Source organism: Prauserella muralis, assembly GCF_003202285.1.
GTDB lineage: Bacteria > Actinomycetota > Actinomycetes > Mycobacteriales > Pseudonocardiaceae > Prauserella_B > Prauserella_B muralis.
Map to the genome: position 1 here is coordinate 670125 of NZ_MASW01000005.1, position 55685 is coordinate 725809.

The following is a 55685-nucleotide window of genomic DNA, read 5'->3' on the forward strand; positions in this document are numbered from 1 at the left end:
ATCGGCATGGCCGCGATGCGCCTGTCCGGCGAGGTCAGCTACTCTCCCGTGATCGTCACCCTGTCGGTCGCGATCGCCGTCGCCGCTGCGACCGCCGCCCTCTGGGCGACGCTGACCATCCGCGGGCCGGCCTCGGCCGTCGGCGCGTCGCTGGTCATGGGCCTCGCGGTGAGCGCCATGCACTACACCGGCATGGCGGCGGTCTCGGTCGAGGTGCACCCCGGCCACGTGGTCGTGCCCGGCGCGACGCCGATGCAGTTCGTGTTCCCGCTCGCGGTGGTACTGGGCTCCTACCTGTTCCTCACGTCGGCGTTCGTGGCACTGTCGCCGGGGCCTGGCCTGACGAAGACGGTCCCGCCCGAAGGACAGCAGGCCGAACCCCCCAGGACCGCGCCGGTCCACAGCTGACCGTCACCGCCCCGCTCCGCGCCGCGCCGTCGCGAGCGCAGGCGTCCACCGTTTCGAACTCACGTCCGATGTGGAGACCTCATGTCCGTGCGTCACGGCATGCACGCCGCCTACTCGCAACCCCGGGCCCTGGTCCGCAGGCTGCGACCCCGCTCCGTCCGCGCGAAGATCGTCGCGCTGCTGATGGTGCCGGTCGTGTCGCTGATGGTGCTGTGGGCGCTCGCGACCGTGTCGGCCGTGCAGAACGCGTGGACAACGCGTCAGGCCGCCGAGCTCGGTGACGGGCTCGCCACGCCCGTCGCCGGGGTGGTCACGGCGTTGCAGCAGGAGCGGGCGATCGCCGCCCGCCACCTTGCGCGGTCGGACGGCGGCGACCGCGCCGAGCTGGAACAACGCCAGGTACGTTCCGACACGGCGCTGCGGTCGCTTGCGGACGCGACCGCGGTGGCCAGCGCCGACATCGCCAGCCTCGCCGCCGACGTCGGCACGCGCGTCGACACGCTGACCCAGTCGGTGCAACGGCTGCGCGAGGAACGGACCGCCGTGCTCAACCAGCGGGCGGACTGGCGCGCCACCTACGACGCCTACACCGGCACCATCCAGGACGCGTTCGCGGTCCAGCGCGCACTGGCCGACGCCCAGGGTGGCGGGTCGGCGCTGCCGGCGGTGCTGCTGGGCCAGATCGGTGAGCAGCTCGCGCAGCAGGACGCGATCGCCACCGCCGCCGAGGCCGCGGGCCGGATGAGCGCCGAGCAGCAACAGGCCTTCGCGACCGCGGTCGGCGGCCAGCGAACCCTCACGGCCAACCTGCTGCCCGACCTGGCGGAACCGCAGCGCGCCGCCTACCAGCGCCTGCTGGAGGGCGACCCCTACCGCTCGCTGGCCGGTCTGCAGGCAGGCGTGGTCGCCGACCCGTCCGGCAGGGCGGCGCCCGATGCCGTCGCGGGCGGGCGGTGGGGCTCGGCGATCGACCCGGTGACGCGCGACGTCGCCGCGATCGGCACCGCGCAGGCGGCGACAGCCGCCGCCGAAACGGCCGCGGCCAGCCGGTCCGCGCTGACCCAGGGCGGCGTGACCGTCGTGCTCGGACTGCTCGCCGTGCTGCTGGCCCTGGTGATCTCGGTCCGGATCGGACGCGGGCTCGTCGTCGAGCTCGTGGGACTGCGGAACTCGGCACTCGAACTGGCCAACCGCAGGCTCCCCCAGGCGATGCGGCGGCTGCGGGCGGGCGAGAAGATCGACGTCGACGCCGACGTGCCCGTGGTGCCGCCCGGCGAGGGGGAGGTCGGCCAGGTCGGCGACGCCCTCAATGCCGTGCAGCGCGCCGCCATCAAGGCCGCTGCCGAGCGCGCCGAACTGCTCACCGGCGTGTCCGGCGTCTTCGTCACCCTGGCCCGGCGAAGCCAGTCACTCGTGCACCGCCAGCTCAGCCTGCTGGACACCATGGAGCGACGCACCGAGGATCCGTCCGAACTGGAGGATCTGTTCCGGCTCGACCATCTGGCGGCCCGCATGCGCAGGCACGCGGAAGGCCTGATCATCATGTCCGGCGCGGCACCGGGCCGGACATGGAACAAGCCCGTTCCGCTGATGACGGCCGTCCGGTCGGCCGTGGCCGAGGTCGAGGAGTTCCAGCGGGTCGAGGTGCGGCGGATGCCGGACGTGGCCGTGCGGGGCTCGGCGGTGGCGGACCTGACCCACATGATCGCCGAGCTGGTGGAGAACGCGACGTCGTTCTCCCCGCCCAACACGACCGTGCTGGTGCACGGCGAGCCGGTCGGCGCGGGCTTCGTCGTGGAGATCGAGGACCGCGGGCTCGGCATGCGGCCCGAGACGATGGCCGAGGCCAACCGGCGGATCGCCGAGGCGCACCAGCTGGATCTGTTCGCCAGCGACCAGCTCGGCTTCTTCGTGATCAGCAGGCTGGCCCACCGGCAGAACATCACGGTGACCCTGCGCCGCTCCGCCTACGGCGGCACCACGGCCGTGCTGCTGCTCCCCTCGTCGATCCTGACCCACGACGAGGCGATCGAGTCCTCGGGCGAGCTGTACCCGGCGGTCCCGGCCACCACCACGGCACGCGCCCAGGTGACGCGCCGCCCCGAGGCGATGACCGGAACGCTGGTGCTGCCCGAGCAGGCTCCGCCCCGCTCCGCCGAGCCGATCCGGCAGCAGGCGCCCGCACCCCGGCCGGAGCGGCCCTCGGCACCACCACCGCCACCCCCGCCCCCGGTCGCGGACCCGCACGACGACATCACCGGCGGCCTGCCCCGGCGCACCCGGCAGGCGAGTCTCGCACCGGGGCTGCGCGGCGAGCCGGGTGACGACGCTCCCACCCCGGGAGCGGCTCCGCAGGCCTCCCCCGAACAGGCCCGCGCCACGATGTCCGCACTACAGCAGGGCTTCACCCGTGGGCGCCACGACTAGACCGCACCTGGCCCGGCGGCCGACGCGAGAACGAGGAGAGGACAGATGACGGAGGCCCCCGAGAACACCCGCGAGCTGTACTGGCTCCTGGACGAGCTGGTGAGCAAGGCACCCCGCGTCCGGCACGCCGTGCTGCTGTCGACCGACGGGCTGGCACTGGCGACCTCGTCGGGCATGACCCGCGAGGAGAGCGAGCACGTCGCCGCCGTCGCGTCGGCGCTCAACAGCCTCGCCAAGGGCGCGGGCAGGCAGTTCGACGCGGGCACCGTGCGACAGACGATGGTCGAACTGGAGGGCGGCTTCCTGTTCGTCATCGCCGCGGGCGGCGGCACCTGCCTCGCGGTGTTCGCCGAGGCGGGCACGGACATCGGTCTCGTCGCCTACGAGATGGCGCGGCTGGTCGGGCAGGTCGGCGAGCACATGTACACCGCGCCGCGCATGAACGGCAACGCCGTCCTCCCGGAACGGACGGTGCCGTGAGCAGCGAGCGGTGGTTCGGCGACGACTCGGGCCCCATGGTCCGGCTCTACGCGCTGACCAGGGGCCGGGCCCGGCCGAACGGCGAGTTCCTCGACGTCATCGCGCTCATCGGGGCCAGCACGCTGCCCGAACACGACCTCACGCTGAGCCCCGAGCAGGCGGCGATCCTCGACCTGTGCCGCACCACGGTGTTCTCGGTCGCCGAGATCGCGTCCAGGGTGAACCTGCCGCTGAATGTCTTACGGGTGCTGCTCGCCGACCTCGCCGAGGACGGGCACATCCGGGTCACCCACCCGACGTTGCCGGGCAGGCTGCCCGACGACCAGATACTGAGGGAAGTACTTGATGGACTCCGTGCGCTCTGATCTCCGGCAGGCAGGCATGCAGAGCTTCGTCGCGCTGAAGATCCTCATCGCCGGAGGCTTCGGGGCAGGCAAGACGACGATGGTGGGGGCGGTCAGCGAGATCCAGCCGCTGCGCACGGAGGAGTACCTCACCGAGGCCGGGCGGGGCGTGGACAACCCCGACGGGGTGGAGCGCAAGACCACCACGACGGTCGCCATCGACTTCGGCCGCATCACGTTCGACGATCGTATGGCGCTGTACCTGTTCGGCACGCCGGGGCAGGACCGGTTCTGGTTCTTCTGGGACGACATCGCCCAGGGCGCGCTCGGCGCGGTCGTCATCGCCGACACCCGCAGGCTGGAGGACTGCTTCCCGGCGGTGGACTACTTCGAGCGCAGGGAGATGCCGTTCGTCGTCGCGGTCAACTGCTTCGACGGTTCCCGCCGGTACCGCATCGACCAGGTTTCCGCGGCGCTCGACCTTGACCCCGGCACGCCGGTGGTGCTGTGCGACGCCCGCGACCGCACGTCGGCGAAGCAGGTGCTGATCACCCTCGTGGAACGGGTCCGGCAGGAGAAGCGGCAGGCCTCGGCCGCGGTGTCCCGCTGACGTCGCCGAGTCTCCGGCCACCGCCGGCGGGCTCGGATCGCGTGACCGATATCGGTCAGCAGGCCCTTTTCGGCGTCGGCGGCCATTAAAGTCTCGCCCGCGAACCGGCCAAGGGAGGCAACGTGGGTGGCGGTGTCGGCAGACGGAGATTCCTGCAGGGTTCGGCGGTGGGCGTGGGCGCGGGAGTCGCTGCCCTGGCACTGCCCTCGGTGGCCACGGCGGACGAGGCGGTGACAACGGCAGGCCCCCCGGGAGGGCTGCGGGTCGATCGCACCACTGTGGAGTACGCCGAGACCCTGCTCGGCACCGACGTCGCCAGGCCGCGCCTTTCCTGGGTGCTCTCCGCCGAGGGGCACGGCGCCCGGCAGAGCGAGTACCAGCTCCAGGTGGCCACCGATCCACGTGACCTCGGCACGGCACGCGCGGTCTGGGACTCCGGGCGCGTCGAGTCCGCGCGGTCGGTCGGCGTCGAGTACGACGGCCCGGCGCTGCGCCCGCGCACGCGCTACCACTGGCGGGTACGGGTGTGGGACGGCCACGGCCGGGTCTCGCCGTGGAGCACCGCGCGCTGGTGGGAGACCGCGCTGCTCGGCGACCCGTGGCAGGCGGACTGGATCGGCGCGCCCGAGCAGCCCGCGCCGCCGGGTTTCGGCGCCGCGTCGTGGATCTGGTCCCCCGGTTCGACCACCAGCGGCGCACCCGCGGGCCCGCGTTGGTTCCGGGCCGCGCTCGACCTGCCACCGGGCTCCGCCGTCGCGAGCGCCAGGGTGGTGGCCACCGCCGACGACGACTTCACCCTCCACCTCGACGGCACGCAGGTACTGCACGCACCACAGCAGGTGGACGGCTGGCGGACCGGGCACACCGCCGACGTCACCGCGCAGGTGCGCGCGGCGGGTGAGCGCGTCGTGCTCGCCGCGCTGGCGACCAACCGGGGCAACGTCGCGATCAACCCCGGCGGCCTGCTGGTGCGGCTGATCGTGGAGCTGGCGGGAGGCCAGACCCGAGAACTGGTCACCGGCACCGGCTGGCGCGTCAGCGAGCAGGAGGAGCCAGGCTGGACCGAGCCCGGCTTCGACGACACCGCCTGGGCCGACGCGGTGGTCCTCGCCCCCTACGGTCAGGGCCCGTGGGGCGACGGTGTCAGCGTCGCCGTGCCGGAGAGCCCGGCACCGCTGCTGCGCCGCGAGTTCACCGTGGCCAAGCCGGTGGCCAGGGCCCGGCTCTACGTCAGCGGGCTCGCCTACTACGAGGCCGAGCTCAACGGCACGCGCGTGGGCGACGCGGTGCTCGACCCTGGCTTCACCGACTACGACCGCACCGTGCTCTATGCGGTGCACGACGTCACCGGCCTGCTGCGCGGCGGCGCCAACGCGCTCGGCGTCACCCTGGGCCGCGGCTTCTACGGCATGACCACACCCAACGTGTGGAACTGGCACCGGCCGACCTGGCACGGGCAGCCGCGCCTGCTGGCGCAGCTCGAGATCGACCACCCGGACGGCACCCGCACCACGATCGGCTCGGACCGGCGCTGGCGGATGACCGAGGGGCCCACGCTGTCCAACTCGCAGTACGCGGGCGAGACCTACGACGCCCGGCTCGCGCCGCGAGGCTGGACCGAGACCGGCTTCGACGACAGCGGGTGGCGGGAGCCGGTGGCGCTGCCCGCACCCGCCGGTGAGCTGCGCGCCCAGCAGCACGAGCCGATCACGGTGATCGACACGGTGCGCCCGGTGTCGGTCACCGAGCAGCGGCCCGGGGTCTACGTGGTGGACATGGGCCGCACCATGGCCGGCTGGACACGGCTGACCGTGCGGGCACCCGCGGGCACCCGGGTGGCGCTCAAGCACGGTGAGCGCCTGCGTGGCGACGGCAGCGTGCTCGCCGAGACCGGCCACGTCCCCGGCCGGTTCCAGACCGACGAGTACCTCTGCGCGGGCGGGCGCACCGAGCACTGGGAACCGAAGTTCTCCTACAAGGGTTTCCGCTACGTCGAGATCACCGGCCTGCCCGCGGCGCCGCGCGAGGGCGACGTCCTCGGCAGGCTGGTGCACAACGCCGTGCGGGCCACCGGAAGCTTCCGCTGCTCCGAGCCGTTCTACGAGCGGCTGGAGGCGGCCATGCGGCGCACGGTGCTGAACAACCTGCACGGTATCCCCACCGACACGCCGATGTACGAGAAGAACGGCTGGACCGGCGACGCGCAGGTCGGCGCGCCGACGATGCTGTACGCGCTGGGCATGGAGCGGTTCTTCGGCAAGTGGATCGGCGACCTCACCGACAGCCAGAACGAGCCCGGTCAGCTGCCGGTGATCGTGCCGAGCGGCGGCTGGGGCTACGCCGAGCTGGCGCCGTCGCCGGAGTGGACCACGGTGTATCCGTTCCTGCTGCGTGAGATGTACCGGGTGTACGGCGACGACCGGCTCGCCGCCGAGCACTGGCGGCCGCTGGTGCGCTACCTCGACTGGGAGATCGGGCCGCTGCGCGACGGTCTCGCCGTGACCGCGCTCGGCGACTACCTGCCGCCGGGCTACGGCGGAGTGCCGCCGGAGGACACCCGGCTCACCGCCACCGCCTACCTGTACCGCGCGCTGCTCGGCACCGCGGAGCTCGGCGAGCTGCTGGGACACGCCGGGACGGCGGCACGGTACCGCTCGGTCGCCGCGGACCTGCGCACGGCGTTCAACGAGACGTTCCTCGGCCCCGAGGGTCACTACCGCACGGCGAGGGACCCCGACTACCGGCAGACCTCCAACGCCGTGCCCCTGGCATTCGGCATGGTCCCGCAGGGCGCGGAGGCGTCCGTGGTGGCGAGCCTGGTGGCCGACATCTCCGCCCGCGGCAACCATCTCAACACGGGTTGCCTCGGGACGAGCGTGCTGCTGCGGGTGCTCAGCGCCCACGGCCACGCCGACGTCGCGCACGCCATCGCCCGCCAGCGCAGCTACCCGAGCTGGGGCTACTGGTTCGACAACGGCGCCGACACGATGTGGGAGATGTGGCACCTGGACTCCCGTTCCCGCGACCACTACTTCCAGGGCACGGTCGTGCAGTGGTTGTACGAGAACGTGGCCGGGCTGCGTCCCGGCGACGCGGGCTACGAACGGTTCACGGTGCGGCCGGACACCACGGCCACGCTGGCGTGGGCGCACACCTCGATCGACACCGTGCGCGGGCAGGCGGCCGCCGGCTGGTCGCGGGTCGGTGACGGCCTCCGGCTGACGGTCCGGGTGCCGGTCGGGTCGACCGCCGAGGTCCACGTGCCCGCGGCGAGCGGGCAGGCCGTGTCCGCCCCGCCCGCGGCCCGGTTCGTGCGCGCGGAGCAGGGCTTCGTCGTGTACCACGCGGGATCCGGCGAGTGGACGTTCACCAGCACTCGCCTGTGACGCCCCGGCCGCGGGCGGCCATGAGGTCCCGCAGCCACCGGCGACCCTCCTGAGCGAACCGAGGGTCGCCGTGCTCGGCGGCCCAGACGACGGTGCTGAGGCCGAGGAAAGCGGCGCAGGACTCGAACTCCAGCCAGTCGTCGTCGGTGGGCACCCGGCCGTAACCGGCGAGGAAGGCATCGGCGAGCGCGGGAGCGCCGGGCCTGACCCGCAACCACAGGGAGGCGAGGTCCCAGATCCAGGGCCGCCGCGCCGCGTTGCCGAAGTCGATGAGGGACAGACCGCCGTGCTCGTCGGCGAGCCAGTTGCGCGGCTGGTTGTCGAGATGGCACGGCACGGTGGTCACCGGCGGGCGCGCGGCCAGTGCGGCGACCCGGGCACGGGCGAACGCGATTTCCTCGCCGGTCAGCAGGCTCTCCGCCCGTGCGGCGTAGCGCTCCAGGCGCCTGGCGAGGTCACCGGCGAAGGCGGCGTCGGCCCGCGGCGTGGCGCCGTCGTGCAGCCGGCGGGTCAGCGCCCCGGCCTGCCGGTGGACCTCCGGCTCACGCTCGGCCGGCGTGCCCTCGACCGGCCTGCCCGGCAGCCTGCTCAGCACGAGCAGGCGCAGGTCGTCGTGGGCGGAGTGCAGGGCAGGCGCGGCGGCGCCGAGCGCGGGTACCCACTCGACGTACGCCGTGAGCTCCTGCCGGTACTTCTTCTCCCGCCGCGCGTGCTTGGCGATCCACCGCACGCCACGAGGCCCCGCCAGCTCGAGGACGACAGCCTCGCCGTGGCTCGCCGACCGGTCGGCCACCAGCTCCGCGTGGCCCAGCACCCGCGCGCACCGGTCCAGCAGGACACCGGGGGCCGGGCTGCGCCCGTCCGGGACCACCGCGCTACCGGGCCCCGGCGAAGGGATGTGCTTCGACCAGTTCCTCCGGCGCCGAAAGGCGCCACGCCTCGTAGACCAGCTCGGCCAGCTCGTCGGCGTCGATCCTCGGCAGGTGCACGACCACCCAGCCGAACCCGCCCGCGGTGAACTGGACCTCGAACACGTCCGGCCGCTCGGCCACGAGCGCCAGCTGCTCGGAGAGCGTCTGCTTGAGCCCGGCGGTGCTCGTGCGTGGCCAGTGGTAGCCGAACCGCGCGCCGCGGACCCGGAACGACGTGTAGTCCCTCGCCCGTGCGTGCTCGACCTCGGCGAGCTCGTCCACCATGCGCAGGAACCGGCTGTCGGGCACACCCATGCCGCTGATTCTTCCGCAGGCGGGCGGCGAAGGTAACCGGCCGGTCCGGTTCAGCCGACCACCCGCAGCCGGACGTTGCTCGCCAGCGCCGCCTCGGTCAGGCTGAGCCGTTCCAGCTTCACCATGGCGCCCCCGGGCTGGTCGAACAGGCGCACGCCGTCGCCGAGCAGCACCGGCGCGATGCAGACGAAGATCTCGTCCAGCATCCCCGCGGCCAGGCACTGCCGGGCGACGTCGGCTCCGATGATGTTGACGTAGCGCTCCCCCGCCGCGGCCTTCGCCTCGGCGACTGCGCTGTCCAGGTCACCCACGAACCGCACGCCCGGCACCGGCTCCGCGGGCGGCACATGGGTGAGCACGAACTGCGGGCCCTCCCAGCCGCCGCCGAACGCCTTGCCCTCGCGCTCGACATCGCCCCGGTGCGGGTCGTCGCCACGGAAGCTGCGGTTGCCGACCAGTATCGCGCCGATCTCGCCGATCAACTCCTCCACGGCCGGGTTGGGACCGAGGAACTCGGTCAGCCACGACATGTCCCCGCCGGGACCCGCGATGAATCCGTCCAGCGACATCGTCGCCGAGTACAGCAGTCTCGCCACGTGCGTTCTCCTCACTCTCCACCGGACACCGGGTTCGGTCCGGACAGACCAGCGGGAGCCGGGAAACTCATCGCCGCCTCCGGTGCCCGCGCTGTCCATCAGTGATTGAACTGTTGCTTGAATCAACGACTGTGATGTGGTCTGCTGGGCGGATGGCGGACCAGGCGACGGAGCCGGTGACCACCGGCTCGACGAGGCAGCGGCTGCTGACGGTGGCCGAGCGGCTCCTGCTGGATGCCGGCTACGACCACGTCTCGGTGCGGGCCATCAACGCGGCGGCAGGCGCCAACCCGGCCGCCGTGCACTACCACTTCGGCTCCAAGGACGCGCTCGTCGCCGCACTGCTGGAGGAGCGCCTGGCTCCCGTCTGGCAGGACGAGCTGCGCCGGCTGGAGCAACGCAGGCGCGGCGGCTGGGTGCCGACCGTCGCGGAGCTGGCCGACGTGGTGCTCACCCCCCTGGCGGACCTGGCCGCCGACCCGGTTGGTGCGCTGCGGCTGCACCTGCTCGCTCGCGTCGTGCTGTCCGGAAGGCGCCTCGACTGGACCTCCCGCTGGTTCAGCCTCGCGCCGTGGATCGACCTGCTCCACCTGGCCCGGCCGGACCTGAGCGAGCGGCAGGCCGCGCACCGCTGGGCGCTGGCGTTCCAGCTGCTGCTGCTGCACTTCGGCAGCCCGTTCGGCGGCACCGAGCACCGCCCCGGCGTACCGACCGAGTCGCTGCGGGCGTTCGTGGTGGCGGGGCTGGACGCGCCGTGACCGGGCCGGACGTCTTCGCGCCCGCCCAGCTCGGCCCTGTGCGGCTGCGCAACCGCGTCATCAAGGCGGCCACCTTCGAGGGGCGCACCCCGCAGGCACTGGTGACCGACGAGCTGATCGAGTACCACCTGCGTCCGGCCCGCGGCGGCGTCGGCATGACGACCGTCGCCTACTGCGCGGTGTCGCCGGAGGGCCGCACCGACCGCCACCAGCTGTGGATGCGACCTGAGGCCGTGCCCGGGCTGCGCAGGCTCACCGACGCCGTACACGCCGAAGGGTGCGCGGCCAGTGCCCAGCTGGGCCACGCGGGACCCGTGGCCAATGCCGCCTCCACCGGGCTGCCCGCGCTCGCCCCCGTCCGGATGCCGAGCCCGCTGGGCCTCCGGATGGTGCGCGCCGCGACCGCCGAGGACCTCGCCCGGATCGTGCGCGCGCACGCCGACGCGGCGCGGATCGCCGCCGAGTCCGGTTTCGACGCCGTCGAGATCCACTTCGGACACAACTACCTCGCCAGCGCGTTTCTCAGCCCGCTGCTGAACCGGCGCAGGGACCGCTATGGCGGCAGCCTCGCCAACCGGGCCCGGCTCGCGCGGGACATCGCACGGGCGGTCCGCGACGCCGTGGGCGGCAGGCTCGCCGTGCTGGCCAAGTTGAACATGGACGACGGCGTGCCGGGTGGGTTGTGGCTCGACGAGAGCCTCCAGGTGGCGCGGTGGCTGGAGGCCGACGGCAGCGTCGACGCGCTCGAGCTGACCGCGGGCAGCTCGCTGCTCAACCCCATGTACCTGTTCACCGGCGACGCGCCGGTCCGCGAGTTCGCCGCGGCGTTCCCGCAGCCCGTGCGGGCCGGTATCCGCCTGGCGGGACGCCGGTTCCTGCGCGAGTACCCGTACCGGGAGGCCTACCTGCTCGACCGCGCGCGGCAGTTCCGGGCCGAGCTGCGGCTTCCGCTGGTGCTGCTCGGTGGCATCACGAACCGGCGGACCATGGACCTCGCGATGGCCGACGGCTTCGCGTTCGTCGCGCTCGCCCGCGCGCTGCTGCGGGAGCCCGGCCTGCTCCACCGGCTGCGTGCCGACCCCGACGCGCGGTCGCTCTGCGTGCACTGCAACCGATGCATGCCCACCATCTACCGCGGCACGCGCTGCGTGCTCACGGCCGAGGAGAGCCACTGATGTCGACGACGGTCGTCACCGGCAGCACGTCCGGCATCGGCGCCGCGACCCGCGCGGCCCTGCGCGAGGCCGGGCACGCCGTCGTCGGCGTCGATCTGAGCGGTGCCGACGTCACCGCCGACCTGAGCACGGCCGAGGGCAGGCAGCGGGCGGTGGACGCGGTGCTCGACCGCTGCTCGGGCAGGCTCGACGGGCTGGTCGCCTGCGCCGGCCTCGGCCCGCACGTCGACGACCCCGCCCGCATCGTCGCGGTGAACTACCTCGGTGCGGTCGATCTGCTCGACGGGTTGTTCCCCGCGCTGCGCGCGGGCAGCGGCCCCGCGGCCGTCGCCGTGTCCTCGGTCGCGGCGGCGCACCTGACCTGGGAGACGAACCCGATCGCGGCAGCCGTGGACAGCGGTGACTTCTCCGGTGTCGAGAAGGCGGTGGCGTCCGCGGGCGAGTACCGGGGCCAGTTCGCCTACGCGGCGGCGAAGAACGCGCTGACGGTGGCCGTGCGGCGCCGCGCGGTGGAGTGGGGCGCCGCGGGGGTGCGGCTCAACACGGTCGCGCCCGGTGCCGTGGACACCCCGTTGCTCCGGGCGGGTGAAGACGATCCGCGGTACGGCGCGAGCATCCGCGGCTTCACCGCCCCGCTCGGCCGCCACGGCCGGCCGGACGAGATCGCCTCCCTCATCGTCTACCTGCTGGGACCGCACGCGGGATTCGTGCACGGCGCCCAGTTCGTCATCGACGGCGGCGCCGACGCGGCCCTGCGGCCCCACGCCGTCTGAACTGGGGAACGTAACGCCGGACCCGGCTCACCGACTGTCGTCGCAGACCCGCACGGCGGCAGGAGAGTGCGTGATGGAGAACTCGTCGGCAGGGCTGTTCCTGCTCGCGGCAGAGACGACCGTCGCGGTCACCCGCGAGGAGCACCACCAGCAGGTGCTCGCCCGCTACCCGGTCGCGGAGGGCGGTCAACGGCACGTCGCGGTGGAGCTCGGCTGGTGCGTCATCGGTGCGGGCAGGTATCGCGGCGAGTACGCCGTGGAGGTGCGGCTCGACGGCGTGCGGGTCGGCGAGCTGACCTACGCGATGTCGCAGCGTTACGGGCCGCTGATCGGCCAGGTGACCGAGCAGGGCGGCAGGCCGGGGTGCGAGGCGCTGATCCGGCGTGGCGGCAAGGGTCTCGAGATGGTGCTGCGCCTGCCCCGCCGGACCGAGGGCACCGCGGTGTTTCCCGCCGCCGGGGCCGGAGCCGCGGCAGCGACCACCCCGATGCCCGCGGTGGCGTCCGACCCGCCGTCCCGCGGCGGGTTCCGCTGGAAGCGTCCCTTGTGGATCGCGGCCGCGGTCGCCGGCGCGTTCCTCGTCATCGCTGCCATCAGCAGCATCCTCGACCCGGCCACGCCGACCTCGGGTGACCCGGGCTCGCTCACCACCACCGCGGCTGCGCCGACGACGACCGTCGCGAGCACTCCCCCGTCACCCGAGGCCGCTCCTCCGCCACCGGAGACGAAACCACCCGCGCCCCCGGTCACGAAGCCGCCCGCGCCGAAGCCGCCTCCGGCTCCGCAGCCACCACCCCGCCCCCAGCCCGAGCCTGCGCCGGAGCCGGAGCCCGCGCCGCCCCCACCCGCACCCGAATGCGACCCGAACTACACCGGCTGCGTGCCCGTGGCCAGCGACGTCGACTGCGCGGGCGGCAGCGGCAACGGCCCTGCCTACGTGAGCGGGCCGGTGCGCGTCGTCGGCAGCGACGTCTACGACCTGGACCGGGACGGCGACGGCATCGCCTGCGACTCCTGAGCGGGCCGAGCCGGCGCCGGCCCTGGCGCGGAAATAGAACACGTTCTATTATGCGCGGAGCGGCTCCCCAACGGTGGGGTGTCCGGCCTGCCTTGGAGGTGGACAACGATGCGAACCCGCGCCGCGGCGCTGCTGGAGCAGCCGGGCAAGTGGCAGATCGTCGACGTGGACCTGGACGAACCGTCGGCGAACGAGGTGCTCGTCCGGTTCGTCGCGGCGGGGCTGTGCCACTCCGACGACCACGCGGCCACGGGCGACATGCCGGTCGGCAGGCTGCCGCTCATCGGCGGCCACGAGGGCGCCGGTGTCGTCGAGAAGGTGGGCCCCGGGGTGCGCTCGCTGGCGGTCGGCGACCGGGTGGTCGCCCAGTTCGTGCCGTCGTGCGGCCGGTGCCTGCCCTGCGCGTCGGGCCGCGGGAACCTGTGTGACCTCGGCATGTACGCGCTGGCCGGGTCGATGGCCGACGGCACCTACCGCGCGCACCACGACGGCGCCGACGTCGGTCAGATGACCATGGTCGGCACGTTCGCCGAGCACGCCGTCGTCTCCGAGTTCTCGCTGACCAAGATCGGTGACGACATCCCGTTCCACGTCGCCGCCCTGCTCTCCTGCGGCGTGCCCACCGGCTGGGGCTCCGCGGAGTACGGCGCCGAGGTGGAGGCCGGGCACACCGTGATCGTGATGGGCACCGGCGGCGTCGGCATGAACGCCGTGCAGGCGGCGGCCGCGCGGGGGGCCTCGTACGTCATCGCGGTCGATCCCGCGCCGTTCAAGCGCGAGATGGCCACGACCTTCGGCGCGACGCACACCTTCGCCGACATCGACGAGGCCGCCGAGTTCGCCCGTTCGGTCACCGGAGGGCAGGGCGCCAACTCGGTGGTGGTCGCCGTCGGCGTGACCACCAGCGAGCACGTCGCCAAGGCCGTCGACGCGATCGGCAAGTTCGGCACCGTGGTGGTCACCGGCATCGGCGACATCAAGGACGAGGGCCTGCCCATCAACCTGTGGATGCTGTCGATGATGCAGAAGCGCATCCAGGGCGTCATCTTCGGCATGGGAACGCCGTCGTTCGAGATCAGCAGGCTCGCCGACCTGTACCGGTCCGGCAGGCTCAAGCTGGACGAGCTGGTCACCAAGACCTACCGGCTGGAGGAGGTCAACCAGGCCTACGCGGACATGCACGCCGGCAGCAACGTCCGGGGCGTGATCCTGCACGACACCTGACGCCCGGGCCCGGCGTCAGCGGCGAGCGGCGCGGTGTGCCGCCATCCGGACCGGGGCGTTGGGCACCCCGTACCCCGCGTAGCCGCCGTGGCGCTGCACGATCTCGAAGAACACGCGGTCGCCGAGCACCTCGGTGTGGCAATGGAAGAGCTCGCCGTGCTCGTCGCGGTCGTAGAGCACGTGGCACTCCCGCAGGGCCGCCAGCAGTGCGGGGTCGAGGTCAAGGCGCGCGTCCAGGTCGTCGTAGTAGTTGTCCGGAATGGACAGCAGCGGCGCTCCCCTGGCCCGCATCGCCCGTGCGCAGGCGAAGATGTCCCCGGTCGCGAGCGCCACGTGCTGCGGGTCGGGGACACCCGGCGCCCAGCTGCCCCGGCGCAACACGGCGCCGTGCAGCGCGATCCGCACCCGGCCGCGCGGGTCGGTCACCGCCCGGTTGCGGACGAGCCCGAACGGCGCGGCGGACTCGCTGTCGTGCCGGGGATCGAGGCCGAGCACGGCACGGTAGAACAGGGTCGCCTCGTCGAAGTGATCGAACGGCTGGGCCAGTGCCACGTGGTCGATGTGCGTGAGCCCGGCAGGGGTGGACGGCACGGTGCCGGTGAGGATGAAGTCGCCGAGCCAGCCCTGCTCGCCAGCGCCCGTGCGGCAGAAGAACACGGCCGTGCCGTCGGGCGCGCTCACGGCACTGAGGTCTGCCTCGGCAGGCCCTGTGGTGCGCGGCAGCCGGGGCGCGAGCAATGCCTCGGCCCGCTGCGCGGAGCGTTCCGGGTCGGCGCTCTCCACGGCGACGGCGCTCACCGCCGTGGCCCGCTCCGCGCCGGCGTTGAGCAGGATCCGCGCCTGACCCTGCTGCCACAGCTGGACGGGTTTGGAGCGGTGCTCGCCGATGTGGGCAAAGCCCAGCGCGGCCAGCGCCCGCGCCACCTGGTGCCCGGACTCGCCGTCCACCGCCAGTTCGGTGAACGCGAGCCCGGCCAGCTCCGGCGCCGGTGGTGGCGGCGAGGCGAGCGCGGCCCGGGCGCGGCTCGTCACCGCGGGCCGCGTGGCGAGCGACTCCTCGAGCGCCACGAGCGAACGCATGGCGTCCACGGCGGCGCGATCCGGCGCCGACTGCCGGAACACGTCGTTGAACACCTCCAGCGACAGTGGCCCGCGATACCCGGCGTCGAGCACGGCGGCCGTGAACGCGGTGAGGTCGAACGCGCCCTGCCCGGGAAACAGCCGGTGGTGCCTGCTCCACTGCAGCACGTCCATGTTGAGGTGGGGAGCGTCGGCGAGCTGCAGGAAGAACAGCTTCTCCCCCGGGATCGCCGCGATCCGTGCCGGGTCGGCGCCGCCCGTGCCGCTGTCCCAGCGGGACAGGATGTGGAAGCTGTCCAGGCACAGCCCCAGCGCTGGATGGTCACCGCGCCGGACGATCTCCCACGAGTGCTCCCACGTGTCGACGAACCGGCCCCACGCCAGCGCCTCGTAGGCGATGCGCAACCCGCGCCTTCCCGCCCGCTCTGCCAGCGTGTGCAGCTGCTCGGCGGCCAGGTCGTCGTCGTCCACGGTCTCCGGCGAGACCGACGAGCACACCAGCATCGTGGCCGTGCCCAGGCGCTCCATGACGTCGAACTTGCGCTCGGCGCGGCGCAGGTTGCGCGCCAGGGTCTGCGGTCCGACCGCCTCGAAGTCGCGGAACGGCTGGTACAGCTCGATCGCAAGGCCGAGGTCCGCGCAGTGCTCGCGGATGCGCTCCGGCGACCGTGGCGAGGCGATGAGGTCGTTCTCGAAGATCTCCACGCCGTCGAACCCGGCGGCGGCCGCCGCGTCGAGCTTGTCCTCCAGCGTGCCCGAAAGGCACACCGTGGCGATCGACCGCCGCATCCGCCTCACCTCCTCGTGTCCGGCCCGCTCACCGCTCATTTCGCCGACTGGCGGATCTGCTCGTAGGCCTCCCGCTGCTCGCCGGAGAGCGTGCGGGTGAAGTAGTCCTCGGCCCGCCGGGCGAACGCCTGCCGGTCGACGTCCTCGACGACGGTCATCCCGCCGTTGCGCTTCCACTCGTCGAGGACCTTCCGCTCCTCCTGCTCGATGCACGTCCGGTTCTTCGCCCTCGTCTCGTGCACGGCCTTCTGCAGCGCGTCCTGCTGCTGCCGGGAGAGCTTGCGCCAGCTGCCCTCGTTGACCACGATCAGCTGCGAGCCCGTCTGGTGACCGGAGAGGCTTACGTGGCTCTGCACCTCGTCGAAGCTCTGCTCGGCGATCGTCGGAATCGGGTTCTCCTGACCGTCGATGATGCCCTGCTGCAGCGCGACGTAGACCTCCTCGAACGCGACGGCGGTGGCGTTGGCACCGACGGCCTTGGCGTTGGCCAGATAGACCGGCGAGTCGGGGTAGCGCATGCGCAGACCCTGGAGATCGGCGGGCTCGCGGATCGGCTTGTTGGCCGTGAAGTGGCGCATGCCGAAGAACCACACGTCCAGAATGCGCGTGCCGGTCTTGCGCGCGAAGCCGTCCTTGAGCCTGTCCGCCGCGGCGCTGTCGAAGAACTCGAACAGCTGGTCCGGCCCTTCGAAAGCGTAGGCCATGTCGAGCACGCCGATCGGCGCGTAGGTCGACGCCAGTGCCGACGAGCCCTGCACGTCAAGGTCGACGTCGCCGGACATCACCGAGGTGAACCGCTCGGCGTCCTCGCCGAGCTGGCTGTTGGGGAACGTCTCGATGGTGACGCCGTTGTCCATGCCGTTGATGGTCTCGGCGACGGCCTGGATGCCACACCGGGTGTGCGGATGCTGGTCGGTGTAGCTGTTGGCGAACGACAGCGTCACGGTGCCGTCGCCGCCGTCGTCGTCGCCGCCGCCCATGGCCGTGCAGCCTGCGGCGAGCACCAGCGCCACCGGCGCCAGGGCGAATCGTGCGAGGGATTTCCGAGTCGGCATCGTTGCCTCCTGTTGGTTACCGACGGGGGTCTAGAGGCCGAGCACACCGGGCAGGAACGTGACGACCGACGGCACGAACGTCACCAGCAGCAGCACGGCCAGCAGCGGGACGAGGAACGGCACGGTGCCGCGGAACACCTCGTGCACCGGCAGGCCCGTGACGGGGCTGAGCACGTAGAGCACGGCTCCGATCGGCGGGGTGAGCAGGCCGATCATGAGGTTGATGATCGCGATGACACCGAAGTGCAGCGGGTCCACACCGAACTCGACGGCGATCGGCAGCAGGATCGGCACCGTGATCACCAGCACCGAGGTGCCCTCCATCACCGCGCCGAGGATGATCAGTAGTACGTTCACCAGCAGCAGGAACACCACCTGGCTGTCGGTGAATCCGAGCATCGCCCCGGCCACGGCACGGGGAACCTGCTCCCTGGCGAGGATCCAGGCCAGCAGTCCGGACGCGCCGAGGATCAGGGTGATGGAGGCCGTGGTGGCGGCGGTGTCCCGCAGGATGCCCCCGAGGTCGCGCAGCCGGACGGTGCGGTAGGCGAAGCCGAGCAGGAGCACGTAGGCGGCCCCCACCGCCGCGGCCTCGGTCGGAGTGAACACGCCGCCGAGAATGCCGCCGAGGATGATCACCGGGGTGAGCAGCGGCCCGGCGACGCGGACGGCCGCCGTGCGCAGCAGGGCCCAGTCGAACGGCTGGGACTCCAGTCCGGACTGCCTGCGGGCCCACAGGAACACCACGATCGCCAGCGAGGTGGCCATGAGGAACGCGGGAACGACGGAGGCCGCGAACAGCGCGCCCGTGGACACGGCGGCGATCGAGGCGTAGATCACCGCCGGGATGCTCGGCGGCATGACCGGGCCGATGAGGCTGGACGCCGCGGTGACGCCCACGGAGAACCGCGTGGAGTATCCGTTGCGGACCATCGCGGGGACCTCCACCTTGCCCAGCCCGGCGGCGTCGGCCAGCGCCGACCCGCTCATCCACGAGAAGCCGAGGCTCACGCCGATGTTGACGTAGCCGAGGCTGCCCTTGATGCGCCCGATCACCGACAGCGCGAAGTCGAAGAGCCGGTCGGCGATGCCCGCGTGGTTGGCGACGACGCCGACGAGGACGAACAGCGGCACCGCCAGCAACGGGAAGCTGTCGATCGCGCCGGTGACCTCCCGCATGCTCAGGCCGAACGAGTGGCCCTCCATCGTGACGTAGGTCAGGCAGGGTCCCAGCAGCGCGAAGGCCACGGGAACCCGCAGGGCCAGCAGCGCGACGATGGCACCGGCCAGCAGCGCCATGCTCATGCGGTCCGCTCCTTTCCGGTCGCCCGCGGCCGGAACACGGCCACGACCGAGCGCACGGTCGTCAGCAGCAGCCCGGCGAGGGGGATCACGTAGAAGTAGCCGACGGGCAGGCCGAGCGCGGGCGTGGTCTGGCTCGTCTGCTCGAGCACGAGCCCGAACGCCTCGTAGGCCAGGTTCAGGCACACGATCGCCACCATGACGTCGGCGAAGACGGCGACGGTCCGGCGCAGCGGCCTGCTGGGCGCGTAGTCGATGACCTTCAGCGTGACGTGCTCGTCACGGCCCATGAGGTAGCCGGCCATCGCGAACGTCATCCACACGAGACCGAACCGCGCGAGCTCGCCGGTCCACACCCAGCCTCCGCCGGGCAGGTACCGCTGCCCGGCCTGGACGAGCATCAGTGCGAAGATGACCGTGAGCAGCAGCCCGCCCACGGCGGCCTCCGTCCGCGACACCCAGCGCAGCGCCGCGTCCACGACGCCCGCGCGCGGGTGCGGCGTGGTCTTCCGCCCGGTTGCCGGTGCCGGATCAGCCATCGCGATCCTCCTGCCAGGCCGACAGATCGATCCACGACTTGCCGGGCACGGCTCTTGCCTTGGCGAACGCGTCGGCGGCCTCGTCCGGGCGCACGCCGCGCTGGAGCACCTGCGCGGGATCCAGCTCGTCACCGGTGACGGCGGCGAGGGTGTCGGCGAAGTCGGTCGGGTGGTCGTAGATGAGCGAGCCGCGGATCACCAGCTGCCTCCTCGCGAGGTCCATCGTGGACGTCGACACCGGCGCGCCGTTCATGCCGATGACCACGACGGTGCCCGCGGCGGCCACGGCACGCAGCGCCAGCTGCCACGTGGCGGGCACGCCCGCGGTGTCGAACACCACCGGGAAGCCGTGTGCGTCGCCGGGGTCGATGCGCTTCGCGCCGATGCGCTCGGCGAGCGCGAGCCTGCCCTCCAGTGGTTCCACCACGTACGGCCGCGCGTCGCCTGCCAGCAGCGCCACGCAGAGCAGCAGACCCTGCGAGCCCGCACCCACCACCAGGCACTCGTCGCCTGCTCTCACCCCGGCCCGCCGCACGGCCGCTCTGGCGACGGCCAGCGGCTCGACGCACGCGAGCGTCGTGTCCGGTGTGGACTCGGGAACCGGCCAGGTGAAGCGGGCGGGCACAGCGACCCGTTCGGCGAGCAGGCCGGGCAGGTTCATGCCGACGACGCCGCGTTCGGCGCACGCCGAGGTCACACCCTCCCGGCACCAGCGGCAACGGAAACAGCTGTAGTTGGGCTCGATGACGACCCGCTGCCCGGCGACCCGGTCGGTGACGCCGTCGCCCGTCGCGACGATCTGGCCGCCGCCCTCGTGGCCCATCACCCACGGCAGCTCGGGCACGGCGCGGTGTCCTTCGTAGACGCCCAGGTCCGACCCGCACAGGCCGACGGCGCGCATGCCGACGACCACCTCGCCGGGACGCGGTCGCGGCTCCGGCCAGTCGTCGACAAGCTCCACCCGGTGCGGCCGCGTCAGGACGATCGCCCTCATCAACCCGTATCCCTCTCGACAGTGAGTCGGCGAAAGAACCGCCTGGTGGCAGCGGTGTTCCGCCGCAAGCGCAGCCGACCCTAAGTCGGCCGCAACACCATGACAAGCGGTTGCCAAATGTTGCCATCGCGCGTAGCGTCGCCACAGCCGAGCGGAGCGGGGTAGCGGCAATGGCGCGGGATGCGGGCAGGCGGCCGACGATCTACGACGTCGCGAAGGAGGCAGGCGTCGCGACCTCCACGGTGTCCCGTGCGCTGGCCAACCCGGACCGGGTGAACGAACGGACCAGGGAGCACGTCCTCGCCGTCGCCGAACGGCTCGGCTACCGCATCAACCCGCTCGCCAGGGCCCTGCCCTCGGGGCGGACGCAGACCCTGGCGCTGTGTGTCTCCGACGTGACCAACCCGCACTTCTTCGGCATCATCCGCGGCGCCGAGCAGCAGACCCGCGCGAGCGGGTACACGCTGATTCTCGGTGACACCGAGGAGTCACCGGAGCTGGAGTCCAACCACGTCGAACGGCTCGGCGGCTCGGTGGACGGGTTCGTCATCGCCGCCAGCCGCATGGCGGACGCCGAGATCCGGGAGCTGGCGGGCAAGCACCGGCTGGCACTCATCAGCAGGCAGGTCGACGGCGTGCCGAGCGTGATGGTCGACCACGAGGACGGCACCCGGCAGATCCTGGAGCACCTGGCCTCACTGGGGCACACATCGGTGATCTACCTCGCGGGTCCGCGCCGGTCGTGGACCGCGGCCAAGCGGTGGCAGGTGATCCGGTCGACCGCGCGCCAGCTCGGCATGACGCCGACCAGGCTCGGGCCGTTCCCGCCCGCGGTGCGCGGGGGTGCGGCCGCCGCCGACGCGGCCATCGGGCAGGGTGCGACCGCCGCGATCGCCCACAACGACCTGCTGGCCATCGGCATGCTGCGGCGGCTCGCGGGGCGAGGCGTCCGAGTGCCCGCCGACATCAGCGTGGTCGGCTACGACGACATCTTCGGCGCCGACTTCTGCTCGCCGCCCCTGACGACGCTGGCCGGGCCGTTCGAGGAGGCCGGGCGGCTGGCCGTCGACCTGCTTCTCGGCTCCCGTGACGGCCGCACGCGTGCCCGCCCCGCCTCGCAGGTGGTGCTTCCCTCACACCTGGCGATCCGCGAGTCCACGGGCCCCGCTCCCCGCCCCCGCTGAACACCACCCGCTCCCGAGCGCCCGCCCGGCAAGCTCCCCAATGCGGCATTGGTGGCGTTCAACGCTACGAATGCGGCATTGGTGGCGCTCAGCGCTACGAGTGCCGCATTGGTGGCGGTCAGGTGCGCGCCACCTCGGCCCGCTCGTTGGCCACACAGTGCGTCATCCGCAGCTCGCCCACGTCCCGGCGGCCGTTGCGGCCCAGATTCTCGAGCCGTTTGCGGTCCTCCTCGGTGAGGTCCTGGCTCGCCAGCGGCGGCAGGTGCGCCACGTCGCCGGGGCCGATGCCGAGCCCCTCACCCACCCGCAGGCCGAGCTCGTCCTCGGCGAGCAGGAAGTGCCACACCATGCGCTCCTGGATGGGCCGCTCGCACTGCGACAGCTGCGTGACGAGGTTGTGCACCAGGTCGTCGCGCTCCCAGTCCTGCATGAGCAGGTACCGCTGGCCCGCCTGCACGTAGTCGTTGGTGCGCGGAATCCGCTTGCGGGTCAGCCTGCCCTCGATGGGCGGGCCCTGCTCGTCGTGGGTCGGGTACTGACCCTCCCGCAGCCCGCCCGTGATCGACGGCTCGTAGTTGACGTGCGGGTTCCCACCGCCCTGGTCGACGTAGTAGGTCATCGCGCCGTCCCGCTGGTTGGTGCGCACCCGGGCGTTCTTCGCCTGGTTCACCGGCAGCTGCAGGTAGTTCGGCCCCACCCGGTACCGCTGGGTGTCGCTGTAGGAGAACGTGCGGCCGACCAGCATCTTGTCGTCGGAGAAGTCGAGGCCGTCCACCAGCACACCGGTGCCGAAGGCGATCTGCTCGTTCTCGGCGAAGTCGTTGCCGACGGTGCGGTCGAGCACCAGCCGGCCCACCGGCCTGGGCGGGAACTCGTTCTCCGGCCACACCTTCGTGTCGTCGAGCGGATCGAAGTCGAGCTCGGCGTGCTCGGCGTCGGACATGATCTGCACGAGCAGCTCCCACTCCGGGTACTCGCCGCGGCCGATCGACTCGCGGAGATCGCGCGTGGCGTGGCCGAGTTCGTGCGCCTGGACGGCCGCGGCGTCGGCCTCCGTCATGCTGCGCACGCCCGCCTTGGGCATCCAGTGGTACTTCACGAGCACGGTATCGCCCGCCTCGTTGACCCACTTGTAGGTGTTGACGCCGAAGCCCTGCATGTGCCGGTAGTCGGCCGGGATGCCGCGCGGGCTGAACAGGTTCACGAGCATGTGCGTGCTCTCCGGGGTCTGCGACATGAAGTCGAAGATGCGGTTCGGCTCCTGCCGGAACGTGACCGGGTCGGGCTTGAGCGCGTGGATCACGTCGGGGAACTTGATGGCGTCGCGGATGAAGAACACGGCCAGGTTGTTGCCGACCAGGTCCCAGTTGCCGTCCTCGGTGTAGAACTTCACGGCGAAACCGCGCGGGTCGCGGGCGGCCTCGGAGGAGTCCCTGCCGCCGATCACCGTGGAGAAGCGCACGGCCACGTCGGTGCGCTTGCCCTTGTCCTGGAACAGCTTCGCCCGCGTGTAGCGGCTGATGGGCTCGTCGCCCCACGCACCGTACGCCTCGAAGAAGCCGAAGGCGGTGGTGCCGCGGGCGTGCACGACGCGCTCAGGGATGCGTTCCCGGTCGAAGTGGCTGATCTTCTCGAGGAACTGGTAGTTCTCCAGGGTGGCCGGGCCGCGCGGGCCGACCGTGCGCTGGTTCTGGTTGTCGTAGACGGGGTGGCCCTGGCGGTTGGTGAGCACCTCGCGGTCGTCTCCGCGGTCCGGTCCCTTGCTCGACACGTCGGTCATGGGGTCCGTGTCCTTCCTGACAGAGGTTCTGCACACGGGTCGTCCGGGCGTGTACCCGGGCTGCCCGGCGGCGTAACCGCCGGGTTCACTCACGCGGGCGGCACGAGGCCGGTTCGCCCTGTCCCCGCGGGGTATGCCCAGGGGGTGCGGGTGACGGACGCGGACACCGGCTGGGACGGCAGCGAGATCACCACGGCGGCGGGCACCAGGGTGCACGCCGCCGTGCTCGGCCGGCCCGCCGGCGCCGAGGTGGTGTGCGTGCACGGCCTCGGCTGTTCCCATCGGTACTTCCTGCCCCTGGCACGGCACCTCGCCCGGGACACCAGGGTGGTGGCGCCGGATCTGCCCGGTTTCGGCCGCACGCCCGGTCCGCGCACGCCGCTCGACGTCCGTGGGCTGTCCCGGGCACTGGCCGACTGGCTCCGCGTCACCGGGCGGGGCCGGGTTCCGCTCGTGGCCAATTCGCTGGGCTGCCAGCTCGTCGCCGATCTCGCCACGCACTCCCCCGGCCTGCTCGGACCCGTCGTGCTCACCGGGCCGACGGTCGATCGCCACGCGCGCTCGGCGTGGCGGCAGGTGAGCAGGCTGCTGGCCGACGTCCCGTTCGAGCACCCCGGGATCGTGTCCACCCTGGCACGCGACTACCTGGTCTGCGGGCCACGGCGGCTGGCCGCGACGTTTCGCTTCGCGCTGCGCGATCCCGTCGAGCACAAGCTGCGCCACGTGCACACACCGGCTGTGGTCGTGCGTGGCGGCCGCGATCCGATCGTGCCGGAAGACTGGGCCCGCGCCGTCGCGGCACTGCTGCCGCGAGGCCGGTTCGCCGACGTTCCCGGCGCGGGGCACGCCCTGAACTACTCCGCGCCCGCCGAGCTGGCACGGATCACCCTCACCCTGCTGGCGGAGGTGGAACAGGAACGCGACTGAACGCGGCCGGGGCAGACGTGAGCAACGGCACTGGGGAAATCGGCGAATTCGCTGTTAGCGTGGTCAGACATTTCACACGAACGTGGTTTGGCCTTCCTTTCCGGCGGTGTCCGGCCTGTTTCGTGCCCGCGATTTGTGAGGTTCCACCCCGTGTCCGCAGACCTGCAGGCCGTCATCGCGGCCACCACCCGCTGGCTGCTCCGCGCCTATCCCGCCCCGCCGGGGGCGATGAGCGCCACGCTCGCCGAGGCACAGGCCCGGCAGGCCACCACCATCGCCGCCTGGCTGCGCTACCCCACCACGTTCGACGTGGGGTTGATGATGCTGTCCGGTCCCGGCGGCTCGGAGCGGCTGGACTGGGTGACCGGGACCGACCTCACCGACACCGACGAGGAATGGCGGGGCTGGGTCGACGAGGTGGTCGCGAGCTGGGCCGCGTGCCTGCTCGCCGACCCGCGGCTCGCGTCGGCCGCGGCCGAGCTGGCCGCGGGCTGCCAGCACGTGACGGGCGTGCCGTTCGACTTCCGGCGGCTGACCCGCCCCGACGAGCGCGACCGGGAGGCGACGCCGTTGCTGCGCCATCCGGACCTGCTCGCGCCGGTCGCGCGGCTGCACGAGCCGGAGCTGCTCGGCAGGCTCGGGGTCGGCTCCGCCGAGGCCGCCTGAGTCTCGCTCGGCCCTGCTCAGCCCTGCCGGCTGGGTACCACGTCCGGCGTGCGCGCGAACCGCAGGTTGCCGTCGTCGATCCGCCCGTACCGCAGCGCCAGCAGGTCGTGCGCGTAGCTCATGCCGAGGCGCCATGGCCTGCGCGAGCCCGCTCGGGGGAACTGGTCGATCGCGCGCAGCACGTAGCCCGCGTCGAAGTCCAGCAGCGGTCGCTCGGTGACGGCCGGGTCGTCGTTGACCGGCACGCACGAGTCGTAGCCGTGCCGGTCCAGATGCCGCAGCAACCGGACCACGTACTCGCTGACCAGGTCGGCCTTGAGCGTCCACGAGGCGTTGGTGTAGCCGATCGTGAACACGAAGTTGGGCACGCCGCTCAGCATCATGCCCTTGTACGCCATGGTCTCCGGCAGCGCGACAGTGTGCCCGTCGACCTCCAGTTCGATGCCGCCGAAGGCCAGCAGGCTCAGGCCGGTGGCGCTGACCACGATGTCGGCGTCGAGTTCGGCGCCCGAACGCAGCCGCAGCCCGGTTTCGGTGAACTCCTCGACATGGTCGGTGACCACCGACGCGTGCCCCTGGCGGATCGCGCGGAACAGGTCGCCGTCCGGCACCAGGCACAGCCGCTGGTCCCACGGCTGGTACGACGGCCGGAAATGCGTGTCGACGTCGTAGCCGGGTGGAAGCTGGGCGATCGTGGCCCTGCGGATGAGCCCGCGCACGAGCCTGGGGCGGCGCCTGCTCAGCTGGTAGAGCAGCGTCGCCACCGCGACGTTCTTCCAGCGCACGATCGGATAGGCCAGGCGCGGGCCGAGCAGGCGCCGCAGGCGGTTCGCCAGCCGGTCCTCCGACGGCAGCGCGAGGATGTAGGTCGGTGAGCGCTGCAGCATCGTCACGTGCGCGGCGCGCTCGGCCATCGCGGGCACCAGCGTCACGGCGGTGGCACCGCTGCCGATCACGACCACCTTCTTGCCGGTGTGGTCGAGCTCATCCGGCCAGTGCTGCGGGTGCACGAGCGTGCCGCGATACCGTTCGCTGCCGGGAAACCGGGGTGCGTGGCCCGCGTCGTAGCGGTAGTAGCCCGCGCAGACGTAGAGGAAGTTCGCCGTGAGCCGCACCGGCTCGCCGTCGTGCTCGGCCTCCACCGTCCAGAGTCCGTCCTCTGTGGACCACGAGGCGCGCCGCACGCGATGCCGGAAGCGGATGTGCCGGTCGATGCCCGCCTCGGCCGCGGTGTCGCGGACGTAGCGCAGGATGGAGGGGCCGTCGGCGATGACCTTGGCGTCGGCCCACGGCCGGAACCGGTAGCCGAGGGTGTGCATGTCGGAGTCCGAGCGCACGCCGGGGTACCGGAACAGGTCCCAGGTGCCGCCCAGGGTGTCGCGTGCCTCGAGGATCGTGTAGGTGCGCCCCGGCAGCGCGGACTGCAGCTGGTGCGCGGCGCCGATGCCGGACAGGCCTGCACCGACGATGAGCACGTCGACGTGCTCGCCGGTCCGGCTACGAGGCACTCGGCGCATCGGCGCTCCCTGTCGTCGCGGGCCGCTCGCCACGGCGGGCGTGGTGGTCGATGAGGTCCAGCAACCGCGGCCACACACCCCGGGGCAGGTCATGGCCGAGCCCGCGGATCGTCTCCAGCCGCGCGCCGGGGATGGCGCGGGCCGTCGCGGCGCCACCGGTGGGGTGCACCATCCGGTCGCGGTCGCCGTGGATGACGAGTGTCGGCGCGGTGATCGACCGCAGCTCGGCCGTGCGGTTGCCAGAACGCAGGATCGCGCCCAGCTGGCGGCCGGTTCCCGCCGCCGAGGGGCAGCGGTCCCACGCGAGCCCGGCCTGTTCCCGCACGTGCTCGGCGTCGAACGGGAAGCCGTGCGAGCCGATGTGGCGGAACATCCGCGTCGCGTGCTCCACGGCCTCGGCCCGGCTGCGCGGCGGGCGCGCGGTCATGAGCCGCCAGGTGGACGGCGCGGGCAGCCCCGCCCTGCGCGACCCCGTCGCGGACATCATCGAGGTGAGGGTACGGACCCGGCGTGGGTGGGTGGCCGCCAGCGTCTGCGCGATCATGCCGCCCATCGACACCCCGACCACGTGCGCGCTGTCGAGGCCGAGCGCGTCGAGCAGGCCCGCGGTGTCGGCGGCGAGGTCGCCCAGGCTGTACTGCTCCGCGGGCCAGCGGCCGAGCAGCATCGCCGGCACGGACGGTGGCCGGAAGGCCGCCCTCGTGGAGCGTCCCGCGTCGCGGTTGTCGAAACGGATCACCTCGTACCCGCGCGCGGCGAGCCGCTCGCAGAACGCCGTGGGCCAGCTGTGCAGCTGCTGGCCGAGCCCGGCGACGAGGAGCAGCGGCTCGCCGCCGGGCTCGCCGATGCGCTCGTAGGCAAGGCTGATGCCGCCGCCGGTGTCGGCTCGCTGTTCGGTCATGACCGCCGCTGCCACCTTCCCACCTGGTACGTCGACGTACCAGCAGTACGGTACGCGGCGGTACCATGCTGGACAAGAGCCACGACCGGGGAGAGGTATAGCGTGAACCCGGTGACGACGACCCGCCACGGGCCGCCCGCCACGGCGGCGCACGAGGACCAGGGCGGCCATCGCAGGCGCCTGCTGGACGCCCTGGCCGCCGGGATCGCCGAGCACGGCTACCGGGGCACCACCGTCGCCGACATCGTCCGCCGCGCCCGTACGTCCCGGCGAACGTTCTACGAACACTTCTCCGACAAGGAGGCGTGCTTCGTCGCGCTGCTCGCCGACGCCAACGCCGAGATGATCCGGCAGATCACGGCCGCCGTGGACCCGGAGGCGGCGTGGGAGGAGCAGATCCGGCAGGCGGTGCTCGCCTGGATCGCCGCGGCCGAGTCCGCGCCCGCGCTGACCCTGAGCTGGATCCGCGACCTGCCGTCGCTCGGAGCCGCGGCCCGCACGCTGCAACGCGACGTGATGGACGCCTTCGTCACCATGATCCAGACCCTGTGCGACACGGGCGAGCTGCGGGCCGCCGGAATCGGCCCGGTGCCGAGGCCCCTGGCGATCCTGCTGCTCGGCGGCCTGCGCGAGCTGATGGCGACCACCGTCGAGGACGGTGGCCGCATCGGTGACATCACCGGCGTCGCCGTGCGCGCCGCGATGGCCCTGCTGCGGCCGGATTCCAGCTAGGCCCGCGTTTCACCGCTACCCGGCGGGGTACCTCATCCTCGGGTCCCGGCCCGGCCCCCACGGGGTCACGCCGGGGCGGCTGCCGGTGAGAGACGGGAACGAGGGAACCATGGAGCTGGCCTACGAGTCCGCCGAGGCGGCGCAGCGCGGTCTGCACGGCTATGTGGCCGCGGTGATCGAGTCGCTGGGGCTGCACGGAGCCGCCTACTGTCTCGAGCCGGAACCGCTGGGCGCCTACGTGGCTCTCGACGAGCGCGTCCCCGGGTTCACCCGCCGGGACGCCGCGCTGCTGTGGGACGTCCGGCAGGGCTGGGCGACGGCCATCGAGACCGGATGCAACGAGGACCTCATCGTCGTGTCGTACCTGGGTGCCGAACCGGTGCCTGCGCCGGCACGGGTGGCGGACTACCTGGCGGCGGTGCTGCGGGGCGAGACGCCCGGGCGGACCGTGCCGCCCGCGTTCTCGCCCAGCCAGCTCGCGGAGGTGCCCGCGAGGCTGCGGCGGTATGCGGCGACGGAGTTCCCGCAACACCCTGCCTCGGCGATCCTGTGACCGCCCCCGGTGCGGCTCAGGGCTGGTCGATGATGGGCTTCGGCTCCACCGGCCACCCCACCAGCCCGCGCACCAGGTCCTGCGCGTGCAGGTAGGCGTCCACGGCGCCGTCCCGGTACCCGGCGGCGTGCCGGTCGTCCTCGCGTGCCTGCTGCTCGGCCTGGGCGAGCAGCGCGAGCAGAGCGGCCGCGTCCACGGTGGCGTCGCCGGAGCTGTCGTCGTCCATGCGGCGATTCTCCACCACGCCCGAGCCACCCGCAGTGCAGTGCCGGGGCTCAGCGCCGCGCTAGGCTGCGCACGGACGGTGACGGAGTCTGCACAGGGGTCGCGATGGCTGGTCTGCCCGCCGAGGTCCGGCGGCTGCGTTTCGCGGGCGTACCCCCGATCAGCGCGGTCGCCGGTGGCGCCTCGGTCGTGGCGCTCGGCGAGAACAACCACTACATCCGCGAGTTCACGGTGCTGCGGACCGCGCTGCTGCGGGTGCTGGTGGAGGAACTCGGTTTCGGCGTCGTCGCCGTCGAATCCGGCTTTCCCGAGGGACGGCTCGTCGACGACTGGGTCCGCGGCGGCCCGGGAGACGCCCGGGCGGTGGCCAGGGGCGGCTTCACGTTCCGCTTCGCCGACCCGCCCGAGATGGTCGCGCTGCTGCGCTGGCTGCGCGAGCACAACACGGCCGGCGGCCGGGTCCGGTTCGCGGGTCTCGACGTGCCTGGGTCGGGCGGCTCGCCGCTGCCCGCGCTCCGCCAGGTGCGCGACCACCTTGCCGAGCACGCAGCGGGTGACGTGGCGCTCGCCGACGCGGCGGTCGAGGCGACCCGCCCCTACGCCGCGGCCAACAACAGCGCCGCGCTGGCTCGCTACGCGACACTGAGCCCGGCACAGCGCGACGCCGCGACGGCCGCCCTGTCCCGGTTATGGCTGCGAATGGACGCACTGCCGCTGGGGCCCGACCCCCGCGGCACGCGGATCGCCCGGCACGCGGCACTCGGCGCCTTGCGGCTCGACGAGCACCTGCGCGAGCTCTCCCGGCTCGCCCCGGCGGAGGCGGCCACGCTCGCGTGCTCGTCGCGCGACGTCTACATGGCCGAGACCGTGCGCCTGCTTCGCCTGCTGCACGGCCCCGGCGCGCGGATCGCCATGCTGGCGCACAACGCCCACGCCCAGCGGGTGCCGATGCGGCTGCTGCCCAACGTCGTCGCGCGCCCGGCAGGTGCCTACCTCGCCGAGGAACTGGGCGAGGACTACCTGGCGGTCGGCGTGACCGCGCTCGGCGGCACCACGGCCGACGCGCAGGTCGACGACAACGCCCGCCTCGGGTTCACGGTCGGCGAGCAGCCGCTCGGCCCGCCCGCCGAGGACAGCGTGGAACACGCGATCGCCGGTGAAGGCCTTGCCGCGGAGCCGGTGCTGCTTGACCTGCGACCGGCCCGCGGTGCGAACGGCCCGTCGAGCATCCGGCACGTCGCCGCGCACGCCCCCGTCGACGTGCTCGCCGCGTTCGACGCGCTGATCTGTCTGCCCGAGACGTCGGCGAGCCGGCTGGACTGACCGATCGGCGAGTCCGCCGAGGCCGTTGTGCGTCGGATGACGTATCTTTCGGCGCTTTCCGCGGCGGAGGTCACGCCACCCGTGCACACGGACGGACTGCCGGGCATGCTTGTCGGACCAGGCCGGCGACGACGCGGGAGAGGGCACGAGCATGGAGCGCAACGGTGACCGTCACGCCGCGTCGAAACCGGTGCGGGTAGTCATCGTCGACGACCATGCGGTGGTGCGCCGTGGGCTGCGCGCGTTCCTGGACGTGCTCGACGACGTGGAGGTCGTGGCGGAGGCCGGCGACGGGCAGGCCGCGCTCGACCTGCTGGAGCGGATGGCCGCCCACCGGGAACTGCCCGACGTGGTGCTGCTGGACCTCGTGATGCCCCGGATGGACGGAGTGCTCGTCACCCAGCAGATCACCGGCCGGTTCCCGCCGGTGCGGGTCGTCGTGCTGACGAGCTTCGGCGAGCTGGAGCGGGTGCAGGCGGCGCTGGCGGGCGGCGCGGCGGGGTTCCTGCTCAAGAGCGCGGGCGCCGACGACGTGGCCACCGCGATCCAGGCGGCCGCCCGCGACGAGGTGTTCCTCGACCCGGCGGTGGCCCGGCGGCTCACCCACCGGATGGTGTCGCCGCCCACCGGGCTCAGCGCGCTGACGGCACGGGAAAGGGACGTGCTGACGCTGGTCGCGAAAGGACTGTCCAACCAGGAGATCGCGACCCGGCTGGTGATCAGCGAGCGCACGGCGCGCACGCACGTGAGCAACGTGCTGCGCAAGCTCGGTCTCAGCTCCCGCACCCAGGCCGCGCTCGTGGCGGTGCGTGAGGGGCTCGTGCCCCCGCAGGCCTGACGCCGCACGGGGGCACGAGCGGGCTCGATCGCGGGCGCGTCAGGTGCGCTCCTGCGGGTGGGTGGCGAGCGCCTCGACGGTCACGTCCATCCACTTCCACATCGGCAGCGACGCCAGCGCGTCGTGCAGCGCGGCCGGGTCGTCGGCCTCGTAGAGGCCCACGGTGGCGTTGCGGCCGGGCACCCGCCACAAGCGCTTGAGCACGCCGTCCTCGCGCAGCTGCAGGGCGCGCTCGCGCTCGGCCTTGCGCAGCTGGTCCCGGGTCTCGTCCGGGGTGTCGGGCGGAAGACGGTTCTCCGTGCGGACCAGAAACTCCATCGGCTCTCCCTTGTCGCGGCGGGGTCAGGACACGGTCACGGTGCGCAGGCGGCCAGCAGCACGTCGGCGAGTTCCTTGGGTGCGGTCACCATGGCCTCGTGGCCGGTCGCCACGTGCTGGACCGGCCAGCCGCGGGCGGCGGCGCGTTCGGCGTGCGGCTGGAACACCCGCATCCAGTCCGTGCACTCGACGAACGTCGCGGGCACCGACTCCCCCGCCCCGGACAGCCGCAACGGCTCGGTGTAGGTCAGCCACGGATGCGGTGTCAGCCGCGCGCCGAGCCAGTCGAGGTCGGCCTGCTCGGTGACGCCGAGGACGGTCAGCGAGCGCACGGGGATCAGCCAGCCGAAGCCCGGTCCGGCCACCGACTCCCGGTAGTGCCCCGCGACCGTCTCGGGCAGCAGGTCGATGGCGGCCTCGCCGTCGTCGCCGACGAACGCGTCGAGATAGACGCGCCTGCTCAGCCGCTCGCCGATCCGGTCGGCGACGGCGGTGACCACCTGGCCCGCGTAGCTGTGACCCACCAGCACCACGTCGTCGAGATCGTGCGTCTCGACGAGCGCCACGACGTCCTGGACGTGGGTGCCCAGCCCCACCGACGCGCTGAGCAGATGCGCCCGGTCGCTGACCCCGGTCAGCGTCGGGGTGTGCACGTCGTGGCCTTCCGCGCGCAGTGCCGGGGCCACCCGCTGCCACACCCAGCCTCCGTGCCAGGCGCCGTGGAGGAGGACGAACGTCGTCATGCCGGTGCCCCCTCGCGGTCGCCGAGGTCCTCGAACAGCGCCAGCCCGGCCGCCGTGTTCGACGCGGGCACGTGATACGTCTCGTGCACGCGGGTGATGGTGTCGCTCAGCGCGCCGCGCATGACCAGCCACATGATCAGCTCGATGCCCTCGGTGCCCGCCTCGCGGATGTAGTCCTCGCGGGTCAGCGCCGCCAGCTTCTCCGGGTCGTGCTCGATGGCGTCGAGGAACATCCGGTCGAAACCGGTGTTGATGAGCCCGGCCCGCGCGCCCGCCAGCTGGTGCGACATCCCTCCGGTGCCGAACACCGCCACCGAGATGTCCTGCGGGAACGAGCGGATCGCCCTGCCCAGCGCCTTGCCCAGCGCCAGGCAGCGGGCGGCCGTGGGCTGCGGGTACTGGATCACGTTGACCAGCAGCGGCACCACCGCGCACGGCCAGGCCTGCCCCGGCTCCGGGCAGTACACCGACAGCGGGACGGTGAGTCCGTGGTCGACGTCGAGCCGGTGGTAGGTGGTGATGTCGAACGAGTCGTCGATCAGCTCCCGCACGAGGTGCTCGCTCAGCTCGGGCGCGCCCGTGACGGGAGGCACCGGCCTGCGGCCCCAGCCCTCGTCGGCCACCGGGTACCGGTCGGCGGTGCCGATCGCGAACGCCGGAACCTGGTCGAGGTCGACGGCGTTGGCGTGGTCGTTGTACACCACCACCGCCACGTCCGGCGTGTGCTCGGCCATCCAGCGCCGCGCGGGCTCGTAGCCGTCGAACAGCGGCTTCCAGTAGTCGTCGGCCGTCTTGCCGTTGTCCATCGCCGCGCCGATCGAGGGCACGTGCGAGGTCGCCAGCCCCCAGATGATCCTAGCCAAAGTTCCGCCCTCCCGAGCGCATCGCGGCCATGAACTCCTCGGTCGACATGCCGGTGAACACGCCACCGAGGTACTGCATCGACTTCTGGTCGAGCATGGCCAGTTTGAACGTGTAGAAAATGGACGCACCCAGCTCGAGCATGCCCGTCCAGTCGCGCTCCAGGATCGCCTTCTTCTGCTCCTCGGAGAGCCCGTAGGCGTCGCAGTAGGCCGCCTCGTCCTCGCTGAAGCGCCGCCGGTTCTCCGGATCCTTCAGCGAGCCGCACAGCCGGTTGATCGCGTAGCCGCGCCTGCTGGCCGCCACGTCGAGCAGGTAGTTGTCGCGGGCTTCGGTCATATCGCACCCCTTACCGGTTGCACCGACGGTTGACGAGCGGCTTCGTGCTGTCGTGCCGCCCTGATCGTCTGCGCGAGCAGGGTGGCGATGGTCATCGGCCCGACGCCGCCGGGCACCGGCGTGAGGTAGGACGCGCGCTCGGCGGCCGCCGCGTGCTCGACGTCGCCGGTGTTGTCGGCGTAGCCCGCGTCGACCACCACGGCGCCGGGCTTGATCCACGCGCCGCGGATGAGACCGGGCCTGCCCACGGCGGCCACCACGATGTCGGCCTCCGCGACCCGCGCCGCGAGGTCGGCGGTGCGGGAGTGGCAGTACGTCACGGTGGCGTCGCGGGCCAGCAGCAGCATCCCGGCCGGTTTGCCCAGAATGGCGCTGCGCCCGACGACGACGGCGTGCCTGCCCGCGAGTGGAATGTCGTAGGCGTCGAGCAATGCCATGATCCCGCCCGGCGTCGCGGAGTGGAAGCCGTCCTCACCGAAGGCCATCGCGGCGAACGAGGTGCGTGTGACCCCGTCGACGTCCTTCGCCGGGTCGATCGCCTCGAACGCCGCGCGCTCGTCGAGGTGGGCGGGCACCGGGTGTTGCAGCAGGATGCCGTCGACCGCCGGGTCGTCGGAGAGTTCGCGAAGCTGGTGCACGAGCGTCTCGGTGCTGATCGAGGACGCCAGCGTGAGGCGATGCGAGTGCATGCCCGCCTTGAGGCAGCGGTTGGCCTTCATGCGCACGTAGGTGTGCGACGCGGGGTCGTCGCCGACGAGCACCGTGGCCAGCACCGGCACACGGCCGTGGTCGGCGACGAACTCGCTGACCTCGCGGCCGACCCGGTCGAGCAGGGCCGCCGCGACGGCACGCCCATCGAGAACCTGTGCGGTCACGCTCTGCGCCTCCCTAGAACACCACGGTCGCGTTGCCGTCACGAATGACGCGGTCCTCGCAGTGCCACGTCACGGCGCGGGCGAGCACGAGCCGCTCCACGTCGGCGCCCTTGCGCTGCAGGTCGCGCACCGACTCGTGATGCGACACCCGGATGACGTCCTGCTCGATGATCGGGCCCTCGTCGAGGTCCTCGGTCACGTAGTGCGCCGTGGCACCGACCAGCTTCACGCCGCGCTCCTTGGCCCGCTGGTAGGGGCCGGCGCCCATGAACGCGGGCAGGAACGAGTGGTGGATGTTGATGACCGGAACCCCCAGCTCCTCGAGGAAGTCGCCCGAGAGGATCTGCATGTAGCGCGCGAGCACGACGAGGTCCACATTGCCCTTGAGCAGGTTCAGCTGCTCCTTCTCCGCGGCGGCCTTGCCATCCCTGGTCACCGGTACGTGGAAGTACGGGATGTCGAACTGGCGCACCCCGTCGCCGAGATCGGGGTGGTTGGACACCACCATGGGCACGGTCATCGGCAGCTCTCCGCGCCGCTGGCGCCACAGCAGGTCGAGCAGGCAGTGGTCGGCCCTGGACACGAAGATCGCCACCCGCTTGCGGCGCTTGGCCTCCACGAGCCGGAACTCCAGCCCCAGGTCGTCGGCCAGCCGCTGCTCCAGTGCCGCGTTCAGCCCGGGCAGCCGCGCGGCAAGGTCCGGAAGGTGGAACACGGTGCGCTGGAAGAACCGGCCGCCGGAGGGGTCGCTCGAGGACTGGTCGAGGGAGACGATGTTGGCGCCGTGCTCGGTGAGCAGGGTCGACACGCTCGCCACGATGCCGGGGCGGTCGGCACCCTGCACGATCAGCCGCCCGTAGTCGGCGTAGGGGCTGCGTTCCGAGGTCATCGCCGGTCCTCACCGCCGATCGAGGCCAGCAGCGACCGCCGCCACCGTTCCGTCCCGGCCAGCTCGTTGAAGGTGAAGATGTGCAGGCCCCGGATGTTGCTGTCGGTCCTCGGCACCGCGGCACCGAGCCGCTTCGCCAGCTTCGTCGGGTTGTACCCGCCGGGCATCAGGAAGCGCCACGCCAGGCTGCGCTGCTTCTGCAGGAACCGCGCCGACTGACCCAGCCCGATGCCCGCCGAGATGCGCATGAGCTTCTGCCTGTTCACCGGCCCCGGCATCCCGACGTGGACGTCGAGGCCGACACCGCAGGCGGCGATCCGGGCGGCCCACGTGCTCGTGGTCGTGGCGTCGAAGCAGATCTGGGTGATGACGCGGGTCGCCAACGGTGCCTTCTGCTTCAGGGCCAGGTCGATCGCCTCCTGCGGGATGCGCGCGTGACCCTCCGGGTAGCCGCCGATGCCGACCTCGGTGAACGGGTGACCGTGCGCCTCCATCGCCTGCAGCAGCGCGTGCGCGTCGGCGAACTCGCCCACGGGCTCCGGCGCGTCACCGCCGACGACGAACACCGAGCGCACCCCGGCCTCGCGCAGCCGGTCCACCACCTCGCCGACGTGGCGGGTGTTCGCGAACTGCCGCGCCGGCAGGTGCGGCGCGACGGAGTAGCCGTGGCCCAGCAGGCGCTCGGTGAGCGCCAGGGTCGTGTCGATGCCCTTGGCCTCGGTGACGGTGACCGTCAGCGGCACGCTGACCGGCACGGTGGCGACCACGTCCCGCTCGGTGTTCTTGAACGGCATCACCTCGTAGCTGATGTTGCGCACCAGATCGGCGAGATGGGCCCGCCGGCGACCACGGCCGGCGACCTCCTGCTGCAGGGTCATGGCTCTCCTCGTTCGTCACACGGGGCGCGGCGCGGGGCGTTCGCCCTCGTTGTCAGTAGAGCCCACGGGATGCGGGCCTGACCTCGGGCATCGGGGCCGAGTTGACCGCGACAAATGACCGAGCGGTGCTCGCCGGTTCGCCGAGGGCGGCAGGCGAGGCGGGCACGGCCTTGGCCAGCAGCTCCGCGTACTCGGCGGCGGGTTCGGAGTCCCACGTGATGCCACCGCCCGTGCCGTAGGTGGTGCTGGCGGTGTCGGTGTCCACGACCGCCGCGCGGATGGCGACGTCGAACCGGGCGCACCGCACATGTCCCCGGGGGCACCATGCCGATCGCACCACAGTAGACACCGCGCCAGCCCGGTTCCCGGCCGCGGCGTCGCGGTCACCCTCCGAGGTGAGCTGGTGGACCGTCGGGTACCGCTCGGCCCGGCACAGGGCCGTCACGGCGATGCTGCCGGTGGTGGCGACCCTGGCGGCGTCGTTGCGGATGACATCCACGATCATGCCCGCAGGAACGCGGCCGGCGAGAGGCCGGAGACGACGCGCCCATCGCGGTCTGAGACGGCGTAGCGATCGTCGACTCGAGCCCCGGCCTTGGTGTTCGATATCCGCGAGGGTCGCGCCGCGCACCTGGCCCACCGGCTCCGCGCGCGTCATGGGAAGGCACGGTAAGCCGCTCCCCCACCGCCTCGGCAGCGTCCGATGACGGCGGTTCGCGGGACATCCCGCCCGCCCCGGCCGCGACGTTTGACGTAGCCGTGAGGAGTCTGCGGGCCATCCCGATCACGGTCTCGTGCTCCTAGTGTGCCTATCGAGTGCCACGCAGACGTCGAAGGAGATGGCGGGATGAGTTCGTTGCTGGTGATCAGCGCCCACGCGGGCGATTTCGTCTGGCGCGCCTCGGGAGCGATCGCGCTGGCGACGGCGCGGGGCGAGCGGGCGAAGGTGCTCTGCCTGACCTACGGCGAGCGGGGCGAGTCGGCGAAGGCGTGGCGGGAGGGCAGGACGCTCGACGAGATCAAGCAGCTCCGCCGCACCGAGGCCGCCAACGCGGCGGAGGTGCTCGGCGCGGAGATCGAGTTCCTCGACGCGGGCGACTATCCGCTGCTGGAGAACCCGGAGCTGGTGGACCGGATCGTGCACGTCTACCGCGACGTGAACCCGTCGGTGGTGCTCACGCATCCGCTGGCCGACCCGTACAACCAGGACCATCCGGCCGCCGCCCGCATGGCGTTGCAGGCGCGGGTGCTGGCGCAGGCGATCGGCTACGACGCGCCCGGTGATCCGCTCGGTGCCCCGCCGGTGTTCTTCTTCGAGCCGCACCAGCCGGAGCAGTGCGACTTCAAGCCGAACGTGCTGCTGGACATCACGCCGGTGTTCGACACCAAGCGCAAGGCCATGGAGTGCCTGCCCGCGCAGCAGCACATGTGGGACTACTACACCGAGCTCGCCAAGCGGCGGGGGGTGCAGCTCAAACGCAACGCGGGCCCGAACCTCGGCCTGCCGCACACCACGATGGGCGAGGCCTACATGCGGCTCTACCCGCAGGTCACCGAGGAGCTGGCGTGAGGAACGTGATCGTCACCGACCCCCCGCGCGCCGACCTGGAGCAGGTGACCAAGCTCGCCGGGTACGGTGTGGCCACGGTGCACGAGGGCATGGGCCGCACCGGGTACCTGGGGCCGCGGATCCGCCCGGTTCACCTCGGTTCCCGCATCGGCGGCACCGCCGTCACCGTGCTGTGCTGGCCCGGTGACAACCTGATGATCCACGCGGCCGTGGAGCAGTGCCGCGCGGGCGACGTGCTGGTGGTGACCACGACGTCGCCTTCAAGCGACGGCGCGTTCGGCGAGCTGTTCGCCACCGCCCTGCAGTTGCGCGGGGTGAGGGGGCTGGTCACGACGGGCGGCGTCCGTGACGTGGCCGAACTGCACGCCATGGACTTCCCCGTGTGGTCGGCCGCGGTCAGTGCACAAGGGACGGTCAAGGCCACCGCGGGCGCGGTCAACGTGCCGGTGACGGTGGGCGGGCAGCTGATCCGGCCCGGGGACGCGGTCCTCGCCGACGACGACGGCGCCATGGTCGTCGCGCGGCAGGACGTCGAGGCGGCGCTGGAGTCGGCCCAGGCGCGCGTCGACAAGGAAGAGGCCTCCCGAGAGGCCTTCCGCCGGGGCGAACTCGGGCTCGACCGATACGGTCTGCGCGACAAGCTCGCCCAGCTCGGCGTCGAGTACGTGACCGCCGAGGAATACGGATTCTGACCTGCCGGGAGCCGCCGTGCCTACGTCAAATGACTCGCGGCCGGTGACCGGGCGCGGACACCGGAGTCCAGCCATTCTCCCATGTCGGTGGCTCGCGCGTCCTGCGTAGCGTGAGCCACCAAGCAATCTCCGACGACGTCGTACGAGAACGGGTACCACATGAGCGCGAAGAACCTGCAGGAAGTCCTGGACCAGTCACCCAGCACGGTGGAGCTGCTGCGCAACTCCCAGCTCGGAGCCTACATCTACCCGGTCGTGCCCTCCGAGTTCACCAACTTCCGCCGCGAGGTCATCGCCTGGCGCGAGACGGCGGTGCTGTTCGACCAGACCCACCACATGGTGAACCTCTTCCTGTCCGGGCCCGACGCGCTGAAGCTGTTGTCCGACACCGGGATCAACAGCATGAAGAACTTCGCCGTCGACAGCGCGAAGCAGTTCGTGCCCGTCTCCCCGGAAGGCGGGGTCATCGGCGACGGCATCCTCTTCCGGCTGGCGGAGGAGGAGTTCGTCTTCGTGGGCCGCGCACCCGTGGCGAACTGGCTGACGTTCCAGGCGAGGCGGGGTTACAACGTCGACGTCCGCCTCGACCAGCGCTCGCCCTCCCGGCCGTACGGCAAGCCGGTCACCCGTGACCTGTGGCGGTTCCAGATCCAGGGCCCCCGCGCGTGGGAGGTCATCGAGAAGGTCAACGGCGGGCCCGTGGACAAGGTGCGCTTCTTCCGGATGGGCTACCTCAACGTGGCGGGCGACAAGGTGCGCACGCTGCGGCACGGCATGGCGGGCGCGCCGGGCCTGGAACTGTGGGGCCCGTACGAGACCTACGACAAGATCCGCGACGCCATCCTGGAGGCGGGCCAGGAGTTCGGGCTGGAGCCCGCGGGGGCGCGGGCCTACTCGTGCAACACCCTGGAGTCGGGCTGGATCCCGTCGCCGCTGCCCGCCGTGTACACCAGCGAGGAGCTTCGCCCGTACCGTGAGTGGCTGCCCGCCAACGGCTACGAGGCCACCAACGCCCTCGCGGGCAGCTTCGTGTCCGACCGCATCGAGGACTACTACCTCAACCCGTGGGAGCTGGGCTACGGCACGTTCGTCAAGTTCGACCACGACTTCATCGGCCAGGACGCGCTGCGCCGGATCGACCCGGACACCCAGCGCCGCAAGGTGACTCTGGCCTGGAATCCCGAGGACGTCGGCACGTTGCTGGCCAACCCGGTGGACAAGGACGGCCCGGTCTACCAGTTCTTCGACCTGCCCAACGCCAACTACGGATCGTCCAACTTCGACTCCGTGCTCGACGCCGACGGCAACGTGGTGGGGCTGTCGCTGTTCACCGGCTACAGCGCCAACGAGCGCACCGCGCTGTCGCTGGCGACGGTGAACCCGGACGTCCCGCTGGGCGCCGAGGTGCGAGTCGTCTGGGGCGAGCCGGGCGGCGGGACGCGCAAGACCACCGTGCAGCCACACGAGCAGTTCGCGGTGCGGGCCATCGTCAGCCCCGCGCCCTACTCGGCCGTCGTGCGCGAGGAGTACCGGCCCGGCTGGCGCAGCGCCGCCGCCGCGGTCTGACCGGCACCGGGCCGGCCGCGGCACCGGCCCGCGACGTCCGGTCGGTACGGCCGGGTGGCGGACGCACCCCGCCACCCGGCCTCGCCGCGTCCGCCGCATCCCGGCCGCGGCGTACGTCGGCGGACGTACGAGCCGAAGCCGCGCCGGAACGGATTCCTCCGCCGCCCCACCGGGCCAGTATCGACGACCATGTTGCTCACCGGAATCGTGGTCGCCGCGCTGGTCGTCTCCGGCGCCGCCGCCCCGCAGACGAACGACACCGACATCCACACGGGCGTGCTCGACGGCGCCCGCTACCGCGTGGAGGTGCCGCCCGACTGGAACGGCACCCTGCTGCTCTACCACCACGGCATCTACCCGAGGGACTACGTTCCCGAGCAGATCGAGCTGGCCAACAGACCCGAGGCCGCCGACCGGCTGCTGGACGAGGGTTACGCACTGGCCGCCTCGCTGTACTCCAAGCCGTACGGCTTCTCCGCGCGCCAGGCCGTACGGGACCAGACCGCGCTGCTCGGCTGGTTCGACCGCACCGTTGGCACGCCGGACCAGGTCGTGACGTGGGGCGCGTCCGGCGGCGCGCTCAACGCCGTGCTGCTGTCCGAGCACCTTCCGCGGCGCATCGACGGTGTGCTCGCGATGTGCGGGCCCGTCGCGGGTGGGCAGGCCCTGTTCACCCAGCTGCTCGACTACGGCTTCACCGTGCGGACGCTGCTCGCGCCGGAGCTGGAACTGGTGCGCATCGGCGATCCGGAGGCCAACGTCGCCGCCGCGCACCGGGTGCTCACCCGGGCGCTGGAGACCCCGCAGGGCCGCGCCCGGCTGGCACTCGCGGGAGCCCTGGGCGGCGTGCCCGGCTGGCAGCGGGCGTTGCAGCCACGATCGGCGGAGACCGCCGGGCAGATCCGCGAGCAGACGCGGTTCGTCCAGCTGGTGCTCGACGAGCTCATCTGGGGCGATCTGCGCACCGACCTGGAGGCCCAGGCGGGCGGCAACCCCACGGGCAACACCGGCGTCGACTACCGGCGCCTGCTGCCCCGCACCAGCGAGCACCGGCTCGTCCGCGAGGCCTACCGGGAGGCGGCGCTCGACCTGTCCGCCGACCTCGACGCTCTCGCGGCGGCACCACGCATCGCCGAGGACCACGGCGCCGCCCGCTGGCTCGTCCGCCACGGCACACCCACCGGGCACGGCTCGATGCCGGTGGCGACCCTGCACCCCGTCGGCGACGGCGTCGCCCCCGCGCACGAGCGCAGCTACGCCACGCGGGTGGAGCCTGCCCGGCTGCGGCAGCTCTACGTCGACCGCGGCGGCCACTGCCAGCACACCGCCGCCGAGGAGCTGACGGCACTGCGGGTGGTGCTGCGCCGCGTCGAGTCCGGCCGGTGGCCCGTCACCGCGCCCGCGGTGCTCGACGCGCAGGCCCGGCGGTACGGACCCGAGTACCACCGGCTCTACGACTGGCTCCACGACGAGGCCGGGGCCGCGGAGCCCGCCTTCACCCGCCACCACCCGCGCCCGCTGCCCCGCATGAGCTGAGTCAGGCCGAGCCCAGCACCTGGTAACGCAGGTGGGTCACGCCCCGGCCCTCCAGCTGCCGGACCAGCCGCAGCTCGACCGGGCCGGGAACCGCCTCGAACAGCCTGCGGCCCGCACCGAGCAGCACCGGCACGAGGTGGATCTCCAGCTCGTCGAGCTCGCCCGCCCGCAGGAGCGCCTGTGCCGCACCCGCGCCGTGCACCATGACGGCGCGGGTGCCTGCCGCGGCCCGCGCGTCGGCAGCACAGGCGGCGACGTCGGTGTAGAACCGCGCGCTGCCCGGCGGCACGTCGCCCTCGTCGACGTGGTGGGTCAGCACGTTGATCGGCACACCGTCGTGATGGTCGCCCTGCCACCGTCCGGCGAGCTCGAAGGTGCGCCGCCCGGAGATCAGGGCGCCCGTTGCCAGGGCCTCGGCGAACACCTGCCCGTTCGGGCCCGGTGACAGCCGGTCGTCCAGCCAGTTGAACAGCCTGCCACCGCCCAGCCCCAGCTCCTGCCCTTTCCGGTCGTCCGGACCGGCGATGAAGCCGTCCAGCGACATCGACATGTACAGCCGGATGGGCGCGGTCGTCTCCTCTTCGGCATCCCTGGCCTTCGTCCCCATGTCCGTTCCTCTCGTCGGCGTGTCCGGTCCAGCATGAGAGCGCACGCGGCGGGCCGGAATCCCAGATTCCTGGGATGCAGGCGCGGTGCCCGGCGTACGCTCGGCGCGTGGGCAACGGGGCCGCGGCGCAGGCACGCGTTCGCGACGACATCGTGCGGCTTGTGCACCGGGGGCTGCCGGTGCCGGAGTTCGCGCGCGCGGTCGGCGACGCCCTCGGCAGGGCCGTGCCCGCCGAGGGCACCTGCCTGATGACGATCGATCCGGCGACGATGCTGCCCACCGCGGAGTTCGTCGAGAACGGCCTGCCTTCGGCCGCGATGCTGCGGCTCGTCGAGATCGAGGTGCGTGAGCCGGACTTCAACAAGTGGGCCCACCTGGCTCGCGGGCGGCAGCTTGCGGCCAGCCTGAGCGAGGTCACCGAGGGCGAGCTCGACCGCAGCCTGCGCCACCGGGAGATCCGCGGGCCGGGTGGCTTCGCGGACGAGCTGCGGGTGACCCTCACGGGCGGAACCGGCACCTGGGGCGTGCTGACCGTGTTCCGGGAGGCCAGGCGCCCGCACTTCTCCCCCGCCGACGTGCGGTTCCTGGCGGAGACATCCGGACTGATCGCCGAGGGACTACGGCGCAACCTGCTGCTCGACTGCGCCCGGGCCGGCGACGACGAGGCCGGGCTGCTGGTGCTCGACGCCGACGACGGCATCAACATGGCCAACCAGGCGGCGGATCGGTGGCTCGCCGAGCTGGGCACCGGTGGCCGAGCGGGTGCCCGGCTGCCGCTGGTGGTTCCCGCCGTGGCCCGCCAGGCCCGCGCCCTGTCCGGCCCGGCGACGGACGCGGCGGCCGGGGCGGCCGGATCCCGGCAGGCCAGGGCAAGGGTGCGCACCCGGACCGGTCAGTGGCTGGTCGTGCGCGGTTCGCTGCTGGGCGAGGGCCCGGACGCCCCGGTCGCGGTGCTGCTCGAAGCGGCTCGCCGGGCGGAGCTGGCGCCCCTGCTGGCCGATGCCTACGGCCTCACCGGCAGCGAGCGCCGGGTCACCGAGCTGGTGGCGCAGGGGTTGTCCACCACGCAGATCGCGGGCAGGTTGCGGGTGTCCTCCTACACCGTGCAGGACCATCTCAAGTCCGTTTTCGCCAAGTCCGGCACCGGTTCCCGCGGCGACCTGGTCGCCCGGCTGTTCTTCGACCACTACGCCGCCGCCCTCACCTCCGAGTCCGGACCGGGCTCCTGATCGCCCGGCCCGGTGGCGTTCAGCGGTGCAGGCGCGGGTCGAGGAAGTCGCGCAGCGCGTCGCCGAGCAGGTTGAACGCGAACACCGCCAGCGACAGCACCACCCCGGGCGCGATCACCATCCACGGCGCCATCTCCACGTACCGCACGCCCTCGGAGAGCATCAGGCCCCACGACGGGGTCGGCGGCGGTGTGCCGATGCCGAGGAAGCTCAGCGCCGACTCGGCGATGATCACTCCCGCGAACAGCAGCGAGGCCATCGTCAGCAGCGGCGCCATCATGTTCGGCAGCACGTGCCGGGTCATGATCCGCAGTGCGCCCGCACCCGTGGCTCTGGCGGCCTCGATGTAGGGCTCCTCCTTGATGCGCAGGGTCTCCGCACGGGCCACGCGGTTGAACGACGGCGTGATGACGATGACCAGCGCGATGATCGTGCCGTGGATGGACGGCGTCAGCACCACGGCCATGAACAGCAACAGCACCAGCGGCGGCACCGACTGGATGGTGTCCATGACCCGCTGGATGAGCAGGTCCCTCGTCCTGCCGAGGTAGCCGGACACGACGCCGAACACGGTGCCGAGGACGAGGCTGATCGCCGTCGTCAGCACCGCGATGAGCATCGAGGATCGTGCGCCGTAGATGAGCCTGCTCAGCACGTCGCGCCCCAGGTCGTCGGTGCCGAGCAGAAACTGCGCCGACGGTCCCTCCGTGATCCTGGTGCGGTTCTGCAGCAGGGGATCGTGCGGCGCCACCAGCGGGGCAAAGACGGCGACGAGCACGACGAGCGCGATGAGCACGAGACTGACCGCGCCCAGCGGCTCGGTGCGCAGGAACCGGGTGAACCCGGCCCGCCATTCGGCCAGGCTCCTCCGCCGCGCCGGCGGTGCGGCGGCCGGGCGGTCCGGCGGCTCCGGGGACGCCTGTCCGTCGTGCCGGGCGCCCGTGCTGACGTCGCTGCTCATGTGCCTGCCTCCCGTGCGGCGCGGATCCGCGGGTCGATGAGGGCGTACAGAACGTCGATGATGATCATCGTGATCACGAACAGCCCGGCGTAGAAGATGGTGCAGGCGATCACGACGGGATAGTCGCGATCCAGCACCGACTGGTAGATGAGCTGGCCGGTGCCGGGCAGCGAGAACATCTGTTCCAGGATCACCGTGCCGCCCAGGATCGTGCCGAGGTTGACGCCCAGCAGCGTGAGCACCGAGATCACCGAGTTGCGCAGTGCGTGCTTGTACAGCACCAGGCGCTCGGAGGCGCCCTTCGCCCGCACGGTGCGGATGAACTGCGACCCGAGGTTCTCCAGCAGCGACGACCGGGTCATCCGGGTGGTGCCTGCCACGGCCGAGGTGCCGAGCGCGATCGCGGGCAGTGCCATCTGCTGGGCCCACGACGCGAAGTCCTCGGTCGGTCCGACGTAGACGAACGGGGGCGACCACGCGAACCACAGGCCCAGAACGGTCAGCAACAGCAGGCCCACGACGTAGTTGGGCACCGAGAGCCCGGCCACCGCGACGCCGCGGATCGCGGAGTCGCTCCTGGTTCCGCGGCGCACGGCGGCGAGGATGCCGAGCGCCACGCCGAGGGCCGTGCCCACGGCGAGGGCGAGGCCGCCGAGCTGCAGCGTCACCGGGATGCGGTCGAGGAACAGCTGCATCACCGGCTCGTCGGTGTAGAACGAGCGACCGAAGTCGCCCTGCAGTGCGCCGCCGAGGAAGCTGAACAGCTGCTCGTGCACCGGCCGGTCGATCCCGAGCTCGGCCCGCAGCTCGGCGGCCTGCTCCTCGGAGGCGCCCGTGTCGGCGAGCATGAGGTCGACCGCGTCGCTCGGGATGAACGTCATGGCGACGAACACGAACACGGTGACCAGGAACAGCACGATGAGCCCGTAGCCGAGCCTGCGCACGACGTACCGGATCACGACGGACCTCCCTCACTCGTGTCGTCGAGCAGGTGGCAGGCCGCCGCCCGCCCGGTGGCGGGACTGGTCCGCAACCGGGGCGCCTCCGCCGTGCACCGCTCGAACGCGAACGGGCAGCGGGTGTGGAAGCGGCACCCGCTCGGGGGTGCGCTGGGACTGGGCACCTCGCCTCGTGCCACGGCCCGGTCCTTCGCCTTGGCCGTGGCCGGGTCGTGGCCCGGGATGGCCGCCAGCAGCAGTTGCGTGTACGGGTGCCGCGGGTCGGCGAACACGGCGTCGCTGTCGCCGCGTTCCACGATCTCCCCCATGTACATGACGCACAGCTCGTCGGCCATGTAGCGCACGACGTTGAGGTCGTGGGCGATGAACAGATAGGACAGTCCGAGCTCGCGCTGCAGCCGCTTCAGCAGGTTCAGAATCTGCGCCTGCACCGACACGTCGAGCGCGGAGACCGACTCGTCGCAGAAGATCACGTCCGGGTTCGTGGCCAGCGCCCTGGCGATGCCGATGCGCTGCGCCTGCCCGCCGGAGAACTGGTGCGGGAACCGGTACAGATCGCGGCCGGAGAGGCCGACCGTCTCCAGCAGCTCCGTCACGCGCGCCGTGCGCGCCCTGCCCCGTGAGACTCCGTGCACCTCCAGCGGCTCGCCCACGATGTCGAACACCGTCATGCGCGGGTTCAGCGAGCCGTACGGATCCTGGAACACCATCTGCATCCGGCTGCGCAGCGCCTTGAGCTCCCGGCCGCGTGTGGCCAGCAGATCCGCGCCGTCGAAGAGCACCTGTCCCGATGTCGGTTCGACGAGCCGGTTGGCCAGTCGCGCCGTGGTCGACTTGCCCGATCCGGACTCGCCGACCAGACCCACCGTGCGGCCGCGCGGGATGCGGAACGACACGCCGTCGACGGCGCGCACGACACCGGCGCCCCTGCCGAACGCTCCCCTCCGGACCGGGTAGTGCTTGACCAGGTCGCGCACTTCGAGGATGGGCGTCTCCTGCCCCGTCTCCACGGTCGGCTCAGCTGACACCTGTGGCTCCTGACTGGATCGAGCCCGCACCGTGGCGGGCGGAGCGGTCGGCACTGCCGGTGCTCTCGGTGCTCTCGGTGCTGTCGGTGCTCTCGGCGGGCAGCAGCCCGCCGTCCGGTTGCAGGTGCAGCCAGCATCGGCTGTCCCGCTGCCCCGGCAGCGCGGCCAGTGGCGGCTCCTCGCGCACACACCGGTCGAGGACCCGCGGGCAGCGCGGGTGGAACCGGCAGCCGGACGGCGTGTCCAGCAGGCTCGGCACCGATCCGCGGATGGCGGGCATGAGCGTGTCCCGGCTGATGTCCGGGCTCGGGATCGAGCGCAGCAGCGCGAGCGTGTACGGGTTCTGCGGCTCGCGCAGCACCTGCTCCACGGTGCCCTGCTCTACGACCTTGCCCGCGTACATCACCACGACACGGTCGGCCATCTCGGCGACGACGCCCATGTCGTGGGTGATGAACAGCAGTGCGGTGCCGTGGTCGGCCTGCAGGGTCCGCATCAGCCGCAGAATCTGGGCCTCCACCGTCACGTCGAGGGCGGTGGTGGGCTCGTCGGCGATGAGCAGCGCCGGGTTGCAGGACAGGGCGATCGCGATCACGACACGCTGCTGCTGCCCGCCGGAGAGCTCGTGCGGGTACGAGCGGGCCCGCCGCTCCGGGTCGGGCAGGCCCACCTCCCTCAGCAACTCGACGGCGCGAGCCCTGGCCTCGGCCGCGGAGACGTCGCGATGGATGCGGATCGCCTCGGCGACCTGGTTGCCCACCGTGTAGAGCGGATCGAGCGCGGCCATCGGGTTCTGGAAGACCATCGCGATCTCCTCGCCCCGGATCTGGCGCATCCGCCTCGGCTCGGCGGCGGTGAGATCCTCACCGCGAAACCGGATCGACCCGGACTCGATGCTGCCCGAGTTCAGCAATCCCATCACGGACAGTGCCGTGACGCTCTTGCCGGAGCCCGACTCGCCCACGATCGCGACGGTCTCGCCCTCGGCCACGGTGAACGACATGTCACTGACCGCCTCGACACGCCCGTGGCGGGTCGGGAACCGGACGCGCAGGTTGCTGACCTCGAGCAGCGGTGACCCATGCACGCTGGCTTCCTCCTCTGGAGTCTGTCCGGACAAACGCACCGGACGGAAGGGAGATCGCTGGGTGAGTGCTACTCGGTGACCCACACGTCGGCGTAGGTGCGGCCGCGGTAGATCGGCGACTGGTGGTAGTTCTGCACCCGGCCACTCGCCACCCAGTACTGGTAGTACTGGATCGGCAGGATCGACGCGGCGATCTCGGTCTCCATGTGTTCCTGGAAGTCGCGGTACAGCTCGTTGCGTGCCTTGTCGTCGAGGGTCCGGCGCGACTCGGCGATCAGCCTGTCGACCTTCGGATCGCTGATGGCCGCGTAGTTCTCGGCGGAGCCGGTGCGGTAGTCCTGGATCGTCTGGTCCGGGAAGATGACGGCCCTGGCGGCCTTGCTGAGCCCGAACTGGTGGTTGCGGCGGCGGTCGATGGCGGTGCCCGGGTCGAGAATCTGGATCTCGGCGTCGATGCCGACCTTCTTCAGGTCGGCCACGATCCACTCGCCCTCGCGGACGTCGGCGTCGCTGAGCTGCTGCACCAGCAGGGTCGTCGAGAAACCGTTCGGGTAGCCGGCCTCGGCGAGCAGCTCGCGGGCCCGCTGCGGATCGTACGGCCGCAGCTGTTTCACCTCGTTGCCGGTGAGCGCCGCATCGCTGATCTCCGGACGCAGCAACGAGGTGTAGTTGAACTTGCCGCGAGTGGTCTTGCCCATGCCCTCCCAGTCGACGGCCATCATCACGGCGCGGCGCACGCGGACGTCGTCGAACGGCTTCTGGGTGGTGTTGATGTCGAAGCTCACGAAGTTGGACGGCTGTTCGATGACGGAGTAGTCCTCGTTGCCGCGGAAGGTGTTGTCCACCACGTCGTAGGGCTGGCCGCCGATGTCGAGCCTGCCGCTGCGCAGAGCGGCGGTGACGGCCGCCGAGTCGCTGATGATCGGCATCCGGATCTCGTCGAGGTAGGGCTTGCCCTCCTCGTAGTAGTCCGGGTTGCGTTTGAGCACCCATTCCACGTCGGGCCGGTGGCTGTCCACCATGAACGGCCCCGTGCCGATCGCCTTCTTCGCCATGTCGAACTCGCCCTCGACACCCTCGCGGGGCAGGATGACGTTGAAGTGATGCGCCATGTACTCGAGGAACGGTGCGTACGGGTGGCGCAGCGTGAACACGACGCGGTGGTCGCCGTCGGCCTTGATGCTTTCGATGGGCTCGGCCATCCACTTGTGCGTGGAGTCGCTCTCCTTGAGCCCCTCGAACGTCGCCACGACGTCGTCCGCGGTGAACGGCCTTCCGTTGACCGGCGCGATGTTCTGCCATGTGACGTCGTCGCGCAGGGTGAACGTGTAGGTCAGGCCGTCCTCGGAGACCTCCCAGTCGGTGGCCAGGTCGGGGATGAGTTCGACCCCGTCGACGCCCTCGCTGACCTTCAGATCCACCAGCTTGCTGTACACCGTGCCGGACAGGATCTGCATCAGGGACGGGTCGTCGCTGACGAGGAAGTTGATGCCCCGGCTGGGCTCGAACGGCTGCTGGACGATGATGCTGCCGCCCTGACGTGGCTGGCCAGGAGCGCCCCCGCCCGAGTCGGCGTCGCCGCCGCCGCAGCTCGCGAGAAGCAGGCCGGCGCAGAGCAACGCGGTCACCCGCGACAACGCCTTGGTCCGCGGCACACTCCATTGTGGCATTTGAGGACTCACTCTCCTATCCCCGGAATACATCGCACTGGGTCCGTTTGCGGGGAACGTGGTTGAGGATGTGGTGAGAACCACCATGCGCCAACGAATGCGAGCGCGCAGCAAGCGGGCCAACCTTCGTTACCATACCGTGACAATCAGTTCCGCACACTATCCTAAGTAGACTGGATGAGTGTGTTTGCCTTGGCCAGAGCCGACACGACGGACGTCGAGCTTCCCGGCGTCCGGTCGTCCCTTGACGCCCGAGTCTTTTGACGTAGCGCTACCACGACGTTGAGGCGCGGTTTTCATGTCACGGAAAATCGCTCGACCCGGAAACCGGAATGGTTCATGCTGGCAGTTCTGTGTCCGATACAGTTCACAAAGGACACCGAATTGACCGCGCTAGTCCTGCGTTCAGGCCCGCGAGTCCTGCGTTCAGACCCGCGAGTTCTGCACTCGGGTCGCCGATCCCCTGCGGTCAGCCGAACAGCCCCGCCGCGAGCGGTACGGTCGAGGCGAGCAGGACCACCGCGAGGGCTACGTTGACCGCCCGCGAAACGCGAGGCCGGCGCAACGCGCTCGCCATCGAGGCTCCCAGCGCCGCCCAGCCGAGGTGGATGACCACGACCATCCCGGTGAGCACCAGGGTCTTGACCACGGCCTCCAGAGCCACGCCGGGCAGGCCGAGCCGCTGCGAGGCGAACAGCGTGCCGAGCGCCGCGTAGGCCTTCGGGTTCGACACGCCCAGCACCAGGCCGTGCAGCCACGTCGGCGGCGTGCCGTGCCCGGCGGCGTCCGAGCTGGGCGGTGGCGCCGTCGCGATCTTCCACGCGAGCCACCCCAGATAGGCGATCGACAGCACCAGCAGCACGGGACCGAGCCGCGGCTCGGCCAGCAGGACCGAGGCCAGCCCGGCCGCGACCACCACCAGGGCCACCGTCGTGCCCGCCATGCTGCCCAGCAGGTAGGGCATCGACCGGCGCAGACCGAACGCCGTCGCCGTCGCCGTGGCACCCACCGTGGCCGGCCCGGGGCTGCCCATCACGACGAGCGCCCCGGCCACCAGGGACAGGTAGGGCCCTGCGCCCGCGGGTTCGACGGCGGCGGCCAGCATCGTGGAGCGTCCTTCGTGACTGCGGCGGGGTACTGTCTCGCTTATGCGGCCGAACCTAGACCCCGCCGGGGGTGGCGGTCTTGAACCGTTGTGCGGCCGGACCACCCGGTCACCGTCGGCGGGCACGCGCATGCGGTTCGGCACGGGCGCGGCAGGCATCGAGCGGCTCGAGGCGGCGTTGCGCGGCGACGCGTTCGCCACACATCGGCACGACACCTACGCCATCGGCATCACGGTGCGCGGCGTGCAGACGTTCCGCTACCGAGGCCGGCAGCGGCACTGTCTGCCCGGCGAGTGGCACGTGCTCCACCCCGACGAGCCGCACGACGGCGCACCCGGCACCGACGACGGATTCAGCTACCGCATCCTCTACCTCGACCCGGCGCTCATCCAGGACGCGCTCGGCGGGCGGCCGCTGCCGTTCGTGGCGGAGCCGGTGGTGCCCGCCGCCGAGCTCGGCTCCCCGCTCGGTGACTACCTCGCCGACCTCGACACGCAGCTGGACGAGCTGGAGGCCGCCGGAGATCGCGGCCACCATCGCCGAGGTGCTCACTCGCCACGCCGACACCCGCACCTCCGGGCGGCCCAGTGTGGACCTGGATGCGATGACGCGGGTGCGTTCCGTGTTGCTGGACGACCCCGCCACCGTCCATCGCGTCGAGGACCTGGAGCGCGTCGCCGGACTGGACCGCTGGACGATCGCCCGGCAGTTCCGCGCGGCGTTCGGGACCAGCCCCACCCGGTTCCGCACCATGCGCAGGCTCGACCAGGCCCGGACACTCATGCGTGCCGGGCACCCGCTGAGTGAGGTGGCCGTGCTGGCCGGATTCGCCGACCAGAGCCACCTGACCCGGATGTTCAAACGGGCCTACGGGCTGACACCGGCCGCCTGGACCACCGCCATCGGCGTGGATCGCGGGGCCTAGCGATTGCCGCGCATCCCCACCCCGGTGGCGAGCCGAAGGGCACCCTGGGTACTCGATCCGTACCGAGGGTCACCTTGGGCGCGGATCCGCCGGTCAGGTCACGGCCCACCCGTCAGAGGCCGCCCGCGACGCTCAGCACCGCGCCCGTGACGTAAGAGGCGTCGTCCGAAAGCAGCCACGCCACCGCGCCTGCGATCTCGGACGGCTCGCCGGGCCGCCCGAGCGGCACTTTCGCGGCGACGCGCTGCGCCCGGCCTGGCTCACCTGCCCTGGCGTGGATCGTGGTGTCGGTGGTGCCCGGCGACACGGCGTTGACCCGGATGCCCGCCGGGCCGAGCTCCTTGGCCAGCCCGACGGTCAGCGTCTCCACGCCGGCCTTCGCGGCCGCGTAGGCGATGTACTCGCCCGGCGAACCCGTGCGGGCGGCGACCGAGGAGATGTTCACGATCGCGCGGTCGCCGGCCGCGTGCTCGCCGGTGGTCCAGCGCCGGGCGGCCTCGCGGCACAGGCGGGTCGGCGCCACCAGGTTGACGTCCACGACCGCGCGCAGATCCTCGTCGGTCAGCGCGGTGAACGGGCCGATCGGCCCGGTGATCCCCGCGTTGTTCACCACCGCGGTCACCGCGCCCTGGGCCTGCGCCAGGTCGAACAGCCGCGCCGGTGCATCGTGGTCGGTGACGTCGAGCCGGGCGGCCACCGCGGTGTGCCCGCGCGCCGCGGCGTCGCGTTCCACGTCGGCGGCCTCGGCGCCGGAACCGGAATGGGTGAACACCACCGCGAAGCCGTCCCCGCACAGCCGTTCCACGGTCCGGCGGCCGATACCCCGCGAGCCGCCGGTCACGATCGCCACTCTCACCCGAGCTCCTTGGTGCGCGCCTCGATGGCCCTGATCACGGCGGCCATGTCGGCGCCGCCATGGCCGAGACCCACGGTCTCGCCGTAGAGAGCATGGCAGACGTCCAGCAGCGGCGAGGCGACCCCGGCCTCCCGGGCGGCCTCGGCGATGAGCCGGTTGTTCTTGAACACGTCCGTGATCGAGGCCTGCACGGCGAAGTCACCGGCCACCAGCTTGCCCGCCTTGGTGCGCGAGACGGCCGACGCCATCGGACCCGCGTCGAGAATGCCCTCCAGCGCGGCAAGGTCGAGCCCGTGCCGCTCGGCGAAGTGAAACGCCTCGGTGAGCCCGGTGACCATGGTGATCAGGAACAGGTTGACCGCGAACTTCATCAGCAACGCGCCCGGCACGGCACCACAGTCGAACACCGCCGAGCACATCGGCGCGAGCAACGGGCGCACCCGCGCGCGATCCTCGTCGCGGCCCGCCAGCATGGCCACCAGCTGCCCCTCCTCGGCGGGACCGCGGGAGCCGGACACCGGCGCCTCCACGTACGCGCCGCCCGCCGCCGTGATGTCCGCGCCGAGGCCCCGCGAGTACCCGGCGGGAACCGTGCCCATGTGCACCACCGTGCGGCCCCGCACCCGCGTGGCGAACTCCGGCGTGCCCCGCGCGAGCACCGCGTCCACGGCGGGCTCGTCGGCGAGCATCAGCACCACCACGTCGCAGCCGGCGAACAGCTCGCCAGGCCCGGCCGCCCGCTCGGCGCCCTCCGCGACCACCGGGTCGCACCGCCGCGGCGTCCGGTTCCACACGACGAGCGGTGTCCCCGCACGCACCAGGTTGAGCGCCATCGGCAGGCCCATCACGCCCAGCCCGGCGAACCCGAGCCGCACCGAATCCGTATCCATCGCCCTCCTCACGATCACCGTGAGGAGGTTCTAGCGGCGGCGGGACGGAGCGGTCTTGAACGGTTGTGCGGACCACCGCCGGCGCAGCCACAGGCTCACGTAGACCAGGCCGACGAGCACCGGAACCTCGATGAGCGGGCCCACCACCCCGGCCAGCGCCTGCCCGGACGTCACGCCGAACACGCCGATGGCCACGGCGATGGCGAGCTCGAAGTTGTTGCCCGCCGCGGTGAACGCGAGCGTGGTGGTGCGGGCGTAGCCGAGCCCGGCCGCCCTGCCGAGCGCGTACGAGCCCGCCCACATGACCGTGAAGTAGGCCAGCAGCGGCAGGGCGATGCGGGCCACGTCCAGCGGGCGGGAGGTGATCGTCTCGCCCTGCAACGCGAACAGCACGACGATCGTGAACAGCAGCCCGTACAGCGCGACCGGCCCGATGCGCGGCAGGAACCGGTTCTCGTACCAGTCCCGGCCCCTCGCGCGCTCGCCGAGCCGGCGCGAGGCGTACCCCGCCGCCAGCGGAATGCCGAGGAAGATCACCACGCTCAGCGCGATCTCCCACGCCGAGAAGCTCACCGAGGTCGTGTCCAGGCCGAGCCAGCCCGGCAGCAGCTCGAGGTAGAACCAGCCCAGCACGCCGAACATCAGCACCTGGAACACCGAGTTCAGCGCCACCAGCACCGCGGCGGCCTCGCGATCGCCGCAGGCAAGGTCGTTCCAGATGATGACCATGGCGATGCAGCGCGCCAGGCCGACGATGATCAGCCCGGTCCGGTACTCCGGCAGGTCCGGCAACATCAGCCACGCCAGGGCGAACATCAGCGCGGGGCCGAAAACCCAGTTCAGCACCAGCGACAGCACCATCGTCCGCCGGTCGCGGGTCACGGTGTCCAGCCGGTCGTAGCGGACCTTCGCCAGCACCGGGTACATCATCAGCAGCAGGCCCAGCGCGATCGGCAACGACACCTGGCCGACCTTCACGGCCTCCAGCACGCCCTGCAGCCCCGGCACGACACTGCCCAGCAGCAGGCCGGCCCCCATCGCGGCGATGATCCACACCGGCAGGAACCGGTCCAGAAAGGACAAGCGGTGCAGGACGTCGGACTCCGCGGGCTCCGTTCCGGCGGTCTGCGTCACGGGCACGGCCTCCGCTCCTGCGCGCCCGCATCGGCGACGTCGGCGAGCTCGGTGAGCGTCGTCGCCAGCGCCCGCAGCACCTGCGGCCGCAGCCGGTAGTAGGTGTAGCGGCCCGCGGGCTCGCTCACCACCAGATCGGCCTCCCGCAACAGCTTCAGGTGGTTCGACACGTTCGTCTGGCTCGCGCCCGTCTCCTCCACGAGGTGACAGGTGCACAGGGACTCCTTGGCGAGCAGACCCACGATCCGGGCGCGGAGCGGGTCCGCCAGCAGGCGGAGCACCTCCGTCGGCAACACATCAACCGGCGCTGACATCACGCGGCGATGATACATCAGGCGGCGCTGATGTCAGCCGCCCGCTCCCCCGGCCGGGTTCAGACCGGCGCCTGCCCGTTCACCTGTTGCTGCGACGACCCGGCGACCTGGGCGTACGCGGCGACCGCCGCCTCCAGCTCCGCGCGGCTGATGACGTCCTCGATGCGGGTGAAGCCACCGGGCGCCCGGCGTTCCACCTCGTCGATCACCGTCTCCGGGCCGCCCTCGCGGTTGCGCAGCACCACGGCACTCGTGGCAGGCAGCCGCTCCGCCTCGTAGGCCCGCAGCGCCACACTCGGGTCGGCCTCCGCCGCGAGGTGGCGGCTCAGGCTGGAGGCGTCCAGGATCGCCTGGCCCGCACCGTTGGAACCCATCGGATACATCGGATGCGCGGCGTCACCGAGCACCGTCACCCGGCCCCGGCTCCAGTACGGCAACGGGTCGCGGTCGCACATCGGGAACTCGAAGCACTCCCGCGTGGCCCGGATCAGCCCGGTGTGGTCGAGCAGGGGCATCCCGAACCGCGCGGCGAGCCGCGTCACGTCGGCCGGATCGGCGAGCCGCGCCCAGTCCTGCCTGCTGGGCGGTGGCGTGCCGTCCTGCCCGGTCATCAGGCACACCGCCCAGTTGGTGAGGTTGGTGCCCTCGGCCCGGCCCTTCGCGATCGGGTAGACGACGAGCTTGGCCGCCGTACCGCCCGCGATGACCATCGACCGCCCGGTGCCGAACTCCGGCCACTCGGCGGCACCGCGCCACATCTGCACGCCGTTCCAGCGGGGCGCACCCTCCTCCGGGAACAGGGTGGCGCGCACCGTGGAGTGGATGCCGTCGGCACCCACCAGCACGGCGCACCGCACCGGGTCCCGTGCCGCTCCCTCCGGATCGGCGAAACGCGCCGACACGCCGTGCTCGCCGGCGTCGAAACCCGTCAGCCGGTGCCCTGCCTGCACGGCGTCCGCGCCGAGCCGCTCGCGCACCGCGCGCAGCAGCACCGCCTGGAAGCGGCCGCGGTGCAGGCTGATCTGCGGCAGGCGGAACCCCGCGTCCAGACCACACGGCCTGCGCATGATTTCCTGCCCCAGCCGGTTGGTGTAGACGAGCTCGCGGGTGCGGATGCCCGCCGCGGCAAGCTCGTCCAGCAGTCCCAGCTCCGCCAGTTCCCGCACCGCGTGCGGCAGCGCGTTGATACCCACGCCCAGCTCGCGGATCTCGTCGGCCTGCTCGTACACCGCGCAGTCGATGCCCTCGTGGTGCAGGCGCAGCGCCGTGGTCAGACCACCGATTCCCGCACCGACGATGACGACTCTTCCGTCCATCCCCGGCCCTCCCACCCAGTCAGGGTCAGAATGGCGAAGAATGTCCGGGCCCGCCAGCCCCCGGCAGGCCCCTGCGCGCCGGTGGGGGCCAGGATTGACGTCCAGACCTGGGATCCGGGAGGAGCGCCGTGGACGCGAAGGAGTACGCCGCGCTGGACGCCGTGGCGATGGCCGCCCTGGTGACGGACGGCGAGGTCACGCCGGCCGAGCTGCTGGCCGCCGCCAGCCGGAGGGCCGACGCGGTCAACCCGGCCATCAACGCGGTCGTCCGCAGGCTGGACGACGCGGCCGACGAACGGGCCCGCGCCGCGCCGAGCGGGCCGTTCGCCGGTGTGCCGTTCCTGCTCAAGGACCTCTACCAGTGCCAGGAAGGCATGCTCAGCTCGGCGGGCTGCCGCGCGCTGGCGGACTGGACCGCGGACGAGACCGACACGAGCGTGCGGCGCTGGCTCGATGCAGGACTGGTCGTGTTCGGGCGCACCAACACCCCGGAATTCGGCGGCAAG

57 protein-coding genes and 1 pseudogene (2 of these 58 cut by a window edge) are annotated in these 55685 nt (G+C 72.1%); 26 read left to right on the forward strand and 32 right to left on the reverse strand.

Annotated features, from left to right (window positions below; genetic code table 11):
• The 6 genes from BAY60_RS23975 to BAY60_RS24000 all read left to right on the forward strand — a co-directional run.
• Nucleotides 1-408: the 3' portion of an MHYT domain-containing protein gene (locus BAY60_RS23975; protein ID WP_245992775.1), read on the forward strand. The gene continues 324 nt to the left of window position 1, outside the view; 408 of the gene's 732 nt are visible here — the last part of the coding sequence; the start codon falls outside the window, past its left edge; its stop codon occupies nt 406-408.
• An 81-nt stretch (nt 409-489) separates the two neighbouring features.
• Nucleotides 490-2835: a sensor histidine kinase gene (locus BAY60_RS23980; protein ID WP_112283276.1), complete on the forward strand. Its 2346-nt coding sequence runs from the start codon at nt 490-492 to the stop codon at nt 2833-2835.
• A gap of 45 nt (nt 2836-2880) precedes the next feature.
• Nucleotides 2881-3315, forward strand: coding sequence for a roadblock/LC7 domain-containing protein (locus BAY60_RS23985; RefSeq protein WP_112283277.1), 435 nt, complete (start codon nt 2881-2883; stop codon nt 3313-3315).
• On the forward strand, nt 3312-3680 hold the full coding sequence (locus BAY60_RS23990) for a DUF742 domain-containing protein (protein ID WP_245992776.1): 369 nt from the start codon (nt 3312-3314) through the stop codon (nt 3678-3680). The genes BAY60_RS23985 and BAY60_RS23990 overlap by 4 nt, the downstream gene beginning before the upstream one ends.
• Nucleotides 3661-4269 (forward strand): GTP-binding protein, encoded by a 609-nt coding sequence (locus BAY60_RS23995; protein ID WP_112283278.1) that lies wholly within the window; start codon nt 3661-3663, stop codon nt 4267-4269. Before BAY60_RS23990 ends, BAY60_RS23995 begins: the two co-directional genes overlap by 20 nt.
• A 122-nt stretch (nt 4270-4391) precedes the next feature.
• Nucleotides 4392-7655, forward strand: coding sequence for a family 78 glycoside hydrolase catalytic domain (locus BAY60_RS24000; protein WP_112283279.1), 3264 nt, complete (start codon nt 4392-4394; stop codon nt 7653-7655).
• Here BAY60_RS24000 and BAY60_RS24005 read toward each other — a convergent pair.
• Genes BAY60_RS24005 through BAY60_RS24015 form a run of 3 tightly spaced genes read right to left on the reverse strand, consistent with a single transcriptional unit; the run spans nt 7636 to nt 9477 of the window.
• Nucleotides 7636-8526 (reverse strand): phosphotransferase family protein, encoded by an 891-nt coding sequence (locus BAY60_RS24005; RefSeq protein WP_112283280.1) that lies wholly within the window; start codon nt 8524-8526, stop codon nt 7636-7638. The two genes, BAY60_RS24000 and BAY60_RS24005, sit on opposite strands and share 20 nt — an antisense overlap.
• A 4-nt stretch (nt 8527-8530) precedes the next feature.
• Nucleotides 8531-8881 carry an MmcQ/YjbR family DNA-binding protein gene (locus tag BAY60_RS37285; RefSeq protein ID WP_112283281.1) on the reverse strand — a complete coding sequence of 117 codons (351 nt, stop codon included), beginning with the start codon at nt 8879-8881 and terminating at the stop codon, nt 8531-8533.
• Nucleotides 8882-8931: 50 nt separating this feature from the next.
• Nucleotides 8932-9477, reverse strand: coding sequence for a dihydrofolate reductase family protein (locus BAY60_RS24015; protein ID WP_112283282.1), 546 nt, complete (start codon nt 9475-9477; stop codon nt 8932-8934).
• Nucleotides 9478-9629: 152 nt separating this feature from the next.
• Here BAY60_RS24015 and BAY60_RS24020 point away from each other — a divergent pair, with 152 nt between their 5' ends.
• The 5 genes from BAY60_RS24020 to BAY60_RS24040 all read left to right on the forward strand — a co-directional run bounded on the left by BAY60_RS24020 (nt 9630) and on the right by BAY60_RS24040 (nt 14425).
• Nucleotides 9630-10235 (forward strand): TetR/AcrR family transcriptional regulator, encoded by a 606-nt coding sequence (locus BAY60_RS24020; protein ID WP_112283283.1) that lies wholly within the window; start codon nt 9630-9632, stop codon nt 10233-10235.
• Nucleotides 10232-11410 carry an NADH:flavin oxidoreductase gene (locus tag BAY60_RS24025; RefSeq protein WP_112283284.1) on the forward strand — a complete coding sequence of 393 codons (1179 nt, stop codon included), beginning with the start codon at nt 10232-10234 and terminating at the stop codon, nt 11408-11410. The genes BAY60_RS24020 and BAY60_RS24025 overlap by 4 nt, the downstream gene beginning before the upstream one ends.
• The gene (locus BAY60_RS24030; protein ID WP_112283285.1) at nt 11410-12183 is read left to right on the forward strand and encodes an SDR family oxidoreductase; all 774 of its coding nucleotides are present in this window, start codon (nt 11410-11412) and stop codon (nt 12181-12183) included. Before BAY60_RS24025 ends, BAY60_RS24030 begins: the two co-directional genes overlap by 1 nt.
• Before the next feature lie 70 nt (nt 12184-12253).
• The gene (locus BAY60_RS37600; RefSeq protein ID WP_211330434.1) at nt 12254-13201 is read left to right on the forward strand and encodes a hypothetical protein; all 948 of its coding nucleotides are present in this window, start codon (nt 12254-12256) and stop codon (nt 13199-13201) included.
• 108 nt (nt 13202-13309) lie between these two features.
• Nucleotides 13310-14425 carry an NDMA-dependent alcohol dehydrogenase gene (locus BAY60_RS24040; RefSeq protein ID WP_112283286.1) on the forward strand — a complete coding sequence of 372 codons (1116 nt, stop codon included), beginning with the start codon at nt 13310-13312 and terminating at the stop codon, nt 14423-14425.
• 15 nt (nt 14426-14440) lie between these two features.
• Here the strand turns inward: BAY60_RS24040 and BAY60_RS24045 are convergent, their stop codons facing one another.
• Genes BAY60_RS24045 through BAY60_RS24065 form a run of 5 tightly spaced genes read right to left on the reverse strand, consistent with a single transcriptional unit; the run spans nt 14441 to nt 20184 of the window.
• Complete coding sequence (locus BAY60_RS24045; protein WP_112283287.1) at nt 14441-16294, reverse strand: bifunctional sugar phosphate isomerase/epimerase/4-hydroxyphenylpyruvate dioxygenase family protein; 1854 nt, start codon at nt 16292-16294, stop codon at nt 14441-14443.
• 35 nt (nt 16295-16329) lie between these two features.
• Entirely contained in the window at nt 16330-17349 is a 1020-nt protein-coding gene (locus BAY60_RS24050; RefSeq protein WP_112283288.1) for a DctP family TRAP transporter solute-binding subunit, read from the reverse strand.
• Nucleotides 17350-17379: 30 nt separating this feature from the next.
• Nucleotides 17380-18654: a TRAP transporter large permease gene (locus BAY60_RS24055; protein WP_112283289.1), complete on the reverse strand. Its 1275-nt coding sequence runs from the start codon at nt 18652-18654 to the stop codon at nt 17380-17382.
• Nucleotides 18651-19190 carry a TRAP transporter small permease gene (locus tag BAY60_RS24060; RefSeq protein ID WP_112283290.1) on the reverse strand — a complete coding sequence of 180 codons (540 nt, stop codon included), beginning with the start codon at nt 19188-19190 and terminating at the stop codon, nt 18651-18653. The genes BAY60_RS24055 and BAY60_RS24060 overlap by 4 nt, the downstream gene beginning before the upstream one ends.
• Nucleotides 19183-20184 carry a zinc-dependent alcohol dehydrogenase gene (locus tag BAY60_RS24065; protein WP_112283291.1) on the reverse strand — a complete coding sequence of 334 codons (1002 nt, stop codon included), beginning with the start codon at nt 20182-20184 and terminating at the stop codon, nt 19183-19185. The genes BAY60_RS24060 and BAY60_RS24065 overlap by 8 nt, the downstream gene beginning before the upstream one ends.
• A 170-nt stretch (nt 20185-20354) precedes the next feature.
• Between BAY60_RS24065 and BAY60_RS24070 the strand changes: the two genes are divergently transcribed.
• Nucleotides 20355-21368: a LacI family DNA-binding transcriptional regulator gene (locus tag BAY60_RS24070; protein ID WP_112283292.1), complete on the forward strand. Its 1014-nt coding sequence runs from the start codon at nt 20355-20357 to the stop codon at nt 21366-21368.
• 118 nt (nt 21369-21486) lie between these two features.
• On the opposite strand, the gene BAY60_RS24075 is transcribed toward BAY60_RS24070, so the two are convergent.
• Complete coding sequence (locus BAY60_RS24075; RefSeq protein WP_112283293.1) at nt 21487-23148, reverse strand: catalase; 1662 nt, start codon at nt 23146-23148, stop codon at nt 21487-21489.
• A 150-nt stretch (nt 23149-23298) separates the two neighbouring features.
• Between BAY60_RS24075 and BAY60_RS24080 the strand changes: the two genes are divergently transcribed.
• Nucleotides 23299-24075, forward strand: coding sequence for an alpha/beta fold hydrolase (locus BAY60_RS24080; protein ID WP_112283583.1), 777 nt, complete (start codon nt 23299-23301; stop codon nt 24073-24075).
• A 150-nt stretch (nt 24076-24225) separates the two neighbouring features.
• On the forward strand, nt 24226-24741 hold the full coding sequence (locus tag BAY60_RS24085) for a hypothetical protein (protein ID WP_112283294.1): 516 nt from the start codon (nt 24226-24228) through the stop codon (nt 24739-24741).
• A 17-nt stretch (nt 24742-24758) separates the two neighbouring features.
• Here the strand turns inward: BAY60_RS24085 and BAY60_RS24090 are convergent, their stop codons facing one another.
• Nucleotides 24759-26258: a flavin-containing monooxygenase gene (locus tag BAY60_RS24090; protein ID WP_112283295.1), complete on the reverse strand. Its 1500-nt coding sequence runs from the start codon at nt 26256-26258 to the stop codon at nt 24759-24761.
• Nucleotides 26239-27159, reverse strand: coding sequence for an alpha/beta fold hydrolase (locus BAY60_RS24095; RefSeq protein ID WP_112283296.1), 921 nt, complete (start codon nt 27157-27159; stop codon nt 26239-26241). Before BAY60_RS24095 ends, BAY60_RS24090 begins: the two co-directional genes overlap by 20 nt.
• Nucleotides 27160-27270: 111 nt before the next feature.
• Here BAY60_RS24095 and BAY60_RS24100 point away from each other — a divergent pair, with 111 nt between their 5' ends.
• Both BAY60_RS24100 and BAY60_RS24105 read left to right on the forward strand, forming a co-directional pair.
• Nucleotides 27271-27891, forward strand: a complete 621-nt coding sequence (locus BAY60_RS24100; protein WP_112283584.1) for a TetR/AcrR family transcriptional regulator — start codon at nt 27271-27273, stop codon at nt 27889-27891.
• 109 nt (nt 27892-28000) lie between these two features.
• On the forward strand, nt 28001-28444 hold the full coding sequence (locus BAY60_RS24105; protein WP_112283297.1) for a DUF6292 family protein: 444 nt from the start codon (nt 28001-28003) through the stop codon (nt 28442-28444).
• 16 nt (nt 28445-28460) lie between these two features.
• On the opposite strand, the gene BAY60_RS24110 is transcribed toward BAY60_RS24105, so the two are convergent.
• Complete coding sequence (locus BAY60_RS24110) at nt 28461-28670, reverse strand: hypothetical protein (RefSeq protein WP_112283298.1); 210 nt, start codon at nt 28668-28670, stop codon at nt 28461-28463.
• Nucleotides 28671-28774: 104 nt separating this feature from the next.
• Here BAY60_RS24110 and BAY60_RS24115 point away from each other — a divergent pair, with 104 nt between their 5' ends.
• Complete coding sequence (locus BAY60_RS24115; RefSeq protein ID WP_112283299.1) at nt 28775-29992, forward strand: erythromycin esterase family protein; 1218 nt, start codon at nt 28775-28777, stop codon at nt 29990-29992.
• Between the two features lie 151 nt (nt 29993-30143).
• Entirely contained in the window at nt 30144-30830 is a 687-nt protein-coding gene (locus BAY60_RS24120) for a response regulator transcription factor (RefSeq protein ID WP_112283585.1), read from the forward strand.
• 39 nt (nt 30831-30869) lie between these two features.
• Here the strand turns inward: BAY60_RS24120 and BAY60_RS24125 are convergent, their stop codons facing one another.
• Genes BAY60_RS24125 through BAY60_RS37290 form a run of 8 tightly spaced genes read right to left on the reverse strand, consistent with a single transcriptional unit; the run spans nt 30870 to nt 36238 of the window.
• Nucleotides 30870-31148: a muconolactone Delta-isomerase family protein gene (locus tag BAY60_RS24125; RefSeq protein ID WP_112283300.1), complete on the reverse strand. Its 279-nt coding sequence runs from the start codon at nt 31146-31148 to the stop codon at nt 30870-30872.
• A gap of 35 nt (nt 31149-31183) precedes the next feature.
• Nucleotides 31184-31891: an alpha/beta fold hydrolase gene (locus BAY60_RS24130; RefSeq protein WP_112283301.1), complete on the reverse strand. Its 708-nt coding sequence runs from the start codon at nt 31889-31891 to the stop codon at nt 31184-31186.
• Nucleotides 31888-32754 carry a class III extradiol dioxygenase subunit beta gene (locus BAY60_RS24135; RefSeq protein ID WP_112283302.1) on the reverse strand — a complete coding sequence of 289 codons (867 nt, stop codon included), beginning with the start codon at nt 32752-32754 and terminating at the stop codon, nt 31888-31890. The genes BAY60_RS24130 and BAY60_RS24135 overlap by 4 nt, the downstream gene beginning before the upstream one ends.
• The gene (locus BAY60_RS24140; protein WP_112283303.1) at nt 32747-33091 is read right to left on the reverse strand and encodes a protocatechuate 3,4-dioxygenase; all 345 of its coding nucleotides are present in this window, start codon (nt 33089-33091) and stop codon (nt 32747-32749) included. The genes BAY60_RS24135 and BAY60_RS24140 overlap by 8 nt, the downstream gene beginning before the upstream one ends.
• On the reverse strand, nt 33088-33966 hold the full coding sequence (locus BAY60_RS24145) for a bifunctional 5,10-methylenetetrahydrofolate dehydrogenase/5,10-methenyltetrahydrofolate cyclohydrolase (RefSeq protein WP_112283304.1): 879 nt from the start codon (nt 33964-33966) through the stop codon (nt 33088-33090). Before BAY60_RS24145 ends, BAY60_RS24140 begins: the two co-directional genes overlap by 4 nt.
• A gap of 13 nt (nt 33967-33979) precedes the next feature.
• Nucleotides 33980-34855, reverse strand: coding sequence for a formyltetrahydrofolate deformylase (purU, locus tag BAY60_RS24150; protein ID WP_112283305.1), 876 nt, complete (start codon nt 34853-34855; stop codon nt 33980-33982).
• A complete protein-coding gene (locus BAY60_RS24155) occupies nt 34852-35733 on the reverse strand; it encodes a methylenetetrahydrofolate reductase (RefSeq protein ID WP_112283306.1) in 882 nt (293 codons plus the stop codon). Before BAY60_RS24155 ends, purU begins: the two co-directional genes overlap by 4 nt.
• Before the next feature lie 52 nt (nt 35734-35785).
• A complete protein-coding gene (locus BAY60_RS37290; RefSeq protein ID WP_211330457.1) occupies nt 35786-36238 on the reverse strand; it encodes a chorismate-binding protein in 453 nt (150 codons plus the stop codon).
• Between the two features lie 342 nt (nt 36239-36580).
• Between BAY60_RS37290 and BAY60_RS24170 the strand changes: the two genes are divergently transcribed.
• The 4 genes from BAY60_RS24170 to BAY60_RS24185 all read left to right on the forward strand — a co-directional run bounded on the left by BAY60_RS24170 (nt 36581) and on the right by BAY60_RS24185 (nt 41097).
• Nucleotides 36581-37303, forward strand: a complete 723-nt coding sequence (locus tag BAY60_RS24170; RefSeq protein WP_112283307.1) for a PIG-L deacetylase family protein — start codon at nt 36581-36583, stop codon at nt 37301-37303.
• Nucleotides 37300-37995 (forward strand): 4-carboxy-4-hydroxy-2-oxoadipate aldolase/oxaloacetate decarboxylase, encoded by a 696-nt coding sequence (locus tag BAY60_RS24175; protein WP_112283308.1) that lies wholly within the window; start codon nt 37300-37302, stop codon nt 37993-37995. The genes BAY60_RS24170 and BAY60_RS24175 overlap by 4 nt, the downstream gene beginning before the upstream one ends.
• A gap of 159 nt (nt 37996-38154) precedes the next feature.
• On the forward strand, nt 38155-39561 hold the full coding sequence (gene ligM, locus BAY60_RS24180; RefSeq protein ID WP_112283309.1) for a vanillate/3-O-methylgallate O-demethylase: 1407 nt from the start codon (nt 38155-38157) through the stop codon (nt 39559-39561).
• A 189-nt stretch (nt 39562-39750) separates the two neighbouring features.
• Nucleotides 39751-41097, forward strand: a complete 1347-nt coding sequence (locus BAY60_RS24185) for a hypothetical protein (protein ID WP_112283310.1) — start codon at nt 39751-39753, stop codon at nt 41095-41097.
• A gap of 1 nt (nt 41098) precedes the next feature.
• Here the strand turns inward: BAY60_RS24185 and BAY60_RS24190 are convergent, their stop codons facing one another.
• Nucleotides 41099-41704, reverse strand: coding sequence for a dihydrofolate reductase family protein (locus BAY60_RS24190; RefSeq protein ID WP_112283311.1), 606 nt, complete (start codon nt 41702-41704; stop codon nt 41099-41101).
• Nucleotides 41705-41811: 107 nt separating this feature from the next.
• On the opposite strand from BAY60_RS24190, the gene BAY60_RS24195 reads away from it, so the two are divergent.
• Nucleotides 41812-42933: a helix-turn-helix transcriptional regulator gene (locus BAY60_RS24195; RefSeq protein WP_112283312.1), complete on the forward strand. Its 1122-nt coding sequence runs from the start codon at nt 41812-41814 to the stop codon at nt 42931-42933.
• 19 nt (nt 42934-42952) lie between these two features.
• Here BAY60_RS24195 and BAY60_RS24200 read toward each other — a convergent pair whose 3' ends face one another.
• The 6 genes from BAY60_RS24200 to BAY60_RS24225 form a co-directional block, all read right to left on the reverse strand.
• The gene (locus BAY60_RS24200; RefSeq protein WP_245992777.1) at nt 42953-43894 is read right to left on the reverse strand and encodes an ABC transporter permease; all 942 of its coding nucleotides are present in this window, start codon (nt 43892-43894) and stop codon (nt 42953-42955) included.
• Nucleotides 43891-44853: an ABC transporter permease gene (locus tag BAY60_RS24205; protein ID WP_112283313.1), complete on the reverse strand. Its 963-nt coding sequence runs from the start codon at nt 44851-44853 to the stop codon at nt 43891-43893. Before BAY60_RS24205 ends, BAY60_RS24200 begins: the two co-directional genes overlap by 4 nt.
• A complete protein-coding gene (locus BAY60_RS24210) occupies nt 44850-45881 on the reverse strand; it encodes an ABC transporter ATP-binding protein (RefSeq protein ID WP_112283314.1) in 1032 nt (343 codons plus the stop codon). Before BAY60_RS24210 ends, BAY60_RS24205 begins: the two co-directional genes overlap by 4 nt.
• Nucleotides 45871-46968: an ABC transporter ATP-binding protein gene (locus tag BAY60_RS24215; RefSeq protein WP_170160526.1), complete on the reverse strand. Its 1098-nt coding sequence runs from the start codon at nt 46966-46968 to the stop codon at nt 45871-45873. Before BAY60_RS24215 ends, BAY60_RS24210 begins: the two co-directional genes overlap by 11 nt.
• 68 nt (nt 46969-47036) lie before the next feature.
• A complete protein-coding gene (locus BAY60_RS24220; protein ID WP_170160527.1) occupies nt 47037-48638 on the reverse strand; it encodes an ABC transporter substrate-binding protein in 1602 nt (533 codons plus the stop codon).
• Between the two features lie 469 nt (nt 48639-49107).
• Complete coding sequence (locus BAY60_RS24225) at nt 49108-49743, reverse strand: LysE family translocator (protein WP_112283316.1); 636 nt, start codon at nt 49741-49743, stop codon at nt 49108-49110.
• 130 nt (nt 49744-49873) lie between these two features.
• Between BAY60_RS24225 and BAY60_RS38050 the strand changes: the two are divergent.
• Together BAY60_RS38050 and BAY60_RS38055 are read left to right on the forward strand one after the other, a co-directional pair.
• Nucleotides 49874-50209 (forward strand): annotated as a pseudogene (locus BAY60_RS38050) (AraC family ligand binding domain-containing protein); the annotation flags it as partial.
• Nucleotides 50210-50288: 79 nt separating this feature from the next.
• Nucleotides 50289-50669, forward strand: a complete 381-nt coding sequence (locus BAY60_RS38055; protein WP_245992778.1) for a helix-turn-helix transcriptional regulator — start codon at nt 50289-50291, stop codon at nt 50667-50669.
• 112 nt (nt 50670-50781) lie between these two features.
• Here the strand turns inward: BAY60_RS38055 and BAY60_RS24235 are convergent, their stop codons facing one another.
• From BAY60_RS24235 to BAY60_RS24255, 5 genes are read right to left on the reverse strand one after another with little or no spacing between them, the layout of a single operon-like run.
• Nucleotides 50782-51525: an SDR family NAD(P)-dependent oxidoreductase gene (locus BAY60_RS24235; RefSeq protein ID WP_112283317.1), complete on the reverse strand. Its 744-nt coding sequence runs from the start codon at nt 51523-51525 to the stop codon at nt 50782-50784.
• Nucleotides 51522-52415, reverse strand: a complete 894-nt coding sequence (locus tag BAY60_RS24240) for an NAD(P)-dependent oxidoreductase (protein ID WP_211330435.1) — start codon at nt 52413-52415, stop codon at nt 51522-51524. The genes BAY60_RS24235 and BAY60_RS24240 overlap by 4 nt, the downstream gene beginning before the upstream one ends.
• 30 nt (nt 52416-52445) lie before the next feature.
• Nucleotides 52446-53555: an ACR3 family arsenite efflux transporter gene (arsB, locus tag BAY60_RS24245; protein ID WP_281272758.1), complete on the reverse strand. Its 1110-nt coding sequence runs from the start codon at nt 53553-53555 to the stop codon at nt 52446-52448.
• Entirely contained in the window at nt 53546-53863 is a 318-nt protein-coding gene (locus BAY60_RS24250; RefSeq protein WP_245992804.1) for an ArsR/SmtB family transcription factor, read from the reverse strand. Before BAY60_RS24250 ends, arsB begins: the two co-directional genes overlap by 10 nt.
• Nucleotides 53864-53922: 59 nt before the next feature.
• Nucleotides 53923-55179 carry a flavin-dependent oxidoreductase gene (locus tag BAY60_RS24255; RefSeq protein ID WP_112283319.1) on the reverse strand — a complete coding sequence of 419 codons (1257 nt, stop codon included), beginning with the start codon at nt 55177-55179 and terminating at the stop codon, nt 53923-53925.
• 128 nt (nt 55180-55307) lie between these two features.
• On the opposite strand from BAY60_RS24255, the gene BAY60_RS24260 reads away from it, so the two are divergent.
• Nucleotides 55308-55685: the beginning of an amidase gene (locus tag BAY60_RS24260; RefSeq protein WP_112283320.1), read on the forward strand. Its footprint extends 1116 nt past the window's final position; the window shows 378 of its 1494 coding nt (coding positions 1-378); its start codon is at nt 55308-55310; the stop codon falls past the right edge of the window.

Excerpts from the sequence above, each read along its gene's own strand:
- BAY60_RS24155 (WP_112283306.1), bottom strand. The coding sequence starts at position 35,733 with ATGACCCTGCAGCAGGAGGTCGCCGGCCGTGGTCGCCGGCGGGCCCAT.
- BAY60_RS24105 (WP_112283297.1), top strand. The coding sequence starts at position 28,001 with ATGGAGCTGGCCTACGAGTCCGCCGAGGCGGCGCAGCGCGGTCTGCAC.
- BAY60_RS24040 (WP_112283286.1), top strand. The coding sequence starts at position 13,310 with ATGCGAACCCGCGCCGCGGCGCTGCTGGAGCAGCCGGGCAAGTGGCAG.
- BAY60_RS24070 (WP_112283292.1), top strand. The coding sequence starts at position 20,355 with ATGGCGCGGGATGCGGGCAGGCGGCCGACGATCTACGACGTCGCGAAG.
- purU (WP_112283305.1), bottom strand. The coding sequence starts at position 34,855 with ATGACCTCGGAACGCAGCCCCTACGCCGACTACGGGCGGCTGATCGTG.
- BAY60_RS24090 (WP_112283295.1), bottom strand. The coding sequence starts at position 26,258 with ATGCGCCGAGTGCCTCGTAGCCGGACCGGCGAGCACGTCGACGTGCTC.
- BAY60_RS24170 (WP_112283307.1), top strand. The coding sequence starts at position 36,581 with ATGAGTTCGTTGCTGGTGATCAGCGCCCACGCGGGCGATTTCGTCTGG.
- BAY60_RS24110 (WP_112283298.1), bottom strand. The coding sequence starts at position 28,670 with ATGGACGACGACAGCTCCGGCGACGCCACCGTGGACGCGGCCGCTCTG.
- BAY60_RS24055 (WP_112283289.1), bottom strand. The coding sequence starts at position 18,654 with ATGAGCATGGCGCTGCTGGCCGGTGCCATCGTCGCGCTGCTGGCCCTG.
- BAY60_RS24240 (WP_211330435.1), bottom strand. The coding sequence starts at position 52,415 with ATGGATACGGATTCGGTGCGGCTCGGGTTCGCCGGGCTGGGCGTGATG.
- BAY60_RS24120 (WP_112283585.1), top strand. The coding sequence starts at position 30,144 with ATGGAGCGCAACGGTGACCGTCACGCCGCGTCGAAACCGGTGCGGGTA.
- BAY60_RS24185 (WP_112283310.1), top strand. The coding sequence starts at position 39,751 with ATGTTGCTCACCGGAATCGTGGTCGCCGCGCTGGTCGTCTCCGGCGCC.
- BAY60_RS24125 (WP_112283300.1), bottom strand. The coding sequence starts at position 31,148 with ATGGAGTTTCTGGTCCGCACGGAGAACCGTCTTCCGCCCGACACCCCG.
- ligM (WP_112283309.1), top strand. The coding sequence starts at position 38,155 with ATGAGCGCGAAGAACCTGCAGGAAGTCCTGGACCAGTCACCCAGCACG.
- BAY60_RS37285 (WP_112283281.1), bottom strand. The coding sequence starts at position 8,881 with ATGGGTGTGCCCGACAGCCGGTTCCTGCGCATGGTGGACGAGCTCGCC.
- BAY60_RS23985 (WP_112283277.1), top strand. The coding sequence starts at position 2,881 with ATGACGGAGGCCCCCGAGAACACCCGCGAGCTGTACTGGCTCCTGGAC.
- BAY60_RS24060 (WP_112283290.1), bottom strand. The coding sequence starts at position 19,190 with ATGGCTGATCCGGCACCGGCAACCGGGCGGAAGACCACGCCGCACCCG.
- BAY60_RS24220 (WP_170160527.1), bottom strand. The coding sequence starts at position 48,638 with ATGCCACAATGGAGTGTGCCGCGGACCAAGGCGTTGTCGCGGGTGACC.
- BAY60_RS23980 (WP_112283276.1), top strand. The coding sequence starts at position 490 with ATGTCCGTGCGTCACGGCATGCACGCCGCCTACTCGCAACCCCGGGCC.
- BAY60_RS24190 (WP_112283311.1), bottom strand. The coding sequence starts at position 41,704 with ATGGGGACGAAGGCCAGGGATGCCGAAGAGGAGACGACCGCGCCCATC.
- BAY60_RS24115 (WP_112283299.1), top strand. The coding sequence starts at position 28,775 with ATGGCTGGTCTGCCCGCCGAGGTCCGGCGGCTGCGTTTCGCGGGCGTA.
- BAY60_RS24065 (WP_112283291.1), bottom strand. The coding sequence starts at position 20,184 with ATGAGGGCGATCGTCCTGACGCGGCCGCACCGGGTGGAGCTTGTCGAC.
- BAY60_RS23995 (WP_112283278.1), top strand. The coding sequence starts at position 3,661 with ATGGACTCCGTGCGCTCTGATCTCCGGCAGGCAGGCATGCAGAGCTTC.
- BAY60_RS24225 (WP_112283316.1), bottom strand. The coding sequence starts at position 49,743 with ATGCTGGCCGCCGCCGTCGAACCCGCGGGCGCAGGGCCCTACCTGTCC.
- BAY60_RS24250 (WP_245992804.1), bottom strand. The coding sequence starts at position 53,863 with ATGTCAGCGCCGGTTGATGTGTTGCCGACGGAGGTGCTCCGCCTGCTG.
- BAY60_RS24030 (WP_112283285.1), top strand. The coding sequence starts at position 11,410 with ATGTCGACGACGGTCGTCACCGGCAGCACGTCCGGCATCGGCGCCGCG.
- BAY60_RS24045 (WP_112283287.1), bottom strand. The coding sequence starts at position 16,294 with ATGCGGCGGTCGATCGCCACGGTGTGCCTTTCGGGCACGCTGGAGGAC.
- BAY60_RS24140 (WP_112283303.1), bottom strand. The coding sequence starts at position 33,091 with ATGACCGAAGCCCGCGACAACTACCTGCTCGACGTGGCGGCCAGCAGG.
- BAY60_RS37290 (WP_211330457.1), bottom strand. The coding sequence starts at position 36,238 with ATGATCGTGGATGTCATCCGCAACGACGCCGCCAGGGTCGCCACCACC.
- BAY60_RS24255 (WP_112283319.1), bottom strand. The coding sequence starts at position 55,179 with ATGGACGGAAGAGTCGTCATCGTCGGTGCGGGAATCGGTGGTCTGACC.
- BAY60_RS24130 (WP_112283301.1), bottom strand. The coding sequence starts at position 31,891 with ATGACGACGTTCGTCCTCCTCCACGGCGCCTGGCACGGAGGCTGGGTG.
- BAY60_RS24200 (WP_245992777.1), bottom strand. The coding sequence starts at position 43,894 with ATGAGCAGCGACGTCAGCACGGGCGCCCGGCACGACGGACAGGCGTCC.
- BAY60_RS24020 (WP_112283283.1), top strand. The coding sequence starts at position 9,630 with ATGGCGGACCAGGCGACGGAGCCGGTGACCACCGGCTCGACGAGGCAG.
- BAY60_RS24095 (WP_112283296.1), bottom strand. The coding sequence starts at position 27,159 with ATGACCGAACAGCGAGCCGACACCGGCGGCGGCATCAGCCTTGCCTAC.
- BAY60_RS24050 (WP_112283288.1), bottom strand. The coding sequence starts at position 17,349 with ATGCCGACTCGGAAATCCCTCGCACGATTCGCCCTGGCGCCGGTGGCG.
- BAY60_RS24075 (WP_112283293.1), bottom strand. The coding sequence starts at position 23,148 with ATGACCGACGTGTCGAGCAAGGGACCGGACCGCGGAGACGACCGCGAG.